Annotated in this window: 50 protein-coding genes and 2 tRNA genes (2 of these 52 cut by a window edge); 19 read left to right on the forward strand and 33 right to left on the reverse strand. The window is 75.7% G+C overall.

What is annotated here, in order from left to right; genetic code table 11:
- On the reverse strand, nucleotides 1-145 hold the start of the coding sequence (locus ACYQBY_RS10130) for a hypothetical protein (RefSeq protein ID WP_459643728.1). 176 nt of this gene lie to the left of the window's left edge; only the first 145 of its 321 coding nucleotides appear in the window; its start codon is at nucleotides 143-145; its stop codon lies off the left edge, out of view.
- A 120-nt stretch (nucleotides 146-265) separates the two neighbouring features.
- Complete coding sequence (locus ACYQBY_RS10135; protein WP_459643729.1) at nucleotides 266-436, reverse strand: hypothetical protein; 171 nt, start codon at nucleotides 434-436, stop codon at nucleotides 266-268.
- A 290-nt stretch (nucleotides 437-726) separates the two neighbouring features.
- Here ACYQBY_RS10135 and ACYQBY_RS10140 point away from each other — a divergent pair, with 290 nt between their 5' ends.
- From ACYQBY_RS10140 to ACYQBY_RS10155, 4 genes are read left to right on the forward strand one after another with little or no spacing between them, the layout of a single operon-like run.
- Nucleotides 727-2070 (forward strand): extracellular solute-binding protein, encoded by a 1344-nt coding sequence (locus ACYQBY_RS10140; RefSeq protein ID WP_459643730.1) that lies wholly within the window; start codon nucleotides 727-729, stop codon nucleotides 2068-2070.
- Between the two features lie 5 nt (nucleotides 2071-2075).
- On the forward strand, nucleotides 2076-3029 hold the full coding sequence (locus ACYQBY_RS10145) for a carbohydrate ABC transporter permease (RefSeq protein ID WP_459643863.1): 954 nt from the start codon (nucleotides 2076-2078) through the stop codon (nucleotides 3027-3029).
- A gap of 2 nt (nucleotides 3030-3031) precedes the next feature.
- Nucleotides 3032-3925 carry a carbohydrate ABC transporter permease gene (locus tag ACYQBY_RS10150; protein WP_459643731.1) on the forward strand — a complete coding sequence of 298 codons (894 nt, stop codon included), beginning with the start codon at nucleotides 3032-3034 and terminating at the stop codon, nucleotides 3923-3925.
- A 4-nt stretch (nucleotides 3926-3929) separates the two neighbouring features.
- A complete protein-coding gene (locus tag ACYQBY_RS10155; protein WP_459643732.1) occupies nucleotides 3930-5246 on the forward strand; it encodes an ABC transporter ATP-binding protein in 1317 nt (438 codons plus the stop codon).
- A 99-nt stretch (nucleotides 5247-5345) separates the two neighbouring features.
- Here ACYQBY_RS10155 and ACYQBY_RS10160 read toward each other — a convergent pair whose 3' ends face one another.
- Entirely contained in the window at nucleotides 5346-6380 is a 1035-nt protein-coding gene (locus ACYQBY_RS10160) for an LLM class flavin-dependent oxidoreductase (RefSeq protein ID WP_459643733.1), read from the reverse strand.
- A 197-nt stretch (nucleotides 6381-6577) separates the two neighbouring features.
- Between ACYQBY_RS10160 and ACYQBY_RS10165 the strand changes: the two genes are divergently transcribed.
- The gene (locus ACYQBY_RS10165; protein ID WP_459643734.1) at nucleotides 6578-8137 is read left to right on the forward strand and encodes a GAF domain-containing protein; all 1560 of its coding nucleotides are present in this window, start codon (nucleotides 6578-6580) and stop codon (nucleotides 8135-8137) included.
- Between the two features lie 45 nt (nucleotides 8138-8182).
- Here the strand turns inward: ACYQBY_RS10165 and ACYQBY_RS10170 are convergent, their stop codons facing one another.
- The 6 genes from ACYQBY_RS10170 to dnaG all read right to left on the reverse strand — a co-directional run bounded on the left by ACYQBY_RS10170 (nucleotide 8183) and on the right by dnaG (nucleotide 12883).
- Nucleotides 8183-8515, reverse strand: a complete 333-nt coding sequence (locus tag ACYQBY_RS10170) for a hypothetical protein (RefSeq protein WP_459643735.1) — start codon at nucleotides 8513-8515, stop codon at nucleotides 8183-8185.
- Between the two features lie 47 nt (nucleotides 8516-8562).
- The gene (locus ACYQBY_RS10175; protein ID WP_459643736.1) at nucleotides 8563-9732 is read right to left on the reverse strand and encodes a hypothetical protein; all 1170 of its coding nucleotides are present in this window, start codon (nucleotides 9730-9732) and stop codon (nucleotides 8563-8565) included.
- 124 nt (nucleotides 9733-9856) lie between these two features.
- Nucleotides 9857-9933: transfer RNA gene (locus ACYQBY_RS10180), tRNA-Ile, on the reverse strand.
- 64 nt (nucleotides 9934-9997) lie between these two features.
- Nucleotides 9998-10708 carry an HNH endonuclease family protein gene (locus ACYQBY_RS10185; RefSeq protein WP_459643737.1) on the reverse strand — a complete coding sequence of 237 codons (711 nt, stop codon included), beginning with the start codon at nucleotides 10706-10708 and terminating at the stop codon, nucleotides 9998-10000.
- A gap of 90 nt (nucleotides 10709-10798) precedes the next feature.
- Nucleotides 10799-10871 (reverse strand) — tRNA-Asn (locus ACYQBY_RS10190).
- 122 nt (nucleotides 10872-10993) lie between these two features.
- The gene (gene dnaG / locus ACYQBY_RS10195) at nucleotides 10994-12883 is read right to left on the reverse strand and encodes a DNA primase (RefSeq protein ID WP_459643738.1); all 1890 of its coding nucleotides are present in this window, start codon (nucleotides 12881-12883) and stop codon (nucleotides 10994-10996) included.
- 306 nt (nucleotides 12884-13189) lie between these two features.
- Here dnaG and ACYQBY_RS10200 point away from each other — a divergent pair, with 306 nt between their 5' ends.
- Complete coding sequence (locus ACYQBY_RS10200; protein WP_459643739.1) at nucleotides 13190-13324, forward strand: hypothetical protein; 135 nt, start codon at nucleotides 13190-13192, stop codon at nucleotides 13322-13324.
- Between the two features lie 45 nt (nucleotides 13325-13369).
- On the opposite strand, the gene ACYQBY_RS10205 is transcribed toward ACYQBY_RS10200, so the two are convergent.
- Genes ACYQBY_RS10205 through ACYQBY_RS10220 form a run of 4 tightly spaced genes read right to left on the reverse strand, consistent with a single transcriptional unit; the run spans nucleotide 13370 to nucleotide 17932 of the window.
- Nucleotides 13370-14626: a deoxyguanosinetriphosphate triphosphohydrolase gene (locus tag ACYQBY_RS10205; RefSeq protein WP_459643740.1), complete on the reverse strand. Its 1257-nt coding sequence runs from the start codon at nucleotides 14624-14626 to the stop codon at nucleotides 13370-13372.
- A complete protein-coding gene (gene dusB, locus ACYQBY_RS10210; protein ID WP_459643864.1) occupies nucleotides 14619-15800 on the reverse strand; it encodes a tRNA dihydrouridine synthase DusB in 1182 nt (393 codons plus the stop codon). Before dusB ends, ACYQBY_RS10205 begins: the two co-directional genes overlap by 8 nt.
- A gap of 47 nt (nucleotides 15801-15847) precedes the next feature.
- Complete coding sequence (locus tag ACYQBY_RS10215) at nucleotides 15848-17176, reverse strand: SGNH/GDSL hydrolase family protein (RefSeq protein ID WP_459643741.1); 1329 nt, start codon at nucleotides 17174-17176, stop codon at nucleotides 15848-15850.
- Between the two features lie 18 nt (nucleotides 17177-17194).
- Nucleotides 17195-17932, reverse strand: coding sequence for a polysaccharide deacetylase family protein (locus tag ACYQBY_RS10220; protein WP_459643742.1), 738 nt, complete (start codon nucleotides 17930-17932; stop codon nucleotides 17195-17197).
- 114 nt (nucleotides 17933-18046) lie between these two features.
- On the opposite strand from ACYQBY_RS10220, the gene ACYQBY_RS10225 reads away from it, so the two are divergent.
- Nucleotides 18047-19147, forward strand: coding sequence for a LacI family DNA-binding transcriptional regulator (locus ACYQBY_RS10225; RefSeq protein WP_459643743.1), 1101 nt, complete (start codon nucleotides 18047-18049; stop codon nucleotides 19145-19147).
- 6 nt (nucleotides 19148-19153) lie between these two features.
- On the opposite strand, the gene ACYQBY_RS10230 is transcribed toward ACYQBY_RS10225, so the two are convergent.
- The 3 genes from ACYQBY_RS10230 to ACYQBY_RS10240 form a co-directional block, all read right to left on the reverse strand.
- A complete protein-coding gene (locus ACYQBY_RS10230; RefSeq protein WP_459643744.1) occupies nucleotides 19154-19573 on the reverse strand; it encodes a DUF3253 domain-containing protein in 420 nt (139 codons plus the stop codon).
- 66 nt (nucleotides 19574-19639) lie between these two features.
- Nucleotides 19640-20815: an acyl-CoA dehydrogenase family protein gene (locus ACYQBY_RS10235; protein WP_459643745.1), complete on the reverse strand. Its 1176-nt coding sequence runs from the start codon at nucleotides 20813-20815 to the stop codon at nucleotides 19640-19642.
- Nucleotides 20816-20838: 23 nt separating this feature from the next.
- Nucleotides 20839-22251: a glycine--tRNA ligase gene (locus tag ACYQBY_RS10240; RefSeq protein WP_459643746.1), complete on the reverse strand. Its 1413-nt coding sequence runs from the start codon at nucleotides 22249-22251 to the stop codon at nucleotides 20839-20841.
- Between the two features lie 271 nt (nucleotides 22252-22522).
- Between ACYQBY_RS10240 and ACYQBY_RS10245 the strand changes: the two genes are divergently transcribed.
- A complete protein-coding gene (locus tag ACYQBY_RS10245; RefSeq protein WP_459643747.1) occupies nucleotides 22523-22981 on the forward strand; it encodes a Fur family transcriptional regulator in 459 nt (152 codons plus the stop codon).
- Between the two features lie 25 nt (nucleotides 22982-23006).
- Here the strand turns inward: ACYQBY_RS10245 and ACYQBY_RS10250 are convergent, their stop codons facing one another.
- Nucleotides 23007-24155: a GTP-binding protein gene (locus tag ACYQBY_RS10250; protein WP_459643748.1), complete on the reverse strand. Its 1149-nt coding sequence runs from the start codon at nucleotides 24153-24155 to the stop codon at nucleotides 23007-23009.
- A gap of 49 nt (nucleotides 24156-24204) precedes the next feature.
- Nucleotides 24205-24459: a type B 50S ribosomal protein L31 gene (locus ACYQBY_RS10255; RefSeq protein ID WP_459643749.1), complete on the reverse strand. Its 255-nt coding sequence runs from the start codon at nucleotides 24457-24459 to the stop codon at nucleotides 24205-24207.
- An 81-nt stretch (nucleotides 24460-24540) separates the two neighbouring features.
- On the opposite strand from ACYQBY_RS10255, the gene rpmB reads away from it, so the two are divergent.
- Genes rpmB through ACYQBY_RS10270 form a run of 3 tightly spaced genes read left to right on the forward strand, consistent with a single transcriptional unit; the run spans nucleotide 24541 to nucleotide 25254 of the window.
- The gene (rpmB, locus tag ACYQBY_RS10260) at nucleotides 24541-24777 is read left to right on the forward strand and encodes a 50S ribosomal protein L28 (protein WP_459643750.1); all 237 of its coding nucleotides are present in this window, start codon (nucleotides 24541-24543) and stop codon (nucleotides 24775-24777) included.
- A complete protein-coding gene (gene rpmG / locus ACYQBY_RS10265) occupies nucleotides 24777-24944 on the forward strand; it encodes a 50S ribosomal protein L33 (protein WP_459643751.1) in 168 nt (55 codons plus the stop codon). The genes rpmB and rpmG overlap by 1 nt, the downstream gene beginning before the upstream one ends.
- Before the next feature lie 34 nt (nucleotides 24945-24978).
- Entirely contained in the window at nucleotides 24979-25254 is a 276-nt protein-coding gene (locus tag ACYQBY_RS10270; protein ID WP_459643752.1) for an HU family DNA-binding protein, read from the forward strand.
- A gap of 63 nt (nucleotides 25255-25317) precedes the next feature.
- Here ACYQBY_RS10270 and ACYQBY_RS10275 read toward each other — a convergent pair whose 3' ends face one another.
- Nucleotides 25318-29208, reverse strand: coding sequence for an ATP-binding protein (locus ACYQBY_RS10275; protein WP_459643753.1), 3891 nt, complete (start codon nucleotides 29206-29208; stop codon nucleotides 25318-25320).
- Between the two features lie 300 nt (nucleotides 29209-29508).
- Between ACYQBY_RS10275 and ppc the strand changes: the two genes are divergently transcribed.
- Nucleotides 29509-32367: a phosphoenolpyruvate carboxylase gene (ppc, locus tag ACYQBY_RS10280; RefSeq protein WP_459643754.1), complete on the forward strand. Its 2859-nt coding sequence runs from the start codon at nucleotides 29509-29511 to the stop codon at nucleotides 32365-32367.
- 196 nt (nucleotides 32368-32563) lie between these two features.
- Entirely contained in the window at nucleotides 32564-33412 is an 849-nt protein-coding gene (locus ACYQBY_RS10285; protein WP_459643755.1) for an SRPBCC family protein, read from the forward strand.
- A gap of 42 nt (nucleotides 33413-33454) precedes the next feature.
- Here the strand turns inward: ACYQBY_RS10285 and ACYQBY_RS10290 are convergent, their stop codons facing one another.
- The 5 genes from ACYQBY_RS10290 to ACYQBY_RS10310 all read right to left on the reverse strand — a co-directional run bounded on the left by ACYQBY_RS10290 (nucleotide 33455) and on the right by ACYQBY_RS10310 (nucleotide 39727).
- Entirely contained in the window at nucleotides 33455-34339 is an 885-nt protein-coding gene (locus ACYQBY_RS10290) for an isoprenyl transferase (RefSeq protein ID WP_459643756.1), read from the reverse strand.
- 10 nt (nucleotides 34340-34349) lie between these two features.
- On the reverse strand, nucleotides 34350-35081 hold the full coding sequence (recO, locus tag ACYQBY_RS10295; RefSeq protein ID WP_459643757.1) for a DNA repair protein RecO: 732 nt from the start codon (nucleotides 35079-35081) through the stop codon (nucleotides 34350-34352).
- Nucleotides 35078-36670: a diguanylate cyclase gene (locus ACYQBY_RS10300; protein ID WP_459643758.1), complete on the reverse strand. Its 1593-nt coding sequence runs from the start codon at nucleotides 36668-36670 to the stop codon at nucleotides 35078-35080. The genes recO and ACYQBY_RS10300 overlap by 4 nt, the downstream gene beginning before the upstream one ends.
- 128 nt (nucleotides 36671-36798) lie before the next feature.
- Nucleotides 36799-38496: a 2-isopropylmalate synthase gene (gene leuA, locus ACYQBY_RS10305; RefSeq protein ID WP_459643865.1), complete on the reverse strand. Its 1698-nt coding sequence runs from the start codon at nucleotides 38494-38496 to the stop codon at nucleotides 36799-36801.
- Between the two features lie 265 nt (nucleotides 38497-38761).
- Nucleotides 38762-39727, reverse strand: a complete 966-nt coding sequence (locus ACYQBY_RS10310; RefSeq protein WP_459643759.1) for a DUF3995 domain-containing protein — start codon at nucleotides 39725-39727, stop codon at nucleotides 38762-38764.
- A gap of 98 nt (nucleotides 39728-39825) precedes the next feature.
- On the opposite strand from ACYQBY_RS10310, the gene ACYQBY_RS10315 reads away from it, so the two are divergent.
- Nucleotides 39826-40422, forward strand: a complete 597-nt coding sequence (locus ACYQBY_RS10315; RefSeq protein ID WP_459643760.1) for a TetR/AcrR family transcriptional regulator — start codon at nucleotides 39826-39828, stop codon at nucleotides 40420-40422.
- 146 nt (nucleotides 40423-40568) lie between these two features.
- Here ACYQBY_RS10315 and era read toward each other — a convergent pair whose 3' ends face one another.
- From era to ACYQBY_RS10335, 4 genes are read right to left on the reverse strand one after another with little or no spacing between them, the layout of a single operon-like run.
- Nucleotides 40569-41504: a GTPase Era gene (gene era / locus ACYQBY_RS10320; RefSeq protein WP_459643761.1), complete on the reverse strand. Its 936-nt coding sequence runs from the start codon at nucleotides 41502-41504 to the stop codon at nucleotides 40569-40571.
- Complete coding sequence (locus ACYQBY_RS10325) at nucleotides 41497-42918, reverse strand: hemolysin family protein (protein ID WP_459643762.1); 1422 nt, start codon at nucleotides 42916-42918, stop codon at nucleotides 41497-41499. The genes era and ACYQBY_RS10325 overlap by 8 nt, the downstream gene beginning before the upstream one ends.
- Nucleotides 42919-42923: 5 nt before the next feature.
- A complete protein-coding gene (gene ybeY / locus ACYQBY_RS10330) occupies nucleotides 42924-43460 on the reverse strand; it encodes an rRNA maturation RNase YbeY (RefSeq protein WP_459643763.1) in 537 nt (178 codons plus the stop codon).
- Entirely contained in the window at nucleotides 43457-44569 is a 1113-nt protein-coding gene (locus ACYQBY_RS10335; RefSeq protein ID WP_459643764.1) for a PhoH family protein, read from the reverse strand. The genes ybeY and ACYQBY_RS10335 overlap by 4 nt, the downstream gene beginning before the upstream one ends.
- A 109-nt stretch (nucleotides 44570-44678) precedes the next feature.
- Between ACYQBY_RS10335 and ACYQBY_RS10340 the strand changes: the two genes are divergently transcribed.
- Nucleotides 44679-45578 carry an aminotransferase class IV gene (locus ACYQBY_RS10340; RefSeq protein WP_459643765.1) on the forward strand — a complete coding sequence of 300 codons (900 nt, stop codon included), beginning with the start codon at nucleotides 44679-44681 and terminating at the stop codon, nucleotides 45576-45578.
- A gap of 7 nt (nucleotides 45579-45585) precedes the next feature.
- Here the strand turns inward: ACYQBY_RS10340 and ACYQBY_RS10345 are convergent, their stop codons facing one another.
- On the reverse strand, nucleotides 45586-47619 hold the full coding sequence (locus ACYQBY_RS10345; RefSeq protein ID WP_459643866.1) for a chorismate-binding protein: 2034 nt from the start codon (nucleotides 47617-47619) through the stop codon (nucleotides 45586-45588).
- A 245-nt stretch (nucleotides 47620-47864) separates the two neighbouring features.
- Here ACYQBY_RS10345 and ACYQBY_RS10350 point away from each other — a divergent pair, with 245 nt between their 5' ends.
- A complete protein-coding gene (locus tag ACYQBY_RS10350) occupies nucleotides 47865-48329 on the forward strand; it encodes a hypothetical protein (RefSeq protein ID WP_459643766.1) in 465 nt (154 codons plus the stop codon).
- A 37-nt stretch (nucleotides 48330-48366) separates the two neighbouring features.
- Here ACYQBY_RS10350 and ACYQBY_RS10355 read toward each other — a convergent pair whose 3' ends face one another.
- Nucleotides 48367-49542, reverse strand: coding sequence for an osmoprotectant NAGGN system M42 family peptidase (locus tag ACYQBY_RS10355; RefSeq protein ID WP_459643867.1), 1176 nt, complete (start codon nucleotides 49540-49542; stop codon nucleotides 48367-48369).
- Between the two features lie 234 nt (nucleotides 49543-49776).
- Here ACYQBY_RS10355 and ACYQBY_RS10360 point away from each other — a divergent pair, with 234 nt between their 5' ends.
- A complete protein-coding gene (locus ACYQBY_RS10360; protein ID WP_459643767.1) occupies nucleotides 49777-51042 on the forward strand; it encodes a GAF domain-containing sensor histidine kinase in 1266 nt (421 codons plus the stop codon).
- Between the two features lie 98 nt (nucleotides 51043-51140).
- Here ACYQBY_RS10360 and ngg read toward each other — a convergent pair whose 3' ends face one another.
- From ngg to ACYQBY_RS10375, 3 genes are all read right to left on the reverse strand, one after another.
- Nucleotides 51141-52919, reverse strand: coding sequence for an N-acetylglutaminylglutamine synthetase (gene ngg / locus ACYQBY_RS10365; RefSeq protein WP_459643768.1), 1779 nt, complete (start codon nucleotides 52917-52919; stop codon nucleotides 51141-51143).
- A gap of 10 nt (nucleotides 52920-52929) precedes the next feature.
- Nucleotides 52930-54714 carry an N-acetylglutaminylglutamine amidotransferase gene (locus ACYQBY_RS10370; RefSeq protein ID WP_459643769.1) on the reverse strand — a complete coding sequence of 595 codons (1785 nt, stop codon included), beginning with the start codon at nucleotides 54712-54714 and terminating at the stop codon, nucleotides 52930-52932.
- A 104-nt stretch (nucleotides 54715-54818) separates the two neighbouring features.
- Nucleotides 54819-55172, reverse strand: coding sequence for a histidine triad nucleotide-binding protein (locus tag ACYQBY_RS10375; protein ID WP_459643770.1), 354 nt, complete (start codon nucleotides 55170-55172; stop codon nucleotides 54819-54821).
- 173 nt (nucleotides 55173-55345) lie between these two features.
- On the opposite strand from ACYQBY_RS10375, the gene ACYQBY_RS10380 reads away from it, so the two are divergent.
- Both ACYQBY_RS10380 and ACYQBY_RS10385 read left to right on the forward strand, forming a co-directional pair.
- On the forward strand, nucleotides 55346-56038 hold the full coding sequence (locus ACYQBY_RS10380) for a SigE family RNA polymerase sigma factor (protein WP_459643868.1): 693 nt from the start codon (nucleotides 55346-55348) through the stop codon (nucleotides 56036-56038).
- Nucleotides 56035-56730, forward strand: the 5' portion of a protein-coding gene (locus tag ACYQBY_RS10385) for a Gmad2 immunoglobulin-like domain-containing protein (RefSeq protein WP_459643771.1). 540 nt of this gene lie beyond the right edge of the window; the window shows 696 of its 1236 coding nt (coding positions 1-696); its start codon is at nucleotides 56035-56037; its stop codon lies beyond the right edge, outside the window. Before ACYQBY_RS10380 ends, ACYQBY_RS10385 begins: the two co-directional genes overlap by 4 nt.

Below are 56730 nucleotides of genomic sequence, written 5' to 3' on the forward strand. Positions count from 1 at the left end.
GGTACTCGCGCACCGCCTGCCGCCGCGCGCGGCGACGGCTGGGCGCGGGGACGTCGGGGTCGCCGGCGACCCTCCAGACGAGCGCGAGCAGGGCCAGCCTGCCGGGGGTCGCCGCGGGTCGCGGGTGTGTGTCGTCGTCCACCATGTCCACTCCATCGTCGGAAGTGGTCCGGACGCTACGGCTCCCCCTGCCGGCGCGGCGGGGCTTCGCGTCATCTGCCCGGGCGGCTCCACGAAACCTCCCCACCGGGGCCCGCGCGGGGGCTCAGCCCTCCACGAGGACGAGGATCGCGATGCCGATGACGGAGGCCAGGGCCACGATGCCGGACCACTGCTGGCGGGCGACGTCACCGGGCTTGGACGTGAGCAGGCCCCACAGCGAGATCCCCGCCAGGGCGCCCAGGATCACGAGCCCGGCCGTCGTCATGTTCGGCATGGTCGCGACCCTACCGACGCCCGCGGCGGCCCCGGGTTCCGCCCCTCACCCGGCGTGGCGTGCGCCTCTCCCCCGGTGGGCGACGGGAAACCGGGCACACCCCCACTTTCGATCACATTGTGTTGAAGATTGGTAACGATGAGAAACTTCTCCCGGCAAATGTGGCGCTGCGTCGGTGACAGGAGCACGCTATGCCAACACCTGGCCGGTGATCTTGCCCTGTACGGGCGAACGGCCGGCTCCACGGTGGGGACACGGACGACGACGACCGGACCAAGCCAGGAGGATCGGTGGAGCCCACGCGCGCACCGGAGCACCACGAAGCCACCAGCCAGTCACCACCCGCACGCCGCCGGGCGCTCGCCGCCGCGACGGCCCTGCTCGCCGCCTCGGGCCTCACCGCCTGCGGCGGCCAGGACGTCGGGACCGGCGTGCCGACGCTCACGTGGTACATCAACAACGCCTTCGACGCACCCATCGGCCAGCGCTGCTCCGACGAGGCGCAGGACTACGACATCCGCACCGTGCAGCTGCCCAACAACGCCGCCGGGCAGCGCGAGCAGATCCTGCGGCGCCTGGCCGCCAACGACACCTCGATGGACATCCTCAGCCTCGACCCGCCCTACATGGCGGAGCTGGCCGAGGCGGGCTTCCTGCGCCCCTTCACCGCCGAGGAGGAGCAGGAGTTCTCCGAGGACGTGCTGGAGGGCCCGCTGCGGCAGTCCCTGTACGAGGACACCATGTACAGCGCCCCCTTCTACGCCAACACCCAGCTCCTCTGGTACCGCAAGTCGGTCGCCCAGGAGGCCGGTCTGGACATGAGCGAGCCGGTCACCTGGGACCAGCTCATCGACGCCGCGGAGCAGACGGGGACGACCGTCGCGGTGCAGGGGCAGCGCAACGAGAGCCTCATGGTGTGGGTCAACGCGCTGGTGGAGTCCGCCGGCGGCACCATCCTCGACCCCGCAGCCGAGGGCGCCGAGGCCGACGCGGTCGGGGCGACCGTCGACAGCCCGGCCGGGCGCCGGGCGGCCGAGATCATCACGCGGATCGCGAGCTCGGACGCCGCGCCCGCGGCGCTGAGCACCGCGGCCGAGGAGACCTCGCGCGCCGCCTTCCAGGAGGACGACGGCGCCTTCATGGTGAACTGGCCCTACGTCTGGAACGCCATCGCCGCCGCGGAGGAGTCCGGCATCCTCCCCGCGGGGTGGCGCGAGGACGTCGCCTGGGCGACCTACCCCCGGGTGGAGGAGGACCTCCCCGCCGCCACGCCCATCGGCGGCGCCGGCCTCAGCATCGGGGCCTTCAGCCGCTACCAGGACCTCGCGGTGGACGCGGTGCGCTGCCTGCGCTCGGTGGAGAGCCAGAAGGAGCACATGCTGACCGGCGGCGAGCCCGGCTCCTCCGCCGCGGTCTTCGAGGACCCGGAGGTGCGCGAGCAGTTCCCCATGTGGGAAGCCATCCGGGCCGGCCTGGTCGAGGCGGCCCCCCGTCCCATCTCCCCGTACTACGGGGACGTGACCGGGGCCATCCAGCAGACCTACCACCCGCCGGGTGAGCTCTCGCCCGAGACGGCCCCCCGCGAGGCGGCCGAGCTCATCGAGGGCGTCCTGTCCAACGAGCAGCTCCTCTAGGAGGTCTGGTGAGCACCACGGTTCCCGCGGCCTCCGGCGAGGTCCACGACCAGGTCCAGGGCGCCCCCGGCAGGCGCCCGAAGGTGAGCGACCGCACGAGGCACGAGCGCCGTCTCGGCCTCCTCCTCGCCGGCCCCGCCCTCGTCCTGATGGTGGCCGTCACCGGCTACCCCATCCTCAACGCGATCTGGCTCTCGCTGTTCGACTACCGCCTCACGGCCCCCGACGCCCGGGAGTTCGTGTGGTTCCGCAACTACGCGATGATCCTCAGCGACGGCCTGTTCTGGCGGCAGTTCGGCGTCACCGCGGCCATCACCGTCGTGACCGTCGCGGTGGAGTTCGTCATCGGCTTCGCCCTCGCGATGGTCATGCACCGGGCGCTGTTCCTGCGGCGCACGCTGCGCACCGCGATCCTGATCCCCTACGGCATCATCACCGTCGTCTCCGCGTACGCCTGGCAGTACGCCTTCGCGCCGGCCTACGGCTTCGTCAACCCGCTCGTCGGGCTCGGGGACTACAACTGGTTCGGCGAGACGGTGCCCTCGCTCGTGGTGATCTGCCTGTCGGAGATCTGGAAGACCACGCCGTTCCTGTCGCTGCTGCTCCTGGCGGGGCTCGCGCAGATCCCGGAGGACTACCTGGAGGCCGCCAAGGTGGACGGCGCCACGGCCTGGCAGCGCTTCCGCCGCGTCATCATGCCGAACATGAAGGCAGCGATCATGGTCGCCCTGCTGTTCCGCACCCTCGACGCCTTCCGCATCTTCGACAACGTCTTCATCATGACGCAGGGCGCGCAGGGCACGGAGACCCTGTCGTTCCTCGCCTACCGGCAGACCATCTCCCGCGTCCAGATCGGGCTCGGCTCGGCGGTGAGCGTGATCCTCGCCGTCCTGGTGGTCCTCATCGCCGTGATGTTCGTGAAGGGCTTCAAGACCAACCTGTCGCAGAGGAAGGGCTGACCATGGCGACGCTCGAGAGAGAGGCGCCCGCGGCCCCGGTGCCACCGAAGGCCGCCAAGCGCGCTCCGTCGGGACAGCGCAGGAGCCAGGTGCTGTGGGCGCTGGGCTCGGCCCTGGTCATCGCCTACGCGCTGGTCCCGGTGCTGTGGATCATCTCGCTGTCCCTCAAGGCCGGCGACGACATCGGCAACAAGCGCTTCTGGCCGACCCAGTTCAGCCTGGAGAACTACCGGATCGTCCTGTCCTCCGACCTGTTCCTCACGGCGCTGCGCAACTCCGCGGGGATCGCGCTCATCGCCACGACGATCTCGGTGGTCATCGCCACCCTCGCGGCCTACGCCGTCGCGCGTCTGGAGTTCCCCGGCAAGCGCATCCTGCTGGGCACGGCGCTGGCGATCACGGTGTTCCCGATCATCTCCATCGCCACGCCGCTGTTCAACCTGTGGCGGAACATCGGCCTGTACGACACGTGGCTGGGCCTCATCATCCCCTACCTGTCCTTCTCCATCCCGCTGTCGGTGTACGTGCTGTCGGCGTTCTTCCGGGAGATCCCCTGGGAGATGGAGCAGGCCGCCCAGGTCGACGGCGCCACCGCCTGGCAGGCGTTCCGCAAGGTCATCGTCCCGCTGGCCGCACCGGGCGTGTTCACGGCGGCCATCCTGACGTTCTTCGCCATCTGGAACGACTTCGTCTTCGGCATCACCCTGACCTCCACCGAGGCCGCACGACCCGTGCCCGCGGCGCTGGCCTTCTTCAGCGGCGCGAGCCAGTTCTCCCAGCCGACCGCCCCCATCGCCGCGGCGTCGGTCCTGGTGACCATCCCTGTGATCATCCTCGTCCTGCTCTTCCAGCAGAAGATCGTGGCGGGGCTCACCAACGGCGCAGTGAAGGGCTGAACCCATGGCAGCGATCGACATCGACCACCTCGTCAAGGAGTACCCCAACGGGTTCCGGGGGGTGAACGACGTCAGCCTCAACATCGCCGACGGCGAGTTCGTGATCCTCGTCGGCCCCTCCGGGTGCGGGAAGTCGACCCTCCTGCGGATGATCGTCGGCCTGGAGGACATCACCGACGGAGAGCTGCGCATCGACGGCAGGCGCGTCAACGAGAAGGCGCCGCGCGACCGGAACCTCTCCATGGTGTTCCAGAACTACGCCCTCTACCCGCACCTGTCCGTCCGGGAGAACATCGCCTTCCCGCTGCGGCTGAAGAAGGGCGTGCCCGAGCGGGAGGTCCAGCAGCGCGTCGACGAGGCCGCCGGGCTGCTGGAGCTCGGTGAGCTGCTGGAGCGCAAGCCTGCGCAGCTCTCGGGCGGGCAGCGCCAGCGCGTCGCGATGGGCCGGGCCATCGTCCGGCAGGCCGACGCGTTCCTCTTCGACGAGCCGCTGTCCAACCTGGACGCCAAGCTCCGCGGCCAGATGCGCAGCGAGATCTCGCGCATGCAGCGGCGCCTGGGGACGACCACCGTGTACGTCACCCACGACCAGACCGAGGCCATGACCCTCGGGGACCGGGTGGCGGTGCTGCGCAAGGGCGTCCTGCAGCAGGTCGCCTCGCCGCGGGAGCTGTACGACCAGCCCGTCAACCTGTTCGTCGCGGGGTTCATCGGCTCGCCGCCGATGAACTTCCTGCCCGCCCGGGTGCACGGCGACGCCCTGGACACGCCCTTCGGGCAGATCCCCCTGACCGGGGAGCGCGCCGACGCGGTGGCCGGCCGGGACCTGCTGCTCGTGGGCATCCGCCCCGAGTACTTCGAGGACGCCTCCCTGGTGGACGACGCCAAGCGCCCCGCGGGCACCACGTTCCGGGCGCGCATCGACTTCACCGAGTGGCTCGGGGACGCCCAGTACGCCTACCTGCCCTTCGACGCCGAGCCGGAGGTCCGCGACCGGCTGCGGGAGCTGTCGCAGGAGCTGGACAGCGACCAGCTCCGGACCCAGGCCGTCGTGAAGATCGACGCGGCCAGCCGGATCCGGGAGGGCCGCGACGCCGACATGTGGGTCGACCTGCGCAAGCTGCACGTGTTCGACCCCCGCACCGGGGAGAACCTCACCCGGGACGCCGCGGCGGGTGCCGCGCTCACGCAGCAGCTCGCGGCGGAGCGCGAGGAGGAGATCGCCGAGACCCGCGGCAGGCTCCGGCGCGCCGACGCCCCCCAGGTCATCGACGTCCGCGACAGCGCGGGGTCGCGGCAGACGACGGGCGGCACCACCTGAGCGGCCGGCACCACGGGGGGTCGTGAGCGGGGGGGACCAGCACCGCCCGGCGCCGCACACGCGGAGCCGGGCGGTGCGCCGTCGTGCGCCGGCGGCCCCTCAGCGGCGGGGCGCCCAGCCCAGCGCCGGGCCGAGCCGGGTCGCGGTGTCGGTGAGGAGCTGCACGTAGTCCTCGTGGGCGAACCCGAACGGCAGCGCGAACACCGCCTCGCGCACCTCGCGGAACCCCGCGTGCGCGGACAGCGCCGCGGCGATCTCCCCGGACGTCCCCACCAGGTCGGGGGCGAACAGCAGGCGTGCCGGGCCCTGGGGCGACGTGGTGCGCGGCAGCCGTGCCGCGGCGTAGGCGGCGTACCGCTGCCGCTGCTCGGCCGTGGCGGTGTCCGTCGGCAGCACCACCAGCCCCTGCGAGGCGCGGGCCGCCTGCCCCGCCGGGTGCGCGGCCCGGAACTCCCGCAGCTGCGCGGCCTGGATCGCGGCGAAGTCCCACGGTCCCTCCCCGCCGGGTCCCTCCGCCTTCACGACGCTGGACGTCAGCAGGTTCAGGCCCTGCTCCCCCACCCAGCGGGCCGAGCGCAGGCTCGCGCCGCCGTACCAGACGCGCCCCGCCAGGCCCGGCGAGTGCGGCTGCACGCGCTCGGACCACGTCTCGATCCCCTCCGTGCCGGAGAACGTGCTCGCCGGCTCCCCGCGCAGCAGGGCCAGCAGCCGCAGCAGCCGCCCGTAGCCGAAGTCCTCCGCGTCCGCGGTCCCCGGGTACAGCGACGCCGCGACGTGTTCCAGGTGCACCGGCGGCCCGACGCTGAACCCCGGGTTGAGGCGGCCCCCGGACAGCACGTCCACCGTCGCGAGGTCCTCGGCGAGGCGCAGCGGGTTCTCCCACCCCAGCGGCGTCACCGCGGTGCCCAGCTCGATGCGCCGGGTGCGCTGGGTGGCCGCGGCCAGCACCGCCACCGGGGAGGAGATGCCGTGCTGCAGGTGCCGGTGCCGCACCCAGGCGCTGTCGAACCCCAGCCGCTCCCCCAGCTCGACCACGGCCAGCGTGCTCTCGTGACCCGGCCCCGGGTCCTGCGGGTCGAACGAGCCGATGGTCAGGAACCCGAGCTGCTCCAGCGCTTCCCCCGGCGACGGCATGCGCACCCCTCTCCCCGGCCGCAGGTCGGCTGCGGGCCGGCTCCAGCATCGCCGCCGCGGCGCGGCGGCGCGCGCGGGGGCGGCCGCGCCGGCATCCCCGGGGATCCAGGGCCCCGGACCCGCCCGGCTCAAGATCTCCGCGGGCCGTGTCGATGGCTCCAGCACGGCGCACCCTGCGCCCTGGGAGCGAGGACGCCGTGAAGCGCTGGGGACACCGCCGCGATGCAGTGCAGGCAGGGGGCACCTCGGTGCTGGAGGCGCAGGCGGACGTCGAGGCCGTCACCTCCGTCCTGGGCGCCCTGGCGACGGCGCGCACCTCCCGGGCCGCCGTCGGCGCAGCCCTGGACGCCGTGCGCAGCGCGTTCGGCTGGGCCTACGGCTCCTACTGGGCCACCGACGAGGACGCGAAGGTGCTGCGGTTCGCCCAGGAGTCCGGCGACGCCGGGCAGGAGTTCCGCACCGTCACCCTGGCCGCCTCCTTCGCCGAGGGCGTGGGCCTGTCCGGGCGGGCGTGGCGCTCCCGCGACCTCGTGTTCGTGCCCGACCTGGGCCAGGTCACCGACTGCGTGCGCGCACCCGCCGCCCAGCGCGTCGGGGTGAGGTCCGGGGTGTGCTTCCCCCTGCTGGAGGACGGGCGCGTCGTCGGCACGATGGACTTCTTCGCCACCGAGACCCTCAGCCCCTCCCCGCAGCGCCTCGCCGCCCTGCGCGCCGTGGGCCTCCTCGTCTCCCAGGCCCTCGCCCGCATCCGCGAGGCCGAGCGGCAGACCGCCGCCGCCCGCGACATCGCCGCCGTGAACAGCGTGCTGCGCGAGCTGGCCACGACCCGGACCGTGGACGAGGCGGCCTCCACCGCCCTAGACGCCATCCGCCGGGAGTTCGGCTGGGCCTACGGCTCCTACTGGGCGGTCGACCCGGCCGAGCGGGCGCTGAAGTTCGTCCTGGAGTCCGGCAGCGCCGGGCAGGAGTTCCGCCAGGTCACCCTGGCCGCCTCCTTCCGCGAGGGCGTCGGCCTCTCCGGGCGCGCCTGGCGCTCCCGCGACCTCGTGTTCGTCGCCGACCTGGCGCAGGTCACCGACTGCGTGCGCGCACCCGCCGCCCAGCGCGTCGGGGTGAGGTCCGGGGTGTGCCTCCCGCTGCTCGTGCAGGGTCAGGTCGTGGGCACCATGGACTTCTTCGCCACCGAGACCCTCACCCTGTCCGAGGGCCGCCGCGACGCGCTGCGCAACACCGCCTTCCTGGTCTCCCAGGCCATGGAGCGCGCCGCCGGGACCGCGCGCCTGGCCGACGCCGGGCACCAGCTCGTCGCCTCCATCGGCGAGGTGCAGGGCAACGTGGAGCAGGCCGCGGTCGTGGCCGGCGAGGCCCAGAACCTCACCGCGGCCGCCAACGACCTCGTCGCCCGCCTCGCGACGAGCAGCGCGGAGATCGGCAAGGTCGTCAAGGTCATCAACGGCATCGCCGAGCAGACGAACCTGCTCGCGCTCAACGCCACCATCGAGGCCGCCCGCGCCGGTGAGGCCGGCAAGGGCTTCGCGGTCGTGGCCAGCGAGGTCAAGGAACTGGCGCAGGAGACCGCGCGCGCCACCGGGGAGGTCGGCTCGCAGGTCGCCGCCATCCAGGCCGGCGCCGCCAGCATGGTCTCCGCGCTGGCCGACATCGACCACGTCGTGCAGCGCATCAACGGGATCCAGGACGTCATCCGCGAGGTCCTGCTCGAGCAGAGCACCGTCACCCGCGGGGTCCTGGGGAGCTGACGCCGCGAGGCGCCCGGGCCGCCGGGCGGCCGGGGCCGGGGCACGTCAGCCCCGGGCGGAGCCGCTCCCCCACAGGGGGTGGGTGCAGATCACGGTGACGACGACGGCGGCGCCCGCGACGAGGGGCAGCACCTCCGACCACGCCGGGCCCCGCCAGGCGAGGAGCCGGTGGAGGAGCCGGACCGCGACGAGCCCGCCGACGAGCACCGCCCACGCCAGGAGCGTCCAGCCGAGGAGCCACAGGATCACGAACGGGGCGTCGGCGCCGGGGTGCAGGTGCGCGACCGCGTCCGCCACGGCGAACAGCAGGGCCGCGGATGCGGCGAGGACGAGCGTGGCCACCGCCCCCACCCCGAGGTCCGACCGCCTCGCCGCCATGCGGCGAGGTTAGGCCCGGGGCCCCCGGCGCGGCAACGGAGCCGGCGTCAGCGCCTCGACAGCGTGACCGTCACGGTGACGTGGCCGAGCAGGTGCGCCGGCTCCCGGGAGGGGTCCGCACGGTGGTCGACGACAGGAGCCCGGACCTCGACCGTGCCCTCGCCGGCGCGCTCCACGAGGAACCGCCAGCCGTCGGAGGCGGCGCGGCACCCGGCCGACCCCTCGCCCCGCGGTTCACCGTCGAGGGTCACCCGCTCGAAGACCGGGCTGTCCGGGACGGTGCCGACCGGCTCCGCCCCCTCCAGGGGCCTCACCCACGGCGACGTGGCGGGGGTGTTCTCCTGGGCGATGGCGACGAGGACGAGTCCTCCCGCGACCAGTCGCGCGTGACCGGAGTGCACCTCCACGGGGTGTGTGTCGCCGCGCAGCGGATCGCCGGGCGAGCGGAAGTGCAGGCTCACGTCGAACACGCCGCGGGCGAAGGACTCCAGCTCGTCCGTGTCGGACGGTGGCGGGCCGTCCGGCGCGGCGGCCAGGGTCAGCAGCACCCGCAGACGCTCGTGGCCGGCGACCGGTTCGAGACGGGCGGTGGCGCGGACGCGGTAGCCGTCCGCCGCGTGCGGGGGCGGGGGCGGCGGGGCGTACCCGACGGAGTGCGCCCGCGCCTCGGCCATCGCCTGCCGGGTGCGGCGTGCCCGCTCGAACCGGCGGTGCCGCGTCCGCCGCCGGCGCACCTCGAGGCGTGCGCGGTTCGCCGGGGTGAGGGGTTCCAGCGTCAGCGGGGTGATGGCCGCGGCCACGTCGGTCGCCTCGGCGGTCGTGAGCGCAGCGGTCACCCTCGACCCCGCGTCGGCGAACTCCCCGAGGACGCGCCCGGCCGGATCGAGGACCCGCACCGCCCGCGCCCAGCCCGCGTAGACGCGCAGGGGCCGCCAGTGGAGTTCCTCGGCCGGGTCCAGTTCCGAGGGCGAGGTGCTGCGCTGCGGGCCGGATCGCACGTGCGGAACCCGGATGTCGACCTGCGCCCGCCGCACCTCGTCCGGCAGCTCCAGGCGGAAGTCGCTGAGCGCTTCCACGAGGACCCGGCCCGCGACCGGGCGCAGGACGTCGAGGACCGCCGCGCACACCCGCTGCGCGGTCGCCCGGGTGGCCGGCTCCTCCACCACCACGTACACGACCCGCCCACCGTCGACCGCCGGGTCCCGCGACACCGTCACCACGGGACCATGCTGGCGCGCCGTCGACCCCGGACGGAGACGAACGGCCGGGTCCCCGGGCCGGACGTGCCTCGCACGCCGGGCGCGGCGGCCGCCGCCAGGAGCCACCGCCTCGCGGAGATGCTGGTAGGGCGGGTGGGGCTCGAACCCACGACCGACGGATTATGAGTCCGCTGCTCTGACCGGCTGAGCTACCGCCCCACACCCGGCGCGGCCGGGCGACGAGGGCGACCCTACCCGCGCCGCCCCGCGCGGTGGTCCCCCCTCACGCCGCCTGCGGCAGCGGCTCCTGCGGGCAGTCCGAGAGCACGTCCACCATCGCGTCGCGCTCTGCGGCGGTGACCCACAGCTCGTAGCGCAGCTTCACCGCGACCTGGCGGGCGACGTAGAGGCAGCGGTTGCGCGGGGGCAGCCACGTCGCGGTGTCGCCGTCGCCCTTGGCCTGGTTGAGCGGGCCGTCCACGGCGAGCAGCTCCAGGGGGTCGTTGGCGAACGCCTCCCGCCGGGTGTCGTCCCACTGCTGGGCGCCCTTCTGCCAGGCGTCGGACAGCGCGACGACGTGGTCGACCTGCACGTCGTCGCTGGTGCCCTGGCCGCGGCGGAACTCGATGGTCCGCCCGCTGTACGGGTCGCGCAGGACGCCCTCCTGCACGATGCAGGGGTCGTCGGTGCGGGTGCGCACCTCGTCGAGGTCGCGGCGCAGGATGTCGTTGCGGGTGTCGCAGCCGTTGCCGTCGGTGTCGAGCCAGCCGCTGCCGAACTCCTCGCGGGAGTAGCCGGTGCGGGGGGCGCGGCCCTTGACGGTGAGCTGCCCGACGGCGGCCAGTGCGGTGCCCGGCTCGCCGCGGGGGGCCTCCTCGTCGCCGCCGTCGAGGAGGAGGAACACGAGGAAGCCGAGCAGGAGCGGCACGAGCACGGCGGGGAGCGCACCGCGCAGGCCCGTGCCGGCGCGGCGCGGGGTCCTGGAGCGGGGCACCACACCTCCTGGCCGGTCGGGACGCAGACGACACGGGGGGGGGGGGGGGGGGGGGNCCCCCCCCCCCCCCCCCCCCCCCCCCCGTGGAAGCTCCCGCCATTGGACTCGAACCAATAACCTGCCGGTTAACAGCCGGCTGCTCTGCCAATTGAGCTAGGCGGGATCACTGCACTCCCGCCGCCGGGTGGTTCCCCCGGCGGCCCGAGCACGTTCACCTTATCAGCCCAGCAGGAGGCGGGTGCATCCGCGCCGGGCCGTGCGCGACCCCGTGGCCGGCACCCGCGGTCAGGACCCGAGGCCCCGCTCCCGCCACGCCCGGCGCTGCGCCTCCAGCCGCATGAGCTCCGCGAACGCCTCGGTGTACGCCTCGGCGTCGGCGGCCGGGTCGAGGCGCTGCAGGCGCCGGCGCACGTCCGCGACGGCGCGGGTCAGCGCCTCCGCGGCGAGCGCGGCGACGACGGAGGTGGCCCAGCGCTCCAGCTGGTACGCGTCGTCCACGGGCAGGTCCGTGACGGCCAGCTCGTGGACGAGGGAGGCCACGGTCTCCCCCGCGTGCTCCAGCACCCGGTCCACCCAGTCCGAGCCGGCCGCGGGTGCCTCGCCCGTGCCGCCGGCCGCGGTGACGGCGTCGTGCACGGCGGCGTGGGCGGGCACCACGAACGTGCCGGTGGGCAGCTCGTCGAAGGAGCCCGCGACGAGCTGGGGGTGCTGCAGCGCGCACGCCAGGACCTGCTGCTCCAGCCGCACGACGGGGTCGCGCGGGTCCAGCCGGGTCACCGGGGCGCGGGAGGGGGCCGCGGCGGGAGCGGCGGGCTGCTCGCCGGCGGACGCGGAGCGGGCGGCCTGCGCGACCCGCTGGAGCACGAACCGCTCGTCCATGATCCCGAGCCAGCGGTCCAGCTGGACGGCGTAGCGCTGCCGCAGGCCGCTGTCGCGCACCTTCGCCACGATCGGGGCGGCGGCGTCCAGCGCGGCCAGGCGCCCCGCCTCGGAGTCCACGTCGTAGCGCGCCAGCGTCGAGCGGATCGCGAACTCGAACAGCGGCACGCGCCCGGCCACGAGGGAGGCGACGGCCGCGTCGCCCGCGGCCAGCCGCAGGTCGCACGGGTCCATGCCGCCCGGCTCGACGGCCACGTAGGTGCCGGTGGCGAAGCGCTGGTCCAGCTCGAAGGCCCGCAGGGCCGCCTTCTGCCCGGCCTCGTCGCCGTCGAAGGTGAACACGACCTCCGCGCCGGCCTCGGCGCCGAGGAGCCGGCGGGCGGTGCGCACGTGCTCCTCCCCGAACGCGGTGCCGCACGTCGCCACGGCGGTCGGCACCCCCGCGAGGTGGCACGCCATGACGTCGGTGTAGCCCTCCACGACGACGAGCTGGCGCCTGCGGGCGATCTCCTTGCGGGCGAGGTCGACGCCGTAGAGCACCTGGGACTTCTTGTAGACGGGCGTCTCGGGGCTGTTGAGGTACTTGGCCTCGATGCGGTCGTCGTCGAAGAGGCGGCGCGCCCCGAAACCGATGACGGCGCCGGTGACGTCGCGGATCGGCCACAGCAGGCGGCCGCGGAAGCGGTCGTAGAGGCGCCCGTGCTGGGAGCGGCCGGCGAGGCCGGAGGTGACGAGCTCGTCCTCGGTGAAGCCGCGGCCGCGCAGGTGCCGCAGCAGCACCTCCCCCTCGCGCGGGGCGAAACCCAGGCCGAAGCGGGCGGACTCCTCGCGGCTGAAGCCGCGCCCGGCGAGGAAGCGGCGGCCGGCGTCGGCGTCCCCGGCGCCCTGGAGCTGCTCGGAGTAGAACTCCGCCGCGACGCGGTGGGCCTCCAGCAGCCGCTGGCGCTGCCCGCCCGGCACCTGCGGGCGCTGGGCCCGCGCGCCGCCGTCGTCGAGGTAGCGCAGGGTGATGCCGGCGGTCGCGGCGAGGCGCTCCACGGCCTCCACGAAGGAGAGGCCCTCGACGCGCTGCACGAAGTTGATCGCGTCCCCGCCCTCCCCGCAGCCGAAGCAGTGCCAGCGGCCCACGTGCGGGCGGACGTTGAAGCTGGGGCTGCGCTCCTCGTGGAAGGGGCACAGGCCCTTCAGGGAGCCGACGCCCGCGGACTTCAGGGCGACGTGCGCACCGACGACCTCCTCGATGCGCACCGTGTCCTTGACGGCCGCCAGGTCGTCGGGGTGGATGCGGCCGGCCATGCCCGGATCCTAGGCGCCGCGCCGGACACGGCGGCCCGGTGGCCGGTGCCGGGCGGGTGCGTGGTCGGCCGGATCGCCCCCGGGACGGCCCCCGGGACGGCCCCCGGGACGGCCCCCGGCACGGTGGTACCCCCCGGCCCTCCCGGCGGCTAGGCTGGCGGATCTGCCGCACGGGATGCTCCGCGTCCCGTCCCCAGCGCCCGGCGTCGTCAGGAGACGTCCTTCCCGGGCGGGACGGTGTGCGGACGGTGCACCACGACAGCCACCCCGGACGGCACAGCCGCCCGGGAAGGCGAGGAGTTCCCCATGGACAAGTCCCCCCGCCAGAGCGCGGCGAAGAAGTCCGGCAAGAGCCTGAAGGAGAAGCGCGCCGTCAAGAAGGGCAAGTCGGCGGCGGCCACGGCGGCCAGCGCCACGCACGACGCCGTCCGCAAGCACTGACCCCACCGCGCGCCCGACCCCGTCCGGCGGGCCGCCGGACGGGGCTCAGGCCAGGCGGGCGTGCAGCGCCACCGCCGAGAGGTCCGTCAGGGACGCCACCTGGTCCACCACGACCCGCAGGCGTGCCGCGTCGTCACCGGCCGCGGCGAAGTCCTCCGCGAAGGGCGGCTCCAGCTCCGCCGGCGCGTGCCGCAGCAGCACCGCGACCAGCTCCAGCAGCAGCTCCCGCTGCCGGGCGTAGAGCGGCTGCCGCTCCAGCGCCACCATCACGAACACCGCCGCCACGCCCTTGAGCGCGGCCACCTCCACGGCGGTGGCGTGCGGCACCACGACGTCCGCGCCGTAGCGGGTCAGCCGGCCCGGCCCGTACCGCTCGCGGGTCGCGGTCTCCGCGGCGCGGGCGAAGCGGCCGATGAGCTGGCTCGTCATGTCCTTCAGCGCCGCCAGGTGCCGTCGCCCGCCTGGCACCTCCCCCGCCGGCTCCGCCGCCCAGAACGGCAGCGCCGCCAGCCGCAGCAGCGCCTCGTCGACCTCCTCGTCGCCGACCGCGGGCAGGTACCACTGTCGCACGAGCGCGGCGACCGTGCTGCGAGTCTCCCGCGAGCGCAGCCAGTCCAGCCGCACGTGGCCGGCGACCACGGCGTCCTCCACGTCGTGGACGCTGTAGGCCACGTCGTCGGCGAAGTCCATGACCTGCGCCTCCACGCAGCGCCTGCCCCGCGGGGCCCCGTCGCGCAGCCAGGCGAAGACGTCCCCGTCGTCGGCGTAGGCGCCGAACTTGCGGGTCGGGTGCGGGCCGGCGTCGCGGGTCCACGGGTACTTCGTCGCCGCGTCCAGGCTGGCCCGCGTCAGGTTCAGCCCCGCGCTGCGCCCGTCCGCGCAGATCACCTTGTGCTCCAGGCGGGCCAGCAGCCGCAGGGTCTGGGCGTTGCCCTCGAAACCGCCGATGTCGCGGGCCACCTCGGCCAGGGCCTGCTCGCCGTTGTGCCCGAACGGCGGGTGCCCCAGGTCGTGCGCGAGGCACGCGGTGTCCACCACGTCCGGGTCGCACCCGAGGGCTGCGCCCAGCTCCCGGCCGACCTGCGCGACCTCCAGGGAGTGCGTGAGCCGGTTGCGCACGAAGTCGTCGCTGCCCGGGCCCACCACCTGCGTCTTGGCCGCCAGCCGGCGCAGCGCCGCGGAGTGCAGGACGCGGGCGCGGTCGCGGGCGAAGGCGCTGCGGCCGTGGGTCTTGGGGGGCTCCGCCGCCCAGCGCTCGGTGTCCTGCGCCGAGTAGCCCGCCGCCGCGTCCGGCTCAGCCACCCGACACCGACAGCTCCGCCTGCCGGACGACCTCCAGCGCCGCGCCCGACAGCTCCCGGTCCTCCAGCCAGCCCTCCGGCAGCGCGACCCGCTGCGGGGATCCGGCGCGCCCGCGCGGTCCCTCGGCGGTGTCGCCGGGGTACGGCTGGTCGTGGTCGAGGCCGGCCAGCAGCTCCTCCAGCGCGGCGAGGGTGCCCACCAGGCCGAGGCGGGCGCGCAGGTCACCGCCGACGACGTAGCCCTTGAGGTACCAGGCGATGTGCTTGCGGATGTCGCGGCAGCCCTTGAGCTCGTCGCCGTAGTGCTCCGCGAGCAGCTGCGCGTGGCGGCGCAGCGCGTCGGCCACCTGTCCCATGCCCGGCCGGACCCGCTCGGGGCGCCCGGCGAAACCGGCCTCCAGGTCCGCGAACAGCCACGGCCTGCCCAGGCAGCCGCGGCCGACGACGACGCCGTCGCACCCGGTGCGCCGCACCATCTCCAGGGCGTCCTCGGCGCTCCAGATGTCGCCGTTGCCCAGCACGGGCACGCTGGTGACGGCGTCCTTCAGCCGGGCGATCGCGTCCCAGTCGGCCTGCCCGGAGTAGTGCTGCGCCGCGGTGCGCCCGTGCAGGGCGACGGCGGCCACCCCCTCGGCCTCCGCGGCGCGGCCGGCGTCGAGGTAGGTGAGGTGGTCCTCGTCGACGCCCTTGCGCATCTTCACGGTCACGGGGATGCCGGCGCGGGAGGCCTCGGTGACGGCGGCGCGCACGATCTGCGTGAAGAGGGCGGACTTCCACGGCAGGGCCGCGCCGCCGCCCTTGCGGGTGACCTTGGGCACGGGGCAGCCGAAGTTGAGGTCGACGTGGTCGGCGAGGTCCTCCTCGACGACCATCCGCACGGCCGCGCCCACGGTGAGCGGGTCCACGCCGTAGAGCTGCACGCTGCGGGGGCGCTCGTCGGGGTCGAAGGTGACCAGCCGCATGGACTCCGGCGTCCGCTCCACCAGGGCGCGGGAGGTGACCATCTCGCTGACGTAGTAGCCGCCGCCGTACTCCCGGCACAGCCGCCGGAAGGCGGCGTTGGTGATGCCGGCCATGGGGGCCAGCACGATGGGGCTGGCCGAGACGTGCGGGCCGATGCGCAGGGGCGCGAGGGCGGGGGCCTGCGCCGGGGTGGGAGGCGTGCTGGGGTGCAGGGGCGGGGCAGCGGTCACGTCACCATGATGACCGCTGCCCCGGACCCTCAGCGGAAGAGCTTCAGCGGGACGGCGTCCGCCATGGCCCGCATGCCCGCGTCGTTGGGGTGCAGGCCGTCCCCGGAGTCGTACCGGGGGGCGAGCCGGCGCGGGTTCGCCGGGTCGCGCAGCGCGGCGTCGAAGTCGATGACGGCGTCGTACTCCCCGCTGGTGCGGATCCAGTGGTTGACCTGCTGCCGGGCGGCCTCGTTCTCCGGGCTGGAGAAGCCGAGGTCGTCGCCCTCGAACGGCAGGATCGTGCCGCCGTAGGCCGCCATGCCCTGCTGGTGGGCGCGGGCGATGAGCTGGCGGTGGGCGTCGATGATCTCCTGGGCGGTGACCGTCTCCGACTCCGGCGCCACGGTCCCGGGGTGCCCGAGGTCGTTGACGCCGAGGAGGACGACGAGGTAGTCGGCGCCCGGCTGGGAGGCGACGTCCCGGTCGAAGCGGCGCAGGGCGCTCTCGCCGAAGAACGCGGCGAAGCCCTCGGCGGCCGACCCGGCGGGCGGGTTCGGGTCGTGCAGGAGCCGGTTGCCGGCGACGCCCTGGTTGAGGACCCCGCGCTCGGGGAGGTTGCGCGCCTTCCGCAGCCGCTCGGCGAGCAGGTCCGGCCAGCGGCGGTTCGCCCCGCGGGTGGTCTCCGCGCCGTTGGTGATGGAGTCCCCGAGCGCCACGATCGCGGCGGCGTCGTCGCGCTCCGGGGCCAGCACGCTGACGCCGGAGAGGAAGTACCACTGGCCCAGGGTCGAGGCGCCGGTGAGCTCCTGCGCGGCGGTGACGTTGCCCTTCGCGACCGCGTTGTCCTGGTAGGGGAAGGCGTGCAGGGTCGTGACGCGGGTGCTCTCGGGCAGGTGGATGCTCACGACGAGGTCGCCGCCGTCGGGCAGGGTCAGCTGGACGGGGTCGCTGAGCAGCGGCGCACCCGCCGGGACGGTCGTGGAGGTCCGCCCGCCGAAGGTGAGCCTGCGGTCGGTGCCCGGCTGGATGCCGGTGCCGGTGGAACCCTTGGCGCGCAGGGCGATGCGCGCCTCGCCGATGACCAGCGGGGCGTCGCCGAACTCGTTGGTGAAGCGCACCTGCAGGCTGTCGCCGCCGATGCTGGCGTGCAGCACCTGCCGGACGGTCTGGTCGCGCAGGGTGGTGACGCCGCCGGCGGGGACGGCGGTGGGGACGCTCGCCCAGGTGCCGATCCACTCCCCGCCGGTGACGGGGGCGTGCTTGGCGACGGGGACGGGGGCGGGCGCGGAGGTCGCCGCCTGGGCGCCGCCGAGGACGAGGCCCGCGGTGAGCAGGGCGGCGAGGCGGGTCCGCCCGCGCCGGGGGGTGGGGCTGGTCATGGTGGTGGTCCTCACGTCTCAGCCGCGGTGCGCGGGCTGGGTGAAGTGCCAGCCCTTCGCCTTGAACTCGGGGATGACGGTGGCGACGGCGTCGACCGTGCCGGAGCGGTTCGCGGGCCCGTCGTGCGCGAGGACCACCGCACGCGGCTGGATGGCGTCGCGCAGGTTCTGGGCGAGGACGTCCGGCGCCGGTGCCGGGTCCCAGTCGAAGATGAGCGACTGCCAGCCGAGGGGCTGCATGCCGAGGTCGGCCGCGACCTGCGGGCTGGCGCCCCAGGCGCCGAACGGGGCGCGGAAGTACGGGATCCTCGCCTTCGGCACGACGGAGCGGATCACGGCGTTGGTGGCCTCGAGGTCCGCGCGGACCTGCTCGGGCGTCCAGTCCGCGACGTTGTCGTGGTGCAGCGTGTGGTTGCACAGGGTGTGGCCCTCGGCGACGATCCGCCGCACGACGTCCGGGTACTCCAGGACCTGGTCGCCCACCACGCAGAACGTGGCCTTGACGTGGTTCTCGCGCAGCACGTCGAGCAGGCGCAGGGTGTCGGCGCCGTTGGGGCCGTCGTCGAAGGTGAGGGCGACGGCCTTCCCGCCAGCCTGGGTGCCGGTGACGACCTCGGCGTTCACGGCGCGGGCCTCGGCGGGCAGCGCGACGGCCGCGCCGGCGCCGGCGAGGGCGAGGACGGCCGCGGCGACCCGGCGCAGGGCGCGGGCGGGGCGGGGGGTGGTGGTGCGGGGCGCGGGGCCGGACTGCGGCACGGGCTACCTCCTCGTAGCGGACGGAGCGCGACAGTAGAACGGCCGCGGGCGTTACCGCAAGCTTTCGGAAACAATCCCGGAACCGGCGGGGCCCGGGCGTTCTACGATCTGCCCGTGCCACCGCCCCCCGGAACCGCGCGCGACACCGGGCCCGCCACGCTGGCCGCCGTGGCCGCCGCCTCGGGCGTCTCCACGGCCACCGTCTCCCGCGTCCTCAACGGCGTGGGGCAGGTGGCCCCGCGCACCCGCCGCCGCGTCGAGGACGCCCTCGCCGACGCCGGCTACGTGCGCCGGGGCGGTCAGCCGTCCGGCGGCGGTGCGTGGACGGCCCGGCCGCCCGGGCACGTCCTGCACGGCAGGCTCGACCTCGTCTTCGCCCGCCTGGACCGCATGTGGTCCCTGGAGGTCGTCAACGGCGTGCAGCGGGTGGCCGCCGCGCACGGCCTGCAGGTGGCGCTGACCGACGCCAGCCTTCGGCGCGAGGCGGGCGGCAGCTGGGTGGAGGACGTCCTCGCGCGCCGCCCCGTCGGCGTGGTGATCGTCTTCGGCCTGGACGACGAGGAGGAGCGGGACCGGCTGGGCTCCGCCGGCGTGCCGCACGTGGTGCTCGACCCGGTCCGCGAGCCCGTGCCCGCGGTGGCGTCGGTGGGCTCGACGAACTGGCAGGGCGGGCGGGCCGCCGCCGAGCACCTCCTGGCGCTGGGGCACCGGCGCACCGGGGTGGTCACCGGCCCGCCCGGCCGGCTGCCGAACCGGGCGCGCCTCGGCGGGTTCCGCTCCGCGCTCCTCGCCGCGGGGGTGCCCGAGGACGACGACTCCCTGCGGCCGGTGGCGCAAGGGGGCCTGGTCGCCCGGGGCGACTGGCGGGTCGAGGGCGGTCACGCCGCCGGCCGCCTCCTGCTGGGGCGCCCCGACCGCCCCACGGCCGTCTTCGCGGGCAGCGACCTGCAGGCGATGGGCCTCTACCAGGTCGCCGCGGAACTGGGGCTGCGCATCCCCGGGGACCTCAGCGTGGTCGGCTACGACGACCTGCCGGTGGCGGCGTGGATGGGCCCGCCGCTGACGACGGTGCGCCAGCCGCTGCTGGAGATGGGCGAGGCGGCGGCGCGGCTCGTGCTGGACCTGGCCGCGGACCACCCGCCGCCGAGCCTGCGGCTGGAGCTGGCCACGGACCTCGTGGTCCGCGCCAGCACCGCGCCCGCCGGGGGTGCCTGAGCGGTCTCAGCGCCGGCGCGGCACCCGCTCCGGCTGCGCCGAGCGCGGGACGCGGCGGATCCGCACCGGGCCCCGTGCGGTCGAGGGGTCCACCACCGCCCCGCCCTGCGTGATCTCCACCTCGCCGCCCGCCACCAGCCGGCGGGCCGCGGCGCGGGCGGGCTCCACCAGCTCCCGCCACTGCTCCCCGCCCACGGCGCGCGCCGCCTCCGAGGGGCAGATCGTCGCCTCCCGCGCCCGGGCGTCCAGCAGCGCCAGGACCACGCGCTCCAGCTCCAGGTCCCGCTCCCCGAGCCCGGAGCGGCGGCAGGCCGCGGAGCAGTACCGCACCGCGTCCCAGTCGCGCTCCCACCTGCGCCGCCACGTGATGGTCCGGCCGCACACGGCGCACGGCTTCGGCGGGGGCGTGCTCGCGCGTCCTGGCACCGCCGCATCCTCCCCCGGCCAGCCACCCCCGGCACCCGGGCGGCCGCGTCCTGCGCGCCCGCGCGCTCAGCCGAACGCGCGCACCCCCGTCACGGCCTGTCCCACCACCAGGGCGTGGATCTCGTCGGTGCCCTCGTAGGTGCGCACCGCCTCCAGGTTCGCCATGTGCCGCATCACGGGGAAGTCGCTCGTCACCCCGTCCCCGCCCAGCACCGTGCGCGCCGTGCGGCAGATGTCCAGCGCCTCCCGGACGTTGTTCAGCTTGCCCACGCTCACCTGCGCCGGGGTCAGCTCCCCCGCCTCGGCCAGCCGGCCCAGGTGCAGCGCCAGCAGCAGGCCCTTGGAGTACTCCACCGTCATGTCCGCGACCTTGGCCTGGGTGAGCTGCAGCTCCGCCAGCGCCTTCCCGAACACCCGCCGCCGCCGGGCGTGCCGCACCGCCGCCGCCAGGCACTCCCGCGCCGGGCCCAGCACCCCCCACACGATCCCGTAGCGGGCCTGCCCGAGACAGGCGAAGGGCGCGCGCAGCCCCAGCGCCCCCGGCAGCACCGCGCCGGCGGGCAGCCGCACCCCGTCGAGGAACACGTCGCACTGCACCGACGCGCGCAGGGAGAGCTTGTTGCCGATGTCGCGCACCGCCAGACCCGGTGTGCCCGTGGGGACGAGGAAACCCCGCACGCCGTCCTGCGCCCGCGCCCACACCACGGCGACGTCGGCCACGGACGCCAGGCCGGTCCAGCGCTTGGCGCCGTCGAGGACCCAGTCGCTGCCGTCGCGGCGGGCGGTCGTCGTCATCGCCGCGGGGTCGCTGCCGGCGCCCGGCTCGGTGAGGGCGAAACACCCCACGGCGCGCCCCGCCGCCAGCTCCGGCAGCCACCGCGAGCGCTGCTCCTCGCTGCCGAAGCGCGCGACGGCCGTCATCACCAGGGAACCCTGCACCGAGACGAAGGTGCGCCAGGCGGTGTCGCCCGCCTCCAGCTCCATGCACGCCAGCCCGTAGCTGACCGGACCGGCTCCCGCGCAGCCGTACCCGGACAGGTGCATGCCCAGGACACCGAGCCCGCCGAGCCGGCCCACGAGCTCGGCGCGGAAGTGGCGGTCCTCGAAGTCGGCGTCGGCCACGGGGGTGATGTGCTGCCCGACGAACTCCGCGACGCGGCGCTGCCAGCCGCGTTCGGCGTCCGTGAGCAGGCCGCCGGTAGCGAGCAGGTCCAGCCCGACCTGCTCGCCACCGGCGTCCACGGCCCCGCCCCCTCCCCCGCGGCTCAGCAGCCGGTGAGGCGGGCGCCGAGCCAGGCGGTGACCTGGCCCAGGGCCACCCGCTCCTGCTGCATCGTGTCGCGGGAGCGGATGGTCACCGCCTGGTCCTCCAGGGTGTCGAAGTCGACGGTGAGGCAGTACGGGGTGCCGATCTCGTCCTGGCGGCGGTAGCGGCGCCCGATGGCGCCGGCGTCGTCGAAGTCCACGTTCCAGCTGCGCCGCAGCTCCGCGGCGAGGTCCTTCGCCTTGGGGGAGAGCTGCTCGTTGCGGGAGAGCGGGAGCACGGCCGCCTTGACCGGGGCGAGGCGGTGGTCCAGGCGCAGGACGGTGCGCACGTCCACGCCGCCCTTGGTGTTGGGGGCCTCGTCCTCGGCGTAGGCGTCGACGAGGAACGTCATGAGGGAGCGCGTCAGGCCGGCCGCGGGCTCGATGACGTACGGGGTGTAGCGCTCGTTGGTCGCCGGGTCCAGGTACGTGAGGTTCGCGCCGGAGTGCTTGGAGTGCGTCGACAGGTCGAAGTCGGTGCGGTTGGCGATGCCCTCCAGCTCACCCCACTCCGAGCCGGAGAAGCCGAAGCGGTACTCGATGTCGACGGTCCGCTTGGAGTAGTGGGACAGCTTCTCCTGCGGGTGCTCGTAGAGGCGCAGGTTGTCCGCGGTCACGCCGAGGTCGACGTACCACTGCAGGCGGGTGTCGATCCAGTACTGGTGCCACTCCTCGTCCGTGCCGGGCTGGACGAAGAACTCCATCTCCATCTGCTCGAACTCGCGGGTGCGGAAGATGAAGTTGCCCGGGGTGATCTCGTTGCGGAAGCTCTTGCCGATCTGGCCGATGCCGAACGGCACCTTGCGGCGGGAGGCGCCCAGCACGTTGAGGAAGTTCACGAAGATGCCCTGCGCGGTCTCCGGGCGCAGGTAGGCCAGGCCGGACTCGTCCTCGGTGACGCCGAGGAACGTCTTGAGCAGGCCGTTGAACTGCTTGGGCTCGGTCCAGGCGCGGTTGCCGCAGTTCGGGCAGGGCACCTCGGCGAGCTGGACGGCGTCCGGGTCGGGGCGGCCCTTGCGCTCGGCGAACTCCTCCTGCAGGTGGTCCTCGCGGTAGCGGCGGTGGCAGGACTGGCACTCCACGAGGGGGTCGACGAAGGCGTCGATGTGGCCGGAGGCCTCCCACACCTGCCGGGGCAGGATGATGGAGGAGTCCAGGCCGACGACGTCCTCGCGGGACTGCACCACCGAGCGCCACCACTGGCGCTTGATGTTCTCCTTCAGCTCCACGCCCAGCGGGCCGTAGTCCCACGCGGACCGGGTGCCGCCGTAGATCTCCCCGCAGGGGAAGACGAAACCCCTGCGCTTGGCGAGGCTGGTGACGGCGTCGAGTCGGTTCTCGGACGAGGACTGCTTGGCCACGGTGGGCTCCATCCGGCTGGGTGTCGGCGGGCGTGCGGAGCCGGCACCGCACCTCGCGGCACCGGGCCGCCGTGCGCACCGCGGCGGGACGCGGCGGTGTGCACGGTGGCGGTGGACGAGGCTACGCCCTGCCCGCGCGCCGCGCCGGGGAGATCCCGGTACCCGCACGTCCCACCCGCACGGCGCAGACCCGCGGCGAGCGCGTCACGGGGCGAGCACGCTCGGGTTATCGTCTGACGCGGTGGGCCGGCCCACCGCTCCCACCGCCCGGAAGGACCCCCCGATGACCGTCCCGCAGCGCAGGTCGACCCGGCAGCGCTCGGCGGTCTCGGCGGTCCTCGACGAGGCCGAGGGGTTCCTCTCCGCGCAGGACCTGCACGCGCGGCTGCGCTCGCGCGGGGACGCGGTGGGCCTGGCGACGGTGTACCGCACGCTGCAGGCCCTCGCCGAGGACGGCGACGTGGACGTGCTGCGCACCGACGACGGCGAGGCGGTCTACCGGCGCTGCTCCAGCGGGCACCACCACCACCTGGTCTGCCGCCGCTGCGGGCGCACCGTGGAGGTCGAGGGCCCGGCCGTGGAGACGTGGGCGCGCCGGGTGGGCGCCGAGCACGGTTTCGTCGACGTCCAGCACGTCGTCGAGGTGTTCGGCATCTGCGCGGCCTGCGCCGCCCGGGACACCGCTGGGGACACCGCCCAGGACACCGGCCAGGACACCGCCGGGGACGGCGCGGCCGGCTGAGGAGCCGCGGCCGCCCCGGGAGGGCTCAGGCCCGGGCGCCGCCCGGGCCGCACGCCCCGGCGTCGAGCTCGTCGAGGTCCTCCTCCGGCACCAGGACCGGCCCGAGCCACGGGGTGAAACCGTCGTCGACCGACCACGCCGGGTCCGGTGCCCGCAGCTCCTCGGGGCGCACCAGCACGTCGGCGAAGGCCTGCCGCAGCCGGGCGGTGTCGTCGTCGACGCCCGTGACGACGAGGCGGGTGCCCGGCCGCCCGGAGCCCCAGGTGCCGAGGTCGCCGATGGAGAGCTGCCCGCCCGCACCGTCCCAGGCGCAGGCGGTGTCGGGGCGCCCCGGCAGCCAGAACACACCCCGCGCGCGCAGGCGGCCGGCGCCGAGGTCCTCGACGCGCTCCAGCAGCCGCCCCGGGTGCAGGGGGCGGGGGGAGGACAGCTCCAGCGTCCAGACGCCCTCGCGGTCCAGGGCGCCGGTGGGCCGGGCCCGCAGCAGGTCGCTGCGGCTGCCGGGGACCTCCCCGGCGTCGCGGCGGCGGGCCAGCAGCGCCGCGGAGGAGGCGGAGTGCAGCCCGAGGACGGGGATCCCGGGTCCGGCCAGGTGCGCCAGGACGGCGCGGGCGCGGGGGCCGGGGCCCGAGTCGCAGACGACGGCGTCGGCCTCCTGCAGCTGGCCGGCGAGCGCCTCCCCCACCGCGCGGCGGTCGTCCTCGGTGAGGCCGGCGCCGCGCTCGGCGAGCAGCTCGTCGCCGAACAGGTCCTCCAGGAGGGAGCCGGTGCCGACGACGCAGACGTGCCCGGTCACGGTGACCAGCCGCGACAGGGGCGTGCCGGTGTGCTCGGCCACCGCCAGGGCCTGCAGGGCGGTGACCGGCTCGGCGGAGACGGGCAGGGCCAGCACGACGCGCTCCCACCGGCCGCTGGCCGCGACCGCGGCGACGGTGGGCACGACGTCCTCGCGCAGCGCGCAGCCGAGGCAGGTGTGCTCCAGCGGGACGGCGACCCGCTCGACCAGGCCGCCGGTGTCGGAGACGGTGCGCCGCAGGCCGTCCGCGCGCCCGGGGCCGAGGTCGTAGCGCAGGACGACGGTGCCGGGCACGTCGCACAGCACCCCGGTGGTGGCGCTGTCGCGCAGGACGGCGTCCATCGACGTCACCACGGTCAGCGGCAGCGGGGCGAGCATGGGTCCTCCCTCAGATGTTGAGAACGTTTCTCATTCTGCCACGACGGTATCAGCCCTTCGCGCCCGAGCCGTACCGGCGCCGGAACCGCTCGACGCGACCCTCGGTGTCCATGACGCGGCTGGTGCCGGTCCAGAACGGGTGGCTGGCCGCGGAGATGTCCACGTCGACGACGGGGTAGGTGCGCCCGTCCTCCCACTCGACCTCCTCGCGGGCGGCCGCGGTCGAGCGCGTCAGGAACGACAGACCCCCGGAGCGGTCACGGAAGACGACGGGGCGGTAGTCGGGGTGGATGTCCTTCTTCACGGTGTCCTCCGGTGCGGTTTGTTGGGAATGGTTATCCATACTAGCGTGGTTCCCCGTCCCGCCCCCGGAGGAAGGTGCCCCGTGCCCGCCCGCTGCCAGGTGACCGGAGCCGTGCCCGGCTTCGGCAAGTCCGTCTCCCACTCCCACCGCCGCACCTCCCGCCGCTGGGACCCCAACGTCCAGCGCAAGCGCTACTTCGTGCCCAGCCTCGGCCGCACGATCTCCCTCGACGTCAGCGTGCGCGGCATCCGCACCATCGACCGGCGCGGCATCGAGGCCGTCGTCGCCGACCTGCTCGCACGCGGGGAGAGGATCTGATGGCCCGGTCCACCGAGGTCCGCCCCGTCGTCAAGCTGAGGTCCACCGCCGGGACGGGCTTCACCTACGTCACCCGCAAGAACCGGCGCAACGACCCCGACCGGCTCGTGCTGCGCAAGTACGACCCGCGCGCCCGGCGGCACGTCGACTTCCGGGAGGAACGCTGAACAGCACCGCGCCCACCCCGACGGTAGGAGTCCCGTGAACCGCACCGAGCTCGTCACCGCCCTGGCCACCCGCAGCGGCGTGCCGCAGGAACAGGCCGACGCCGTCCTGACCGCCCTCGACGACGTGCTCGTGGAGGCGGTGCGCACCGGCGACACCGTGCGCCTGCCCGGCCTGCTCACCCTGGAGCGGGTGGAGCGGGCGGCGCGCACCGGCCGCAACCCGCGCACGGGCGAGGAGCTGCAGATCCCCGCCTCCCGCGGTGCGCGGCTGACCGCCGGCTCCAGGCTCAAGCAGGCCGCCGCGTCCTGACGCGGGCCGCCCGACGGCCCTCCCCGGGAGCGGCCGCCGGGCACGAGCGCCGTCAGGGCGCCGTCAGCGCAGCACGCGCTCGATCGTGACGGCCGTCCCCGTCGCCGTGGACACCACCCGCACCTCCCCCACGGCCCGCATGAGCGCGGAGCCGCGGCCGCGGTCCATCGCGGAGCGGCGCTCCCGCCAGCTGCCGAAGTCCTGCACGGTGACGCGGACCCGGTCCGGGCCGACCCGCAGGTGGACCTCCACCTCCGGGCGGCTCGGCGCCAGGGCGTGCTCCACGGCGTTGTTGACCGCCTCGGAGACCGCCACGAGCAGCTCGTCGACCACGTCGTCCGCCACCCGCGCCGCCCCCAGCAGCCGGCGCAGGTCCCGGCGCGCCGCCGAGGGCGCGCGCAGCGTGGAGGGGTAGCGCAGCACCTCCTCCACGGGCAGCACCTCCCCCGCCGCCCGCTCCGGCGGGCCCTCGACGCGGCGCAGCAGCAGCACCGCGACGTCGTCGCCGCATCCCGCGGCCGCCGCGCCCTCCACCGCGCCCTCCACCGCGGCCAGCAGCGCCGTGACCACGTCGGCGGGGGCGCCGCCACCGGCCAGCAGCCGCCCACCGCGGCGCAGCAGCTCCGCCGTGCCGCGCTCGAGCTGCCGCTCGCGGTCCTCCACCAGCCCGTCGGTGTAGAGCAGCAGCGCCGCACCCGGCGGCAGGTGCGCGCGGGAGGTGCCCCTGGCCACGCCGAACCCGGCGCCCAGCGGTGGGTCGGCGGCCGGCACCTCCCCGCCCGGCCCGGCGCCCAGCCAGCCGGGGACGGCCCCCGGCACGTGCAGCAGCGGCGGCGGGTGACCGGCGCCGGCGTGCTCCACGCTCCCGTCCGCCCCGACGCACGCCACGAACGCGGTGCAGGTCACCGGCGTGCCCAGCAGCTCCAGCACCGACTCGGCGCGGTCCAGCACCTGCCCGGGCGCCAGCCCCGCGAGCAGGCACGTGCGCACCGCGGTCCGCAGCTGGGCCATGACGGTCGCGGCGTGCACCCCGCGGCCCTCCACGTCACCGATGACGACCGCCAGCCGCCCGTCCGGCAGGCGCACGGCGTCGTACCAGTCGCCGCCCACCGCGGGCCCCGCCTCCTCGTGCCGCGGGTCGCGGCCCGGGGCGGCGGGCAGGTACCGGGCGGCCAGCTCCAGGCCCTCCACCTCGGGCAGCCGCTCGGGCAGCAGGCTGCGCTGCAGGGCCAGGGCCACCTCGCGCCCGCGCTCCAGGCGCCAGGCCCCCTCCGCGAGGGCGGCGAGCAGGTGCGCCACGGGCCGCAGCAGCAGGCGCTCCTCCCGCGTGGGCCGCGCGGGCACCTCGACCTCCACGTCGCCCAGCACCCGCCCGTCCCGGCCGGTCACCGGCTCGGTCACCCGCACGGCGCCGGCGGCGCCCGCGGGCACGGCGCCGGCGGCGCCCACGGGGCCCGCGGGGTCACCCGGCTCCTGCGGGGAGGTGAACACCAGCGCCGGGCCGTCCCCGCCGTCCAGCCTCGCCGTGGCCCGCGAGCCGCGCAGCAGGACGCGCGCCTGCTCCACGACGAGACCGGCGGCCTCCGCCAGCGCGCGGCCGGAGGCGACGACCGCGGCGGTGTCCGCCAGCGCCGCCACGCGCGCCTCGTGGGAGGTGCGCAGGCGCGCCAGCCGGACCGTCGCGCGCAGCCGCGCCAGCAGGTCCGGCGCCGTGAACGGCTTGACGACGTAGTCGTCGGCCCCCGCCTCCAGCCCCTCCACCCCGGCCTCCTGCCCGGCGCGCGCCGACAGCAGCACCACCGGCAGGGTCTCCGTGGCCGGGTCCGAGCGCAGGGCGTGCACGAGCTGGAAACCGTCCAGCCCGGGCATCATCACGTCGCTGAGCACGACGTCGAGGCGGCGCGTGGCGATCGCCCGCAGCGCCTCCTCCCCGTCCGCGGCGGACTCCACGAGCCAGCCCTCGGCACGCAGGAGCCGCACGAGGTAGCCGCGCATGTCGGCGTTGTCGTCCACGACGAGGACCCGGACGGTGTCCTCGCGGCCCCGGGCGGGGTCCCGGGGCGCCGGGCGCTGCGGTCCCGGGCGCTGCGGTTCCGGACCCGCCGCGCCGGGCGCGGTTGCGGGAGCCGGGCCCCAGCCGGCGACCTCCTCCAGCGCCGCGTGCACCACCGGGGAGGCCGCGCGCGCCGCGCCGGGTGCCGCGGTGGGGACGGGCGCCGGGAGCGCGGGGGCCGGCAGCCGCACGGTGAACGTGGTGCCCTCGCCGGGCCTGCTGCGCACCCCGACGCCCCCGCCGTGCAGCCTCGTCAGCTCCGCCACCAGCGCCAGGCCGATCCCGGTGCCCTCGTGGCTGCGCGAGCGCGCGCCGTGGACCCGGGAGAACCGGTCGAACAGGCGGGGCTGCTCCTCCTGCGGGATGCCGATGCCGGTGTCCGCGACCTCCAGCACCACCCCGTCCCCGTCCGCGCGCAGCGACACCCGGATCGAGCCGACGAACGTGAACTTCAGCGCGTTGGACAGCAGGTTCACGACGATGCGCTCCCAGGAGTCCGGGTCCACGCTCACCGGGCCGGGCAGCGGCGGGCAGTCCACCTCCAGCGCCAGGTCCACCCGCTCCACGGCCGAGCGGAAGGCGGCGGCCAGGTCGGCGGTGAGGGCGGCCAGGTCCACCTCCTGCGGGGCCAGGTGCAGGCGCCCGGCCTCGATGCTGGAGAAGCGCAGCAGGTCGTCCACGAGCTTCGTCATCCGCGCGGCATTGCGCCGGGCCGTCTCCACGCGCTCGCGCTGCTGCGGGGACAGCGGGTCGCCGGCGTCCTCCAGGGCGTCGGCCAGCGGCGCCAGCATCAGCGTCAGCGGGGTGCGGAACTCGTGGCTGACGTTGGTGAAGAAGCTCGTCTTGACCCGGTCGAGCTCGGCGAGCGCCTCGGCGCGGGCGCGCTCCTCCTCGTGGGCCAGCGCGTTGCGCAGGGACACCGACACCTGCTGGGCGAGCAGCTCCAGGAACGAGGAGTAGGCGTCGTCCAGCTCGCGGCTGGCGCTGGTCCCGGCGAGCAGCACCCCCAGCGGCAGGTCCCGGTCGGCCGAGGGCACGGGCAGCGCGACGGCCGTGCGGACGGGGTCCCCGAAGGGCCCGCCCGGCACCCGCACCCGCTCCCCGACGCCGTCCAGCCGGACCCGCTGCCCGGCGGCCGCCCGCAGCAACCCCCACGGGTCCTGCGCGCCGGCCGACGCCCCCGGCGGTGCGGGCAGCGCCTGCGGCTGCAGGGGCAGCTCCTCCGGCAGCCCGCCGCCGTGCCCCGCGGAGACCCCCACCCGGCGCAGCACCGCGCCCTCGCGCAGGTACAGCGCCGCCAGCGGCACGTCGAGCGGCGCCGTCATGGCCGCCACCAGCGCGCTCGCGGTGGCCTGCACGCTGCGCTCGTCGCCCCCGACGGTGGACAGCTCCCGCAGCAGCCGCAGGCGCCGCTCGCCGACGACCTGCTCGGTCACCTCGCTGCACACGGTGAAGATGCCGGCGACCTCGCCGTCGTCGTCGCGGGCCGCGGCGTGGGAGACGCTGAAGTAGGCCTCCTCGCGGTAGCCGGAGCGCTCCAGGAGCAGCAGCAGGGAGGGGACCCAGCTCGCCACGCCCGTCGCGAGGGTCTCGTCGATGATCGGGCCGAGGGCGTCCCAGCCCTCCGCGAGGGTGACGCGGACGTCCTCCCCGAGCGCCGCGGGGTGCTTGTCCCCGATGAGCTGGGAGTAGGCGTCGTTGTAGACCTGGGTGAACCGCGGGCCCCAGAACAACAGCATCGGGTAGCGCGAGGACAGCACCAGGCGCACGGCGGAGCGCAGGCTCTGCGGCCAGGAGGCCACGGGGCCCACGGGGGTGGCGGCCCAGTCCAGGTCGGCCATGATGCGGCCGGTCTCGCCGCCGCCGGCGAACACCCCGGCCGACGTCCCGGCTCCGGACAACCGTCCTCCCCCACCCCGAACCCCGCTCCGAGGCGGCCCTCCCGCCTGCCCGAGATGGTGGCACGGGCGGGCGCCGGCGCACCCCGGGGAGCGGCCGACGGGGCGACGGTGTGCGCGCTGCGTCGCGGCGCGGCCACACCAGGTGGGGGCCCCCGTCACCCGTCCGGCCCCCGGCTTTGACCTGCCGCGCAGTACCGTCAGACTACGGACGCGGCCGCTCCCGGCCGGCCGGACCACGGCACGTCAGCACAGCGGTATCAGCGCCGATACCCGCGAGCAGCATCAGGGACGGTGCGGACCATGACCACGACCACGCCCGGGGACAGCAGGACCCAGACGCAGGCCACCGGGCCCGAGGGGATCCCGGCCCCCGACCACGCCCCGCACGACCTGCTCGCGCAGGCCGGGGTGCTCTCCGACGAGACCCACGCGGCGCTGCGCGCCTCCGTGCGCCGCCTCGGGGAGCTGCTCGGGGAGGCCCTGACGCGGCACGAGGGCGCGCACCTGCTGGAGCTGGTGGAGGACGTGCGCCGCCTGGCCCGCAACCGCGACGGCGGCGACGAGCTGGGCAGGCTGCTGTCCGGGGTCGACGACCACACGGCCATCGTGCTGGCCCGCGCCTTCACCGCGTACTTCCAGCTCGCCAACATCTCCGAGCAGCTGCACCGCGGGCAGGAGCTGACGCTGCGGACCGCCGGTGCGCTGCCCACCACCGTGGACCACATCGCCGCCGCGATCGGGTCGGGGGAGCTGGACCGGGAGTCCGCCCAGCGCATCGTGGACCGCGTGCAGCTGCGGCCGGTCTTCACCGCGCACCCCACGGAGTCCAGCCGCCGCTCGGTCCTGGACCTGCTGCTGCGCATCGCGGAGATCATCGAGTCGTCGGAGGACCCCCGGCAGCGCCCCGGCGACGCGGCGCGCGGGCAGCGCCGCCTGGCGGAGCTGGTGGACCTGCTGTGGCAGACCGACGAGCTGCGCGTGGAGCGCCCGCGCCCGGCGGACGAGGCGCGCTCGGCGCACTACTACCTCACGACCCTGGCCTCCTCGGTGCTGCCCGACCTGCTGGAGGACCTCGACCGGGAGCTGGGGCGCATCGGGCTGGAGCTGGGGCCGACCGCGCGGCCGCTGCGCTTCGGCAGCTGGGTCGGCGGCGACCGCGACGGCAACCCGAACATCACCCCGCAGGTGACGCTGGACGTGCTGCGCCTGCAGCACACCGCGGCGCTCGACGTGCTGCTGGCGGGGATCGACGACCTCATCAAGCAGCTCGCGTCGTCGGTGAAGATCGTCGACGTCAGCGAGGAGCTGCGCGAGAGCCTGGCGCGCGACGCGGAGCTGCTGCCCGCGGTGCACGCCGCGCACATCCGGCTCAACGTCGAGGAGCCGTACCGGCTGAAGCTGTCCTTCGTGAAGGCCCGCCTGGAGGCCACCGCGGCCCGGTTCGCCGCCGGCACCCCGCACTCCCCGGGCTGCGACTACGCCGACGTCTCGGGGCTGCTGGCCGACCTCGCGGTGATCTCGGAGTCGCTGCGCGCCGGGGACGGTGCCCTCATCGCCGACGGGCCGGTGGCCCGGCTCGTGCGCACCGCGCGCTCGGTGGGGTTGAGCCTGGCGACCCTGGACATCCGCGAGCACGCCGGGCGGCACCACGCCGCGCTGGCCGCCGCGTACGACCGCCTCGGGGAGCTGGACCGGCCCTACGCGGAGCTGGAGCGCCCCGAGCGCCTGCGGCTGCTGTCGCGGGAGCTGGCGGGCAACCGCCCCCTCATCGGCACCGCGGCGCACCGCTTCACGGGCACCGCCGCGGAGGTGGTGGAGCTGTTCGGCACCGTGCGCCACGTCGTGGACGTGTACGGCGAGGACGCGGTCGAGAGCTACATCGTGTCCATGACGCAGGGCATCGACGACCTGCTGGCCGTCGTGGTCCTGGGCCGCGAGGTGGGCCTGGTGGACCTGGGCCCGGACCCCGCGCAGGACAGCGCCCGGATCGGGTTCGTGCCGCTGTTCGAGACGGTGGCGGAGCTGGAGGCCGCGGAGCCGCTGCTGGAAGGGCTGCTGGCGGACCCGTCCTACCGGCGGGTCGTCGCGGCGCGCGGGAACGTGCAGGAGATCATGCTGGGGTACTCCGACTCCAGCAAGGACGCCGGGATCGCCGCCTCCCGCTGGCAGATCCACCGTGCGCAGCGCGCGCTGCGCGACGTCGCGCACCGGCACGGGGTGGTGCTGCGCCTCTTCCACGGCCGCGGCGGGTCGGTGGGGCGCGGCGGCGGCCCGACGGGTGAGGCGATCCTCGCCCAGCCCTACGGCAGCCTGGACGGGCCCATCAAGGTCACCGAGCAGGGCGAGGTGATCTCCGACAAGTACGTGCTGCCGCGCCTGGCCCGGCACAACCTGGAGGTCGCCGTCTCGGCGGTGCTGGAGGCCTCCACGCTGCACCGGCAGTCGCAGCTCTCGCGCGAGGTCCTCGACTCGTGGGACGAGACGATGGACCTCGTCGCCGCGAAGGGCCAGGAGGCCTACCGGGCGCTGGTGGGCGGCGAGAAGCTCATGCCGTTCTTCCTGGCGGCGACGCCCGTGGAGGAACTCGGCCACCTGAACATCGGCTCGCGGCCCTCCCGGCGCCCCGGCGGTGCCGGTGGGCTGGCGGACCTGCGCGCGATCCCGTGGGTGTTCGGCTGGACGCAGAGCCGCATCAACGTGCCGGGCTGGTTCGGCGTGGGCAGCGGCCTGGCCGCGGCCCGGGAGGCCATCGGCGGCGAGACGCTGGCGCAGATGTTCGCGCAGTGGCGCTTCTTCCGCAGCTTCATCTCCAACGTGCAGATGACGCTGGCCAAGACGGACCTCACGATCGCCGCGCGCTACGTCGACGCCCTGGTGGACCCGGCGGTGCGGGAGGTGTTCGACACCATCCGCGCCGAGCACGAGCGGACCGTGGCGGAGGTCCTGCTCATCACGGGCCAGGAGTCGCTGCTGGAGGCCGCGCCCCTGCTGCGCCGGACGCTGGAGCTGCGCGACGTGTACCTCGCGCCGCTGCACGCGCTGCAGGTGAACCTGCTGGCCCGCTCCCGCGCGGCCGGGGACGACCCGGACCCGGCGCTGCGCCGGGCGCTGCTGCTCACCATCAACGGCATCGCCGCCGGGATGCGCAACACGGGCTGAGGCACCGGCCGGGACACCGGCCCCGCACGCGACGGCGCCCGGACGGGGAACCCCCTCCGGGCGCCGTCGCGTGCGGACCGGGCGCGTCCCGCCCCGGTTTCGACGGGCGGGCCGCGGCGTCCCGGTCGATACTCGATCGCGGAAAGCGGCGAGGACGCACCCCGTCCCCGCCCACGCCGTCGAGGAAGGAGACGTCATGGTCACGCGTGTCGAGAAGTCGATCGTGGTGGACGTGCCGGTCAGCGTCGCGTACAACCAGTGGACGCAGTTCGAGGAGTTCCCCCACTTCATGAGCGGTGTGCAGAGCATCACCCAGCTCTCCGACACCCGCCAGGAGTGGGTCGCCGAGATCGCCGGTGTGCGCCGCCGCTGGGAGGCCCAGATCCTGGAGCAGGTCCCGGACCGCAAGGTCGCCTGGGCCGCCACGGAGGGCGCCACGAACGCCGGCGCGGTGACGTTCGAGGACCTCGGCGGGCAGACCCGCGTCAACCTCGAGCTGGAGTACGAGCCCGAGGGCCTGGTGGAGAAGGTCGGCGACTTCCTCAACGTCGTCGAACGTCAGGCGAGCGGTGACCTCGACCGCTTCAAGGCGTTCATCGAGGCCGAGGGCTACGCCACGGGCGCGTGGCGCGGCACCGTCGCCGAGGGCAGCACCCAGGGCGCGCCGGGTGTCGCGCACGCCGCCGCCTCCCTGGGCGACTCCGGCAGCGCGGGCGTCTCCGGCAAGGCCGTGGCCGCCGGTCTCGGGGTGGCCGCCGCGGCGGCCGCCGCGGCCCTGGCGGCGACGAAGAAGTCGGGTGAGTCCGGTGTCGAGGCCACCGACGTCCCGGCGACCACGGTGACCTCGCACACCGAGGTCCGCGAGGCCGGCGTCACCCCCGACGCGGCGGTCCGCGAGACCACGCCGGTCGCGCCGATGGGGACCACCGAGTCCCTCACCGGCTCCACGTCCGACGCCCTGGCCGACCCGGAGGCCGGCGCGGTGCACCTCACCGACGCCGAGGTCCGCGAGTCCGCCGGGCGCACCGACCGCCCGCTGGCCTGACGTCCTGATCGACTGACGCACGGCTGCGGCCGGCGCGGGGGTTCACCCCTCCGCGCCGGCCGTTCCGCCGTCCGCGGGCTGTTCGGCCACCGGCGTGTCGAGCGCACCGCCGTAGCGGCGGTCCCGGCTCGCGTAGACGGAGATCGCGTCCCACAGGGAGCGCCGGTCCACGTCCGGCCACAGCACGTCCGAGAACACCATCTCCGCGTACGCCGACTGCCACAGCAGGAAGTTGGACGTGCGCTGCTCCCCCGAGGAGCGCCAGAGCAGGTCCACGTCCGGCATGTCGGGCTCGTCGAGGAACCTCGCGATGGTGCGCTCGTCGATCCTCGCGGGGTCGAGGCGGCCCGCGGCGGCCTCGGCGGCGATCGCGCGCGTCGCGTCGACGATCTCCGCGCGGCCGCCGTAGTTCACGCACATCGTCAGCGTCAGCACGTCGTTGCCGCGGGTGAGTTCCTCCGCGGCCTCCAGTTCCGCGACGACGCTGCGCCACAACCGGGGCCGGCGGCCCGCCCAGCGCACGCGCACCCCCCAGGAGTGCATCTGGTCGCGGCGGCGGCGGATGACGTCCCGGTTGAAACCCATCAGGAAGCGCACCTCGTCGGGGCTGCGGCGCCAGTTCTCCGTGGAGAACGCGTACGCCGACAGGTGCTTCACGCCGATCTCGATGGCACCGGCCACCACGTCCAGCAGGGACGCCTCCCCCCGGCGGTGGCCCTCGTTGCGGGGCAGGCCGCGCTGGTTGGCCCAGCGGCCGTTGCCGTCCATGACGACCCCGACGTGGTTCGGGACCAGCCCGGCCGGGATCCGCGGGGGCCGCGCACCGGACGGGTGCGGCGGCGGGGGCTGGACCTCACGGGCCTGCGGGGCCGGGGCCCGCCGCCGGCCGAACCTCGTCCGGGGGGTGCTGTCGGTGCTGTCGCTCACCGCTCCACCCTCACACGCGTTCCACGTGGCGCAGGGAGCGGATCCCCCGTTCCAGGTGCCACTGCAGGTACGCCGCGACCAGCCCGCTGCCCTCCCTGCGGTGGCGGGGGTCGCTGGCGTCGGCGGCGGCCCAGTTGCCGGTCAGCAGCGCGGCGAGCAGCTCCAGCGTCCGCGGGTCCGGTGCCGCCGAGCCCGGCGGCCGGCACGAGGGGCACACCGCCCCGCCCAGGGCCACGGCGAACGCCCGCTGCGGGCCCGCGGCACCACAGCGGGCGCAGTCGACGAAACTGGCCGCGTACCCCGCCACCGCCAGGGAGCGCAGCAGGAACGCGTCGAGCACCAGGGCCGGGTCGTGCCGGCGCGCCGTCAGGGTGCGCAGCGCCCCCACCAGCAGCAGGTACTGCTGGGTGGCGGCCTCGCCCTCCGCCTCGGTGAACCGCTCCGCCGTCTCCAGCATCGCGCTGGCCGCGGTGTAGAGGGCGTAGTCGGCGACGATCACCTGCCCGTACGGGGCGAGCACCTCCACCTGCGTGACGATGTCGAGGTTGCGCCCGGAGTGCAGCTGCACGTCCACCGCGGTGAAGGGCTCCACACGCGCACCGAAGCGGGAGGAGGTGCGGCGCACGCCCTTGGCGACCGCGCGGACCCGGCCGTGGTGGCGGGTCAGCAGGGTGATGATGCGGTCGGCCTCGCCGAGCTTCTGCGCCCGCAGGACGACCGCCTCGTCGCGGTAGTAGCTCACGACGCCCTCCCGGCCCTCGCCGCGTGCCCCGGGTCGTGCCCGGCCCGGCGGGCGGCGGTGCACGCCGCGTCCGCCTCCGCCAGGGCGTCCGCCGCCGGGGCCCTGCGCCCCACACCCACGGTGACCGTCACGGCCAGGTCCGGCGCCAGCTCCGCCCACGGCTGCGCCGCCACCGCGGCCCGCACCCGCTCCGCGAGGAGCCCCGGGTCGGCGTCCGGCGCGGCCAGCAGCAGCACGAACTCGTCACCGCCGTAGCGGACCACCACGTCCCCCGGCCCGCACGCGCGGCGCAGGACGTCCGCGACGCGGCGCAGGACCTCGTCGCCCACCTCGTGGGAGAACCGCCCGTTGAGCCGGGCGAAGCGGTCCACGTCGGCGAACACCGCGGCGAAGCGGCGGTCGGCCCGCTCCAGCACCTGCAGCAGCAGGCGGCGGTTGCCCACCCCGGTGAGGGGGTCCTCCAGCGCCGCGCGCTCGCGCCGCTCGGCCTGCGCGGTCATCTCCCGCACCCGCATCCGGTCCTGCAGCGCCTCGAAGCGGCCCTGGCGGTCCGCCCACAGCCGCAGCAGCGACGCCCGCGCCAGCTCCGTCAGGGGCGCCACGACCGGGTGGTCGCCGTGCTCGGCGAGCGCGACGCGGGCGGTCGCCGACAGCGCCGTCTGCGCCCACACGTCCACGTGGGTGCGCCGCACCGTGCGGTTGACCCCCTCCAGCAGCTCCCGCGCCTCGGCGTGCCCGCCGCGCGCGGACACCGCCAGCGCCAGGCCGATGCGGGCGATCTGCGTCTCGGCGAGCTCCTCGCGCTGGCGGAAGCCGGCCATCGCGCCGCGCAGCTCGGCCTCGGCGAGCAGGCCGGCGCCCAGGCGCTCCAGGACGAAACCCTCGACGGCCCGGGCGCGCGCCTCCATCTCCGGGTAGCCGACGTCCCGGGCCAGGGACCGCATGCGCGCCGCCCTGGACAGCGCCTCGTGGTAGTGCCCGTGCGCCTCGTCGGCCCGGCCCACCAGCTCCAGCATCGCGCCCCACGACACCCGCAGGACCGCGGCCTCCTGGACCACGGTGAGCTGGATGCGCTGGGAGTACCCGGCCGCCGTCGAGACCGACATCATCAGCTCGTCCGCCGGCTCGAAGAGCACCAGCGCCCGCAGCGCCAGGGCCACCGCCATCGTCGCGGCCAGCCGGTTGTACCCGCCCCCGGCGGCGCCCGCCAGGAGCGTGCGCCCCTCGGCGAGGTGGTCCATCGCCAGCGTCGTCATCCCGAGGTCGACGCGGATCTCGGCCAGCAGCGCCAGGGCCTTGGCGCGCCACATCGTGTCGCCGTCGCCGTCCAGCCGGCGCAGCAGGAGCCCGGCGGCGTCGGCGGCCTCGGCGTGCCGGCCCAGCTGGTGCAGGGCGATGCCGCTGATGAACTGCAGGAACCGGGCGGTGCGCTCGTCCCCGGCGGCCTCGCACAGGAGCAGTCCCTCGCGCGCGGCCCGCACCGCCCGCTCGCTGAAACCGTCGAGGTAGAGGCCGTGCGCCCGCTCCGCCAGGGCGTCGAAGGGACCGAAGTCCCCCAGGGGCACCAGCACGCCGGGAGCGTCGGACACCGCGGCCCGCCCCCTTCCTGTCCCGGCGCCCAGGAGCGGGCGGTGCAGGTGATCGTAGTCGCCGCGTGCGACACCCGGGCCCCGCCGCCACGCGGGCGGCCGGGCCCGGGTGGCGGCGGGGCCCGGGCTCAGCGCAGGGCGCGGTTGACGGCCGAGACGATCGCCTTCAGCGACGCCGTCGTGATGTTGGGGTCGATGCCGGCGCCCCAGAGCACCCGTCCGTCCACGGCGCACTCGACGTACGCCGCGGCCTGCGCGTCCCCACCGGCGCTCATGGCGTGCTCGGCGTAGTCCAGCACCCGCACGTCCACCCCGCGCTCGGCCAGCGCCGCGCAGAACGCGGCGATCGGCCCGTTGCCGCGCGACGTCAGCGTCACCGCCTCACCGGTGTCGACGAGGTCCACCTCCAGGGTGTCCCCGCCCGGGCCGCTGGCGGTGCGGGTGCCCGCCAGGGCGAAGCGGCCCCACCGGGCCTGCGTGCTCGCCGCCGGCAGGTACTCGTCGGAGAAGATCTCGAACATGTGGGCCGGCGTGACCTCGCCGCCGCCGGCGTCGGTGCGCTCCTGCACCACGCGGCTGAACTCGATCTGCAGCCGGCGCGGCAGGTCCAGGGAGTACTCGGACTTCATCAGGTACGCCACGCCGCCCTTGCCGGACTGGCTGTTGACGCGGATCACGGCCTCGTAGCTGCGCCCGACGTCCTTGGGGTCGATCGGCAGGTACGGCACCGCCCACCCGTGCTCGTCGACGCCGTGGCCCGCGGCCGCCGCGTCGCGCTCCATCGCGTCGAAGCCCTTCTTGATGGCGTCCTGGTGCGAACCCGAGAACGCCGTGTACACCAGGTCCCCGCCGTAGGGGTGGCGCTCCGGCACGGCGAGCTGGTTGCAGTGCTCCACGGTGCGGCGGATCTCGTCGATGTCGGAGAAGTCGATCTGCGGGTCCACGCCCTGGCTGAACAGGTTGAGCCCCAGCGTCACCAGGCACACGTTGCCGGTGCGCTCGCCGTTGCCGAACAGGCAGCCCTCGATGCGGTCCCCGCCGGCGAGGTAACCCAGCTCCGCCGCCGCCACGGCGGTGCCGCGGTCGTTGTGCGGGTGCAGGGACAGGATGACGTCGGAGCGGTGCGCCAGGTTCCGCGACATCCACTCGATGGAGTCGGCGTAGACGTTCGGCGTCGCCATCTCCACCGTCGCCGGCAGGTTCACGATGACGTTGCGGTCCGGTGCCGGCTCGAACACGCCGAGGACCTCGTTGCAGATGCGCGCCGCGAACTCCAGCTCGGTGCCGGTGTAGGACTCCGGGGAGTACTCGTAGTAGATCTGCGTGCCCGGGACGGACTCCTCGAACTTGCGGCACAGCCGGGCGCCCTGCAGCGCGATGTCGACGATGCCGTCCTCGTCGCTGCCGAACACCACCCGCCGCTGCAGCACGGAGGTGGAGTTGTACAGGTGCACGATCGCCTGCTTCGCCCCGCGCAGGGACTCGTAGGTCCGCTCGATGAGGTGCTCGCGGGCCTGCGTCAGCACCTGGATCGTCACGTCGTCGGGGATCAGGTCCTGCTCGACCAGCAGGCGGACGAAGTCGAAGTCCGTCTGGCTGGCGGAGGGGAAACCGACCTCGATCTCCTTGTAGCCCATGCGCACGAGCAGCTGGAACATCCGCAGCTTGCGCTCGGCGTTCATCGGGTCGATCAGCGCCTGGTTCCCGTCGCGCAGGTCCACCGCGCACCAGCGCGGGGCCTTCTCGAGGCGCTTGTCCGGCCAGGTGCGGTCGGGCAGGTCGACGGCGATCTGCTCGTGGAACGGCCGGTAGCGGTGCACCGGCATGGGCGACGGCTTCTGGGTGTTGCGCACTTCCTCAGTCCTCCTCGATCACCCGCCACAGCGGCGGGTGGTGGTGCGGGCGCGGCCGGCGCACGTCGAGGTCCCGCGGCGGGATGACCGGCCTAGCTGGCCCCGCCGCGGCGGCGAAGGAGGAGGAGCTCCCGACCGACCACGCGTCCACCCTACGCGGCGGCGGCGCGGGGCGTCCACGCGGAGCCCCGCCCGCCGCGGCCCCGCACCGCCCCGCACCGGCCGCCGCGCGGAGGTGTCAGGGGGTCGCGGCGCGGCGTGCGGCGCGGCCGGCGACCGCGGTGGTGCCCGCCGCGACCGCGAGGCACAGCGGGGAGTACACCGCCAGGTCCAGCCGCTCGTACTCCCCCCGGCGGCGGGTGAGCAGGGAGCTCACCGCACCGGCCGCGCCGCGCAGGGCGAAGGCCGCGGCCACCGCCCGGGCCGCCGCGCGCACCGGGGCCCCGCCCGCCCCGGCGTCCGCGGCGCGCACGGCCGCGGCCGCCGCGGTCAGCCCGGCCGCCACCGCCCAGCACGCACCGGGCGGCGGTGGGGCCGAGCGCGAGCCGATGACCCGGTCCGCCCAGGAGCGGTCGTCGGTGCCGGGCCAGCGCCAGCCCAGCGCCCAGCCGCCGTGGACGGCGGCCAGCGCCAGCAGCACCGCGGGCACCGCGACGGCACCGGCGCGCGCCAGCTGCCCGTGCCCCCCGGGGCGGCCCGCCGGGGCGCCGCCGCGGACCTGCAGGTCGGCCTCGGTGAGCGCCCGCAGCCACAGCGGGGCGCTGCGGGGGGTGGCGACCGTGCCGGTGGCGGCCCGCTCGGCGTTGTCGAGGAGGTCCTCCACGACGGCGTGGTGCGCCACCCGCAGCAGCGGCGCCAGGGGCCGCATCCGCGGGGCGAGCTCCACCGACAGAGGCACGCTCACCGTGCTCGGACCGCCCGCGGGCCCCTCGACGGACACCGAGAACCCGCCGGTCAGGCCGCACGCCGGGTCGGCGGTGAAGTCCACGCGCCGGCCGGGCTCGTAGGCGGCGACGGTGTGCCGGATCGACCCGTGCGAGCCGCGGCTGCCCACCCGCAGGGGGCGCTCCACCTCCAGCACCGTGGCGGGCCACTGCGCGGCCGGCCACAGCCGGTCACCCGGCCCGCCGAGCCCGTCGACGAGCGGCGCGAGCCGTTCCGGGGGCGCCTGGACAACCCTGCTGTTGACGACGTCGATCCTCATGCCGCACTCCTCCCGGGTCTGCTTCCGTGGAGCAGACCATACAGGGGTGTACGGATTCCGTACAGGTGTGATCGGCCACCGTGCAGTACTGTTCGGGCGTGGCCCGGAGCACCCCGCGCAGGACCCTGACCCCCCAGGACTGGATCGACGCCGCCCAGCGCGCCCTCGCCGCCGGCGGCCCCGACTCCGTCGCCGTCGACCGGCTCGCCAAGGAGCTCGGCGCCACGCGCGGCAGCTTCTACTGGCACTTCACCGACCGCGCCGACCTGCTGCGCGACGCCCTCGCGCAGTGGGAGCAGCGCGACACCGAGGACGTCATCACCACCCTGGACGACCTGCCCGGCGCCCGCGAGCGCCTGGCCCTCCTCGTCCGGCACACCCTCACCGCCGCCGTGGACCCCCTGGAGGTCGCCCTGGTCGCGGCGGCGGGGCACCCGCTCGTGGCCCCGGCGCTGCACCGCGTCGTGACGCGCCGCCTGGAGGCGCTGGAGAGGATCTTCACCGAGCTGGGCCTCGACGCGGCCACCGCCCGGCAGCGCGCCTGGACGACCTACGCCGTCTACGTGGGGCACCACCAGCTCCTGCGCGGCGAGCTCGCGAGCGCCCCGCCCCAGCTCGCCGAGGCCGTGCTGGAGCTGCTCACCGCGCCCGGACCAGCGCCCGGACCAGCGCCCGAACCCGGAGATGGGCGCTGAGGAGCACCCCCACCACCGCCCGAACCCGGAGAAGGGCGGGCGATGACACCCCCCCACCGCCGAAACCCGGAGAAGGGCGGGCGACGACACCCCCCCACCGCCGAAACCCGGAGATGGGCGGGAACGGGGTGCGGGCGGAGCGGGCGCTAGAAGCCCAGGCGCGCCAGCTGTTTGGGGTCGCGCTGCCAGTCGGGGGCGACCTTCACCCGCAGGTCCAGGTGGATGCGGTTGCCCAGCAGCGCCTCGATGGAGCGCCGCGCCCGCGTCCCGACGTCCTTCAGCCGCGCGCCGCCGCGGCCGATCACGATGCCCTTCTGGCTCTCCCGCTCCACGAACAGGAACACCCGCACATCCAGCAGGGCGTCCTCGGGGCGCTGCCCGGGCAGGGGCTCGCGGGCCTCGATCTCCTCCACGACCACCGCCAGGGAGTGCGGCAGCTCGTCGCGCACACCCTCCAGGGCGGCCTCGCGGACGAGCTCGGCGATCATCACGTTCTCCGGCTCGTCGGTGAGCTCGCCCTCCGGGTACAGCCGCGGCCCCGGCGGCAGGTGGGAGATCAGCACACCCGCCACGACGTCCACCTGCTCCCCCGTCAGCGCCGAGGCCGGGACGACGTCCGCGAACCCGCCGAAGACCTCCTCCCCGAGCCGGGACACCGCCAGGAGCTGCTCCGCGACCTGCTGGCGCGAGGCCTTGTCGACCTTCGTGACGAGCGCGACCTTCACCGCGCGCGGCGCGGCGGCCAGGGTCTCGGCGATGAACCGGTCGCCCGGGCCGACCCGCTCGTCCGCCGGGACGCACAGGCCGATGACGTCGACCTCCGAGAGGGTCCCCACGACGAGGTCGTTGAGCCGCTGCCCGAGCAGGGTGCGGGGGCGGTGCACGCCGGGGGTGTCCACGAGGATCAGCTGGGCGTCCGGGCGGTGCACGACCCCGCGGATGGTGTGCCGCGTGGTCTGCGGGCGGCTGGAGGTGATCGCGACCTTCTGCCCGACCAGGGCGTTCGTCAGCGTCGACTTGCCCGCGTTCGGCCGCCCCACGAGGCAGGCGAAACCGGACCGGTGCGGGGGCTGCTCAGCCACGACGGGCCTCCTTCTCGGTGTGCCGCTCGCGCCGCGCGGTGCCGCGCCGGGTGTCCTCGGTGCCCTCGCGCCGGGGGTCCTCGGCGCGGTGCGCGCCGTGGGTGCCCTCCTCCTGCCCGTCCGGGCCCACCGGGTCCTCCTCGTCCTCCTCGAAGCGGTGCACGAGGATCGTCACGACCTGGTTGCGCCGGCCGCCGCGGCGGTCCGCCACCAGCTCCAGCCCGTGCGCGAGCGCGCGCGAGCCGGGGATCGGCACCTCGCCGAGGGCCTTGGCGAGCAGGCCGCCGACGGTGTCGACCTCCTCGTCCTCGATGTGCAGCTCGAACAGGTCCCCGAGCTCCTCCACGTGCAGGCGGGCGCTCACCCGGTAGCCGTCGTCGTCGAGCGGCTCCACCTCGGGCACGTTGCGGTCGTACTCGTCGGCGATGTCCCCGACGATCTCCTCCAGGACGTCCTCCATCGTGACGAGCCCGGCGGTGCCGCCGTACTCGTCCACGACGACCGCCACGTGCGTGGAGCCGCGCTGCATCTGCTTCATGAGGGTGTCCACCGGCAGGCTGTCCGGCACGAACACGGCGGGGCGGGCGATCTGCTCCACCGGGGTGGCGGGATCGGCCGGGGGGTGCCCGTGCAGGGCGCGCACGAGGTCCTTGAGGTAGGCGATGCCCAGGATGTCGTCGGTGCCGCCCTCGCCGACGACGGGGACCCGGGAGAAGCCGGAGCGCAGCAGGAGGGAGAGCACCTCCTCCAGGCCGGTGTCGCGCCGCACCGTCACCAGGTCGGTGCGCGGCACCATCACCTCGCGGGCCAGGGTGTCGCCCAGCTCGAAGACGGAGTGGATCATCTCGCGCTCGTCGGCCTCGATGAGGGAGGTCTCCCCCGCGATGTCCACCAGCTCGCGCAGCTCCGCCTCCGTGCCGAACGGCCCGTGCTGCATCGTCCCGCCAGGGGTGACCGCACCGCCGATGCGCACCAGGACACCGGCCAGCGGCCCCAGCCAGCGGGTCAGCGGGCCCAGCAGCGGCGCGGTCGCCAGCGCGACCTGCTCGGAGTGCAGCCGCCCGAGGGTGCGGGGCCCGACGCCGACGAGGATGAAGTCCACGACGCCCATGCCGAGGGCCGCCAGGAGCAGCACCTGCCACCAGGAGTCGGTCACCCCGGCCACGGCCACCGTCACCAGGACCGCCGCGCCGGTCTCCGCCATGACCCTGAGCAGGGTGGAGACGGTCAGGGTCGTGGCCGGCGTCTCCAGCACCGTCTCCAGCGCGTGCGCGCCCCGGCGCCCGTCGGCGACGAGCTCGCGGGCCCGGCGCCGGGGGGTGCTGGCGACGGCCGCCTCCGCGGCGGCGAGGGCGCCGGCGAGGACGACGAGCACGAACGCCGCGAGCAGCAGCGGGACGAGGGGGGCCCCCACGCCCGTCACCGGCCCGGCGGGCGGGCGGAGGAGCCCTCGGAACCGTGGCCCACGGTGGGCGTCGGGTCGCCGGGGCGCCCGATCGTCGCGAGGAACGTCAGCACGAGGCGGCGCTGCAGGCCGAACATCTCGGCCTTCTCCTCCGGCTCGGCGTGGTCGTAGCCCAGCAGGTGCAGGATGCCGTGCGTCGTCAGGAGCAGCACCTCGTCCGCGGTGGCGTGCCCCGCGGCGGCGGCCTGCCGCGCGGCGACCTGCGGGCAGATCACCACGTCGCCCAGCAGGCCGGGCGCGGACGTCTCGCCCTCGCGGCCCGGGCGCAGCTGGTCCATCGGGAAGGACATCACGTCGGTCGGGCCCGGCTCGTCCATCCACTGCACGTGCAGGCGCTCCATCGCCTCCTCGTCGACGAGGAGGACCGACAGCTCCGCCTGCGGGTGCACCCGCATCGCGTCGAGCACGTGCCGGGCCAGGGCGGCGATCTCCACCTGGTCCACGCCCCGCGCCTCGGCGAAACCGCTCTCGTCGGCGACCTCGACGCTCACCGGCGCCGGGCCCCGGCGCGGGAGCCCTCCCGCCCACCGGTGTCGCGGGCGTGCGGGCGCGACTCCTCCCAGCGGCCGTAGGCGTCGACGATGTCGCTGACGAGGCGGTGGCGCACCACGTCGGCGCTGCTCAGCAGGGAGAAGCTGACGTCCTCCACCCCGTCGAGGATCTGCTGCACCACGCGCAGGCCGGACTCGGTGCCGGTGGGCAGGTCGACCTGGGTGACGTCGCCGGTGACGACCATCTTGGAGCCGAAGCCCAGGCGCGTCAGGAACATCTTCATCTGCTCCGCCGAGGTGTTCTGCGCCTCGTCGAGGATGATGAACGCGTCGTTCAGGGTGCGCCCGCGCATGTACGCCAGGGGCGCGACCTCGATGGTCCCGGCGGCCATCAGCCGCGGGATCGACTCGGGGTCGATCATGTCGTGCAGCGCGTCGTACAGGGGCCGCAGGTACGGGTCGATCTTGTCGGTGAGCGTGCCGGGCAGGAAGCCGAGGCGCTCGCCGGCCTCCACCGCCGGGCGGGTCAGCACGATGCGGTTGACCTTCTTGCTCTGCAGGGCCTGCACGGCCTTGGCCATCGCCAGGTACGTCTTGCCCGTGCCGGCGGGGCCGATGCCGAAGACCACGGTGTGCTGGTCGATGGCCTCGACGTAGTGCTTCTGGTTCACCGTCTTGGGCCGGATGGTGCGCCCGCGGTTGGACAGGATGTTCAGGGTGAGGACCTCTGCGGGGCGGTCCTGCCCGACCCCCGCGGCCTGCGCGCGCAGCATGCCGACCGCCCGCTCGACCGCGTCCGGGGACAGGGCGCTGCCGGAGCCCAGCACGGCCGTCATCTCGTCGACCAGGCGCTCCACGAGGGCGATCTCCGCCGAGGCGCCGCTGAGGTTGATCTCGTTGCCCCGCACGTGGACGTCGACGCGCGGGAAGGAGTGCTCCAGCACGCGCAGCAGCTCGTCGCGCGCGCCGAGGAGGGCCAGCATGTCCACCTCGGGCGGGACGACGATCGTGTGCCGCACGGGGGTGGTGTGGGCGGGGGCGCCGCCGGCGGTGGCCGCGGGGGCCTGGGTGCCGGGGGTGCCGCTGGGGGTGGTCTCTGAACTGGCCATGGTCGCCCGGGTGGGCCCTTCGCCTCCGTCGACGCCGTGCTGGGACCCTCCGATGGTACCGAGGGGATCCGACGGCGGCTCGCGCGCGGCCGTGCGCCACAGTGTGGCCATGACGACAGCGGCGGGTGGACAGCGGGACACGGCCCCGACCGGGCGCACGCCGGGGCACCTGGCTGCGGTGCTGGGGCGCGGGCCGGTGGGCCCGGCGACGGCGGTGCTGGCGGCGGACGACCTGGGCCTGGGCCGCGGCGACGGGTGCTTCGAGACGCTGCGCGTCCTCGTGACCGGGGAGGGCAGGTGGGTCCACGGCTGGGAGGCGCACCTGGACCGCTTCGAGCGCTCCGCCGCGGCCATGGAGCTGCCGCCGGTGGACCGCTTCGCGTGGGCCGCGCTGGCCGAGCAGCTGCTGGCGGCCGCCGCGCCCGGGGAGTCCGCGCTGAAGCTGGTGCTGACCCGCGGGCTGCCCGGTGCGGGGGTGCCCACCGGGGTGGCCACGCTCACGCCGCTGCCGGCCTCCGTCGCCGTGCAGCGCCGCGACGGCATCTCGGTGGTGACCCTCTCGCGCGGCACGCCCGTCGACGCGCACGCGCAGACGCCGTGGCTGCTGGGCGGGGTGAAGACCCTCTCGTACGCGGTGCACACGGCGGCGGTGCGGGAGGCCGCGCGGCGCGGCGCGGACGACGCCCTGTTCGTCTCCACGGACGGCTACGCGCTGGAGGGGCCCACCTCCACGCTGCTGTGGTGGGCGGACGGCACCCTGCGCACCACCCCGACCGGGGCGACGGGCATCCTCGCCGGCACGACCCAGGAGGCCCTGTTCGCCGCGGCCGCGGAGGCGGGTGTCGACGTGGAGCCCGCCCTGGTGCGGGTGCCGGAGCTGCTGGCCGCCGGGGCGGTGTGGTTCGCCTCCAGCGTGCGCGGCGTCGTCGAGGTGGCCTCCCTCGACGGGCGCCCCCTGGCGCGCTCGGCGGAGCTGACGGCGCGCTGGCGGGAGCTGGCGGGGTTCTGACGCGCGCTCAGGCGTCGAGCACCGCGCGCAGCGGCGCGGCGGCCTTGAGCAGCATCTCCTCGAACTCCTCCACCGGGTCGGAGTCGAGCACGACGGCCCCGCCGGCGCCGACCCGCCACGCCGCCCCGTCGCGCACCAGGGTGCGGATGACGACGGCGAGGTCGGCCGCGCCCGTGCAGGACAGGTAGCCCAGCGCACCGGAGTACACCCCGCGCGGGCGCTGCTCCAGGGCGTCGACGATCTCCATCGTGCGCTCCTTGGGCGCCCCGGTCATGGAGCCCGGCGGGAAGCAGGCGCGGACGGCGTCCAGGGCACCGGCCCCGGGCCGCAGCCGCCCGGTGACCGTCGAGACGAGCTGGTGGACGGTGGCGTACGTCTCCGTCGCCATGAGCGCGGGCACCGCGACCGAGCCCACCTCGCACACCCGGCCCAGGTCGTTGCGCAGCAGGTCCACGATCATGAGGTTCTCGGCGCGGGTCTTGGCGCTGCCCGCCAGCTCCGCCCGCAGCCGCTCGTCCTCCTCCGGCGTGGCGCCGCGCGGCGCGGTGCCCTTGATCGGCGCGGCGGCCACCTCCCCGGCGGCGGTGACGGTGAGGAAGCGCTCCGGGGAGGAGCAGGCGACCTCCACGTCGTCGCAGCGCAGGTAGGCCGCGTACGGCGCGGGGTTGGCCCGCCGCAGCCGCCGGTACGTCGCCAGGCCGTCGCCGGGGCCGGTGCCCCGGGCGGGCACGACGGCCTCGGCGGTCAGGCAGACCTCGTAGCTCTCCCCCGCCAGCAGCGCCTCGCGCGCGGCGGCGACGTCGGCGAGGTAGCCGGCGCGGTCCCGGCGCAGCCACGGCTCGGCGTCGACGTGCCCGGGCAGCCCCTCCGGCGGCACGCCCTGCGCAGCGGTTCCCCGCGGCAGGCCCTCCAGCACCGCGCAGGTGGCCCGCAGCCACTCCTGCGCCGCGTCCGGTTCCCCGGCCGGGGCGAGCGCGACGGCGTAGGTGAGCTCCCGGGCGTGGTCCACGGCGACGAAGCGGTCGGCGAACATCCACAGCGCGTCCGGGGTGGCGGCGGCGCGCCCGGTGCCGGAGCCGAACTCGTAGCCGAGAAAGCCCACGTACCCCCCGGCCAGCTCGAACGGCAGCCCGTCGGGAGGTGGGACGCGGCGCGCGGCGAGCCGGCGGCCGAGGTCGGCCAGCACCTCCGCCGGGTCGCCGCCCGGCTCCGCGCGCACGACGTCGGCGAGCGGGCCGTCCGCGGTGCCGAGGAAGGAGAAGCGCCCCCGGCCGGTGGCGGCGGAGGCGGAGTCCAGCCAGAAGGCGCGCGGGGAGCCGGCGCACAGCCGCACGAACGCCGCCTCGGTGTCCACCGCCGTCGGCAGGACCCGCACGTGCACGGCCGCGCCGTCCGCCACGGGTACGGGCGCGGGCAGGGGACGCGGGGCGGGTCGCCGGGCCGGGCGCGCCGGGACGCCCGCCAGACCGGTGAACGCCCGCAGCAGGTCCGCCCCGTGGGCTGAGGCGATCGACTCGGGGTGGAACTGCACCCCCCACAGCGGCCGCGTGCGGTGCCGCAGGGCCATGACGACCCCGTCGGAGGCCCACGCCACCGCCTCCAGCGACGGCGGCAGGGGCTCGGGCACGCACAGGGAGTGGTAGCGGACCGCCTCGAAGTCCTGCGGCAGGCCCGCGAAGAGCCCCGCGCCGCTGTGCCGGATGCGGTCGACGAAGCCGTGCCGGGCCCGCGGGGCGCGCACGACCGGCGCCCCCTCCCCCAGCGCCAGGCCCTGGTGACCCAGGCACACGCCGAGGACGGGGACGCGGGCGGCGGCCAGCACCGCGGCGGAGAGGCCGAAGTCGCGGCGGACGCCGGGGTGCCCGGGCCCCGGGGAGATCACCACCGCGGCGAAGGTGGCGAGGTCGGCGGGGTCCAGGCGCGGGTCGTCGTTGCGCAGCACGACCGGCTCGGTGCCCGTCACCTCCGCCAGGAGCTGGAAGAGGTTGTACGTGTACGAGTCGTGGTTGTCGACGAGGAGCACCCGCCCCGTGCCCGTCATGCCCGTGCCCTCGCCATGCCGCCGCCGTCCTGTCGGCACCATCGTCCCAGGTCCGCCGCCCCGCGCCGCCACCCAGCCCGCCACCCAGCCCGCCACCCAGCCCGCCACCCAGCCCGGGGGGCGCTGCTCCGCGCCCGTCCCCCGCACGGGCGCACCCACCCCCGCTCAAGTCGCCGTGCGTGACTGCCGATGGAACCTCGTCAGGTCCGCCAGGACCGCCGGCGCAGGCAGTGGGAGGACATGGCATGGAGGTCTCCGCGGCGAACCCGTCCGGGGTGAACCCCGCCGCGATGGGTGCGGCGTCCGGGGGCGGCGCACCGGTCGGCGGGGGCGCCCGTGCCGGCACCTCGACGTCGTCGGCGTCCCTGCGCACCCGCAAGCTCGGCGGGCCGGACTCCCAGAGCCTGTACCGCTTCCTCACCGCCTCCGACCGCGACCTCATCGAGTACGCGACCGGGGAGGACCTCGACGCCGACCCCGAGGAGCGCGGCCGCGCCCTCAGCTCCTTCGCGGCCCACATCGCCCGCGACCGCGAGGCCAGCCGGCTCAAGCCCAACCAGGAGCTGACGGCCCGCTACCTGTGGGAGGCCTCCCGGCAGTACGTCGAGGCCGGCATGGAGGAGAGCAACCCGTTCTCCGGGGAGGTCATGGAACGCGCGCTGGCCTACCTCAGCGCCAACTCCGCCGGCCTCTGCGACGTCACCGTCTGAGCCGCTCCCCCACCCGGCGGCGCGGCCCCGCGCCCGCTCACCCCTCCGTGCCGGCCTCGGCCCACACGGTGCGGTCCACCGGCTCCAGCTCCGTCGGCTGCACGCTCGTGGAGGGGAAGTCGTCGAGCGTCCCGGAGTTCTGCCGGTCCCAGTCGTGGAACGTCAGGTCGCTCTGCAGGTACACGGCCAGCAGCCTGGTGAGGGCCACCAGCCCGTCGATGTGGGTGCGCTCGTGGCCGTGGCTGGACTCCACCCCGAAACCCAGCAGCGCGGCGCGCGCCTCCACCCCGGCCTCCAGCGCGGGCGCGACGTCCGAGCGGTAGTGCCGGTACACGTCGCGGCGCACCGGGATCCGGTGCTCGTCGGCCAGGGCGTGCAGGCGGCGGGAGAGGTGGAAGTCGAACGGCCCCGTCATGTCCATCATGCCGATGTTCGCCGTCTCCTCCCGGGAGGACTGCCCCGGCGCCACGACGGCGTTGTCCACGGCGACCATCTCCCCCAGGTGCGGGGACAGCCCGTGGGTGGCGCCGAAGCCGACCTCCTCCCCGATGGTGACGAGGAACTGCGCCGCGACCGCCAGCTCCACCTGCGCGTCGGTGAGCGCCTTCAGCGCCGTCAGGCACACCGCCAGGCCGGCCTTGTCGTCGAGGTGGCGGGACTTCACGTACCCGCCGCGGGTGATCTGCGGGCTGGCGTCGAGGGCCACGAAGTCGCCGACCTGCAGGCCCAGGGCCACCAGGTCGCGGGCGCTCTCCACCGGCTCGTCCACGCGCACCTCGACCTGGTCCCAGCCGACGCCCTGGGTGTCGACCTCGTCGCCGTAGGTGTGCCCGCTGCTCTTCAGCGGCAGCACCGTGCCCGTGTACACGCGCTCGTGGTGGTCCGTGAAGATCGTCACGTGGGCGCCCTCGGAGAAGCGGGCGCTGTGGCTGCCGACCGGCACGACCTCCAGGCGGCCGTTGTCCTGCAACCGCTTCACCATGCAGCCGATGGTGTCGGCGTGGACCATGAGCGCGCGCCGCACCACCCCGGAACCCCCCTGCAGGGTGGCGCGCAGCATCCCCCGGCGGGTCAGGTCGAACGGCAGGCCCATCTCCGTGATGCGCTCGCCCACGTACTGCATGATCGCGTCCGTGCGGCCGGAGGGGCTGGGCGTGCGCAGCAGCTCCAGCAGCACCGTCTGCAGGTACTCCAGGTCCACGGGGACGTCCACCGTGCCGCTGCCCGCGCCCGTCCCCGCCGGTCCGTCCAGACGCTGCTGCTGTGCCACCGAGCCGCTCCTCCCGCCGTGGGAGGCCCTGGCGGCCCCCCGTGGTCCTGCGCACCGATCCTCGCGCACCCCCGCACCGGGTGACCTGCCGGGCAGGACCCGCCCGCGCCTCAGGCGGCGGCCCGGGCGGCCGATGGGGGGGCGGCGGGGACGGCACGGCGGGGACGGGGCGGGCGCATGGGCGGGAGCCGGGTGGACGGGGAGGCGGAGCGTCTCGCGGCGCTGCTGTCCTACGAACTGCTGGACACCCCTCCCGAGCACGACTTCGACGACATCGCCACCCTGGCCGCTGAGATCGCCGGCACCCCCATCGCCCTGGTCAGCCTGGTCGACTCCGAGCGGCAGTGGTTCAAGGCGCGCGTCGGGCTGGACGTGTGCGAGACACCGCGCGAGGCGTCGTTCTGCGCCCGCACCATCGAGCAGGACGGCCTCTTCGTCGTCCCCGACGCCACCCGCGACCCCCGCTTCGCGGCCAGTCCCCTCGTCACCGGCGAGCCGCACGTGCGCTTCTACGCCGGTGCACCCCTGGTGTCCCCAGCGGGTCACGCCCTCGGCAGCCTGTGCGTGCTGGACCACACCCCGCGGGAGCTCACCGGCGCCCAGCGGCGGGCGCTGCTGACCCTGGCCCGGCACGTCGTCACCCACGTCGAGCTGCGCCAGTACCACCGCGCCGTCGAGGCGGCCAACGAGCGGCTGCTCGACGCCGACCGCCTCAAGGAGGAGTTCCTCGCCCGCATCACCCACGAGATCCGCACGCCCATGACGTCGATCGAGGGCTACCTGGAGATGCTGGGCGACGGGGGCCTGGACCCGCACGCCACCGCCACCGCCGTCGACGCGATCCGCCGCAACACCGCCCGCCTGCGCGCGCTCGTGGACGACATGCTGCTCGCCGCCCAGCTGTCCACGACCGGCGTGCGGCTGCACCTCGAGCCGGTCGACGTGGGCTCGCTGGTCCACGCCGCCGTCGCGCAGAACGCCGGGGTCGCCGGCTGCCGGGGCCTGACGATCACGGCGGAGGTCGGGGCCCTGGACCTCGTCACGGGCGACCGCACGCGGCTCGCGCAGACGCTGGACCGGCTGGTGCTGAACGCCGTGAAGTTCACCCCGTCCGGGAGCATCACCGTGCGCGCCCACCGCGAGAGCGGGTGCGTCGTCCTGGAGGTGTCGGACACCGGGATCGGGATCCCCGCCGAGGAGCAGGCGGCGGCGCTGCGCCCGTTCGGCCGGGGCCGGCAGGCGGAGGCGCGCGAGCAGCAGGGCGCCGGTCTGGGCCTGGCGATCGTCAACGCGGTCGTCGTCGCCCACCACGGCGTCCTCGGCATCGACAGCGAACCCGGCCGGGGCACCACGGTGCGCGTCACCCTGCCGGCCCGCCCGTCCGCGCAGGCGCAGGAACCCTCGCCGAGCGCAGCGCGAGTTCCGCTCGCCGGCGCCCGCTGAGCCGCCGGCCCGCGCGAAGCGCCGGCCCGCGCACACCGCCGGCCCGCGCGACCGGGGGGCGTGGACCCCCGGCGCCGCGGGCGGGACCCGCTCGCCCCTCAGGACACCGGCGCCCGCCGGGTCTCGGGGAACAGCAGGTCCACGAAACGCTGCGCGGTCGGGCGCGGCTCGTGGTTGGCCAGCCCGGGGCGCTCGTTCGCCTCGATGATGACGTAATCGCCGCCCGTGACGTCGGGCACGAGGAAGTCCAGGCCGGTCACGGGGATGCCGATCGCCCCCGCCGCCCGCACCGCCGCGTCGGCGATCCTCGGGTGCAGGACGTCCGTGACGTCCTCCAGGGTCCCGCCGGTGTGCAGGTTCGCGGTGCGCCGCACCTGCAGCACCCGCCCGCGCGGCAGGACGTCGTCGAGGGAGTGGCCGGCGTCCGCGACGACCGCCTCCGTCGTGGCGTCCAGCGGGATGCTGGACTCCCCGCGGGTGGCGGCCTGGCGCCGGCGGCTCTGCCGCTCCACGAGCACGCGGACCGGGTCCGTGCCGTTGCCGACGACCGCGGCGGGGCGGCGCACCGCCGCGGCCACCACCTCGGAGTCGATGACGAGCACCCGCAGGTCCTCGCCCGCCACGAGCTCCTCCACCAGCACGTCCGGGCAGAAGCGCGCCGCGGCGGCCACCGCCGCGGGCAGCGCGGCCGCGGCCACCCCCACGCTGATGCCCTTGCCCTGCTCCCCGCGCGCGGGTTTCACCACCACCGGGCCCGTCTGCGCGGCCAGCTCCGCGGCGCGCCGCAGCCCCTCGGCGTCGTCCGCGCACAGCTCCACCCCGCGCGGCACGCGCAGGCCCGCGCGGGCCAGCACCCGGCGGGTGACGCGCTTGTCGTCGCAGCGGCTCATCGCCACCGCGCTCGTCAGCTCCGAGAGCGACTCGCGGGTGAGCACCCGCCGCCCCCCGTGCGACAGGCGCATCTCCCCCGAGGGCGCGTCCGTGACCTGCACGCGGACCCCCCGGCGCAGCGCCTCGTCGGCGATGATCCGCGCGTACGGGTTCAGCTCGTCCAGCCCGTCCGGGCCGGGCGAGTACAGGCGGCGGTTGATGGGGTTCTTGCGCTTGACGGCCACCGGCGGGACCGGGGCGAAACCCAGCCTGCGGTACAGGGAGATCGCGGCGGTGTTGTCGTGCAGCACCGACAGGTCCAGGTGTGCGCGCCCGCGCCCGATGTAGCGCTCCGCCAGGACGCGCACGAGCGCCTCCCCCACCCCCGGGAGGGCGGCCTGCGGGTCGGCGGCCAGGCACCACAGGCTCGCGCCGTTGTCGGGGTCGTCGAAGGCCAGGACGTGGTCGACGCCGGTGACGGTGCCGACGACGGCCTGCGTGCGGGTGTCCAGCGCCACGAGGTACGTGTACGTGCGGGTGCGGTGGTTGGCCCACATCACGTCCACGTCGGAGCTGACCATGCCGCAGGAGACGTAGATGCGGTTGACCTCCTCCAGCTCCTGGCGGGAGCGCACCATGCGGACGAACACGTCGTGGTTGGGGTCGCGCGGCGGGCGGTACTGCGCCAGGGACAGCCGGAACGTGTACGAGGGGTCCACGAACAGCTCGTGCGGGGCGAGCCCCACCAGGACCTGCGGGTCGTGGACGTACACGGCGATGTCGCGCTCACCGGCCTCCTCGGCGCGCAGGGCGTCGACGACGCGGCGGGAGTCGGCGAACGTCTGGCCGAACACCAGCCGCCCCCAGCCCATGTCCAGCACGACGTCCCGGGCCATGCCGCGCACGAGGTGCTCCGGCGGCCGCCGCCACGAACGGGTGGAGATCCCGGGGTGCTCCGCGGAGCGGCGGCGCAGACCCGCCACGGCCGCCCGGCGCCTGCTCGTCATCGCCGGCCCCTCAGCCGATCCCGTGCTGCTGCAGCCACAGCTCCAGCAGCCCCAGCTGCCAGAGCTTGTTGCCGCGCAACGGGGTCAGCTCGGCGTTGGGCTCGCGCAGCAGGCCCTCGACGTACTCCGGCCGGAACAGCCCGCGCCGCCGCGCGGCCGGGTCCGAGAGCGCGTCGCGCACCAGGCCCAGGACCTTGCCCTCCAGGTGCGTGATCGCGGGGACGGGGAAGTACCCCTTGGGCCGGTCGATGACCTCCGCGGGGATGACGCGCCGGCCGACGCGCTTGAGGACGCCCTTGCCGCCCTCGGCGAGCTTCAGCTCCGGCGGGACGGCCGCCGCCAGCTCCACCAGCTCGTGGTCGAGGAACGGCACGCGGGCCTCCAGGCCCCAGCCCATCGTGGTGTTGTCCACGCGCTTGACGGGGTCGTCGACGAGCATGACCTGGGTGTCCAGGCGCAGCGCGGCGTCCACGGCGGTCTCCGCGGTGGCGCGGGCGAAGTGCTCGGCCACGAACCGGCGCGAGGGGTCCTCCGCGAGCATCCACGCCGGCGAGAGCACCTGCGCCATCTGCGCGTGGTCGCGGTCGAAGAACGCGCGCGCGTAGGCGTCCACCGCCTCCTCGCGTCCCGCCCCGGCCAGCGGCGGGTACCAGTGGTACCCGGCGAACACCTCGTCGGCGCCCTGCCCGGACTGCACGACGGAGATGCTGCGCGAGACGTGCTGGGAGAGCAGGTCGAAGGCGACGACGTCGTGGCTGACCATCGGCTCGTGCATGACGCCCACGGCGTGCGGCAGCGCCGCGACGAGCTCGTCGGAGGTGACGCGGATGCGGTGGTGGTCGGTCCCGTAGCGCTCGGCGATGACGTCGGAGTACGCGAACTCGTCGCCCTCGCGGCCGCCGGCGGACTCGAACCCGATGCTGAACGTCGCCAGGCCGGACTGCCCCTGCTCGGCGAGCAGGCCGACGACCAGGCTGGAGTCCAGGCCGCCGGACAGCAGCACCCCCACGGGCACGTCGGCGACCATGCGCCGGCGCACCGCGGTGCGCAGGGAGTCCAGGACGGCGTCCTCCCAGTCGCGCGGGGAGAAACCCGCGAACTCCGCGCGGCGGGTGTACGGCGGGTCCCAGTACCGGTGCTCCCGGCTGGTGCCGTCCGCCTCCACGACCCGCACCGTCGCCGGCGGCAGCTTCCGCACGCCCTGCAGGATGGTCAGCGGCGCGGGCACCACCGCGTGCCAGGACAGGTAGTGGTGCAGCGCGACCGGGTCGACGGTGGTGTCCACGTCACCGGCGGCGACCAGCGCGGGCAGCGAGGAGGCGAACCGCAGCCGCCCCGGCGTCTCGGCCAGGTACAGGGGCTTGACGCCGAGCCGGTCGCGCACGAGCACGGTGCGGCCGGAGTCGCGCTCGTGCAGGACGACCGCGAACATCCCGACGAGGTGGTCCACGAAGTCCTCGCCCCAGCGGTGGTACGCCTTGAGGACGACCTCGGTGTCGCTGTGGCCCGCGAAGCGGTAGCCGTACCCGGTGAGCTCGGCCTGCAGCTCCCGGTAGTTGTAGACGCAGCCGTTGAAGACGGCGGTCAGGCCCAGCTCGAGGTCGTGCATGGGCTGGGCGCCGCACTCCGACAGGTCGATGACGGAGAGCCGCCGGTGCCCGAACGCGACACGGCCCTGCGCCCACGTGCCCTGCCCGTCGGGGCCGCGCGGTGCCAGGACCTCGCCCATCCGCTGCACCGCGGAGACGTCGGCAGCCCGCCCGTCGAAGGTGATCTCGCCGCACAGTCCGCACATGGCTCTCATCCAACACGCGCCGGGGAGCGCCCGCACCCACGGGGCGCCCACGTCACAGAGGGTTCACACAACACCCGGCGCAGGACCCACGGGTGAAACCTGCGTCACATCTCGGTGAACGCGAGTCCCTCGCCGCCGAGGACGTGCGCGTGCACGTGGAACACCGTCTGCCCCGCGCGCTCACCGGTGTTGAAGACGAGGCGGAAGTGGCCCCCGCACTCCTCCTCGGCGATGCGCCGGGCCACCGCCACGAGGTGCGCGAGGGTCTGCGGGGCGGCCTCCGCGAGGGCCGCCACGTCCGGGTACCGCTCGCGCGGCACGACGAGCACGTGCGTCGGGGCCTTGGGCGCGATGTCGCGGAACGCCACGACGAGGTCGTCGGCGTGCACGACGTCGGCCGGGATCTCCCCGGCGATGATCCGCAGGAACAGGTCCTCCTCGCGCGGCGCGTCGCTCATGCCGCCACGCTACCGGCGCGCCGCCCGCACGGCCCCGGACGCCCCCCGTGGCCCGCTCTCCCGGCCGGCCGGTTGGATGAGGCGGGTGCCGCTGTCAACCTCACCCGCCTCCCGCACGTGCAACACGTGTGAGCACCACCAGCACCGGCCCGCGCGCCCCGGGCGGCACCCCCGTGGGTGAGCGCACGCCGGCCGCGCGCACCGGCCCGCGCGGCTGGCGGGTCCTGCGCGGGCTGCGCGAGGCCCCCGCCGGCGCACCGCCCGGCCCCGCCGCCCCCGCCGGCGACCTCGTCCCCCCGCAGCAGGACGACCCGCGCACCTGGGACGCCGACGACGCGGTCACCGCCCTCTACACGGCGCACTGGCGGCGCCTCGTCGGGCTCGCGGCCCTCCTGCTGCACGACCGGGGCAGCGCCGAAGAGGTCGTGCAGGACGCCTTCGTGGCGCTGCACGGGCGGTGGCGCCGCCTGGAGGACCCCGACGCCGCGCTGGCCTACCTGCGCCAGATCGTGGTCAACCGCGCCCGCGACGTGCTGCGCCACCGCGAGGTCGCCGACCGCCGACGCCCCCTGCCCGACCCCGAGCCGGAGGGACCGGAGGAGCTGGCGGTGCGCTCGGAGCAGCACCGGCACGTCCTCGCCGCGCTCGGCGGGCTGCCGCTGCGCCAGCGCGAGGTCCTGGTGCTGCGGTACTCCGCCGACCTGTCCGAGGCCGACATCGCCGCCGCCCTGGGCATCAGCCGGGGCGCCGTGAAGACCCACGCCTCCCGGGGCGTGGCCGCGCTGCGCACCGCCCTCGGGGCGCAGCCACCCACCACCCCCTCCCCGGGTTCCCCGGGCAGGCCCGAGCGCGAGGAGCAGCCGTGAGCGACGCACGTCCCGACGGGTACCGCGGCCCGGGGCAGGACGCCGGGGGCCCGCCGTCCCCGGCCGCGGTGCCCGCACCGCAGGAGGACCCCACCGCGGCGCTGCTGCGCGAGGCGATGGCCGCGCACACCGACGCCCTGCGCCCGGCCGAGCGCCTCGGCGTCATCCGCGCCGAGGCCGCGCGCCGGCACCGCCGCACCCGCCTGACGGCCCTGGCCGGGATCGCGGCGGCCGCCGTGGTCGCCACCGGCACCGCGATCGCCGTCACCGGGCAGGACGGCCCGGGCGACCCGGCCGGCGGGCGCGACGTCGGCGTCGGCGTGGCGGCACCGGCGCAGCCCTCGCAGGGCGCGCCGCCGCCCACGACCTCCGCGCCCGGTCCCTCCGCGGGCGGCTCCGGCGGGACCGCGCCGCCGGCCCCACCCGCCCCCGCCGCCACCTCCCCGGCGCCCCCGCGCGCCTCCGCCCCGGCCGCCGGCGCCCCCGCGGCCGGCCCGGCCGTCGCCGCCGGGGACACCGTCCCCGTGTACTGGCTCGGCACCGGCGCGGACGGCGCGGCGGGCCCCGCGCTGTTCCGGGAGTACCTGCCCGCCTCCGGCGCCGCCGACGCCCCCACCGAGGCGCTGCGGCTCATGCTCGCCGGCGAGGCCCTCGACCCGGACTACTCCACGCCGTGGCGGCCGGACCCCGCC

The organism is Kineococcus anabasis (genome assembly GCF_054590795.1).

Bases quoted from the DNA above. Each gene is read 5' to 3' on its own strand.
- ACYQBY_RS10135 (WP_459643729.1), bottom strand. From the start codon at position 436: ATGCCGAACATGACGACGGCCGGGCTCGTGATCCTGGGCGCCCTGGCG.
- ACYQBY_RS10150 (WP_459643731.1), top strand. From the start codon at position 3,032: ATGGCGACGCTCGAGAGAGAGGCGCCCGCGGCCCCGGTGCCACCGAAG.
- ACYQBY_RS10155 (WP_459643732.1), top strand. From the start codon at position 3,930: ATGGCAGCGATCGACATCGACCACCTCGTCAAGGAGTACCCCAACGGG.
- ACYQBY_RS10160 (WP_459643733.1), bottom strand. From the start codon at position 6,380: ATGCCGTCGCCGGGGGAAGCGCTGGAGCAGCTCGGGTTCCTGACCATC.
- ACYQBY_RS10170 (WP_459643735.1), bottom strand. From the start codon at position 8,515: ATGGCGGCGAGGCGGTCGGACCTCGGGGTGGGGGCGGTGGCCACGCTC.
- dnaG (WP_459643738.1), bottom strand. From the start codon at position 12,883: ATGGCCGGCCGCATCCACCCCGACGACCTGGCGGCCGTCAAGGACACG.
- ACYQBY_RS10200 (WP_459643739.1), top strand. From the start codon at position 13,190: ATGGACAAGTCCCCCCGCCAGAGCGCGGCGAAGAAGTCCGGCAAGAGC.
- ACYQBY_RS10215 (WP_459643741.1), bottom strand. From the start codon at position 17,176: ATGACCAGCCCCACCCCCCGGCGCGGGCGGACCCGCCTCGCCGCCCTG.
- ACYQBY_RS10240 (WP_459643746.1), bottom strand. From the start codon at position 22,251: ATGGAGCCCACCGTGGCCAAGCAGTCCTCGTCCGAGAACCGACTCGAC.
- ACYQBY_RS10245 (WP_459643747.1), top strand. From the start codon at position 22,523: ATGACCGTCCCGCAGCGCAGGTCGACCCGGCAGCGCTCGGCGGTCTCG.
- ACYQBY_RS10250 (WP_459643748.1), bottom strand. From the start codon at position 24,155: ATGCTCGCCCCGCTGCCGCTGACCGTGGTGACGTCGATGGACGCCGTC.
- rpmG (WP_459643751.1), top strand. From the start codon at position 24,777: ATGGCCCGGTCCACCGAGGTCCGCCCCGTCGTCAAGCTGAGGTCCACC.
- ppc (WP_459643754.1), top strand. From the start codon at position 29,509: ATGACCACGACCACGCCCGGGGACAGCAGGACCCAGACGCAGGCCACC.
- ACYQBY_RS10285 (WP_459643755.1), top strand. From the start codon at position 32,564: ATGGTCACGCGTGTCGAGAAGTCGATCGTGGTGGACGTGCCGGTCAGC.
- leuA (WP_459643865.1), bottom strand. From the start codon at position 38,496: ATGCCGGTGCACCGCTACCGGCCGTTCCACGAGCAGATCGCCGTCGAC.
- ACYQBY_RS10310 (WP_459643759.1), bottom strand. From the start codon at position 39,727: ATGAGGATCGACGTCGTCAACAGCAGGGTTGTCCAGGCGCCCCCGGAA.
- ACYQBY_RS10335 (WP_459643764.1), bottom strand. From the start codon at position 44,569: ATGGCCAGTTCAGAGACCACCCCCAGCGGCACCCCCGGCACCCAGGCC.
- ACYQBY_RS10340 (WP_459643765.1), top strand. From the start codon at position 44,679: ATGACGACAGCGGCGGGTGGACAGCGGGACACGGCCCCGACCGGGCGC.
- ACYQBY_RS10345 (WP_459643866.1), bottom strand. From the start codon at position 47,619: ATGACGGGCACGGGGCGGGTGCTCCTCGTCGACAACCACGACTCGTAC.
- ACYQBY_RS10350 (WP_459643766.1), top strand. From the start codon at position 47,865: ATGGAGGTCTCCGCGGCGAACCCGTCCGGGGTGAACCCCGCCGCGATG.
- ACYQBY_RS10360 (WP_459643767.1), top strand. From the start codon at position 49,777: ATGGGCGGGAGCCGGGTGGACGGGGAGGCGGAGCGTCTCGCGGCGCTG.
- ngg (WP_459643768.1), bottom strand. From the start codon at position 52,919: ATGACGAGCAGGCGCCGGGCGGCCGTGGCGGGTCTGCGCCGCCGCTCC.
- ACYQBY_RS10370 (WP_459643769.1), bottom strand. From the start codon at position 54,714: ATGTGCGGACTGTGCGGCGAGATCACCTTCGACGGGCGGGCTGCCGAC.
- ACYQBY_RS10375 (WP_459643770.1), bottom strand. From the start codon at position 55,172: ATGAGCGACGCGCCGCGCGAGGAGGACCTGTTCCTGCGGATCATCGCC.